The 56599-nt window shown below is 72.9% G+C and carries 58 protein-coding genes (2 of these 58 running past the window's edge); 38 read left to right on the forward strand and 20 right to left on the reverse strand.

All coding sequences use genetic code 11. From position 1 onward, the window contains the following. A protein-coding gene (locus O7619_RS17470) for a M20/M25/M40 family metallo-hydrolase (protein ID WP_282282015.1) crosses the window boundary here: on the forward strand, positions 1 to 19 show its end. The gene continues 1301 nt to the left of window position 1, outside the view; the window shows 19 of its 1320 coding nt (coding positions 1302–1320); the start codon falls outside the window, past its left edge; it ends in the stop codon at positions 17 to 19. Between the two features lie 59 nt (positions 20 to 78). Beyond that, positions 79 to 732, forward strand: a complete 654-nt coding sequence (locus O7619_RS17475) for a hypothetical protein (protein WP_282282016.1) — start codon at positions 79 to 81, stop codon at positions 730 to 732. A 54-nt stretch (positions 733 to 786) separates the two neighbouring features. On the opposite strand, the gene O7619_RS17480 is transcribed toward O7619_RS17475, so the two are convergent. Next, positions 787 to 978, reverse strand: a complete 192-nt coding sequence (locus O7619_RS17480) for a DUF5703 family protein (protein ID WP_107155556.1) — start codon at positions 976 to 978, stop codon at positions 787 to 789. A gap of 67 nt (positions 979 to 1045) precedes the next feature. Further along, entirely contained in the window at positions 1046 to 2017 is a 972-nt protein-coding gene (locus tag O7619_RS17485) for an aldo/keto reductase (protein ID WP_282282017.1), read from the reverse strand. 164 nt (positions 2018 to 2181) lie between these two features. Between O7619_RS17485 and O7619_RS17490 the strand changes: the two genes are divergently transcribed. Further along, positions 2182 to 3234 carry an LLM class F420-dependent oxidoreductase gene (locus tag O7619_RS17490; protein ID WP_282288857.1) on the forward strand — a complete coding sequence of 351 codons (1053 nt, stop codon included), beginning with the start codon at positions 2182 to 2184 and terminating at the stop codon, positions 3232 to 3234. After that, on the forward strand, positions 3231 to 4067 hold the full coding sequence (locus O7619_RS17495; RefSeq protein ID WP_282282018.1) for an undecaprenyl-diphosphate phosphatase: 837 nt from the start codon (positions 3231 to 3233) through the stop codon (positions 4065 to 4067). The genes O7619_RS17490 and O7619_RS17495 overlap by 4 nt, the downstream gene beginning before the upstream one ends. A gap of 57 nt (positions 4068 to 4124) precedes the next feature. Here the strand turns inward: O7619_RS17495 and O7619_RS17500 are convergent, their stop codons facing one another. Continuing rightward, a complete protein-coding gene (locus tag O7619_RS17500) occupies positions 4125 to 4700 on the reverse strand; it encodes a hypothetical protein (protein ID WP_282282019.1) in 576 nt (191 codons plus the stop codon). 573 nt (positions 4701 to 5273) lie between these two features. On the opposite strand from O7619_RS17500, the gene O7619_RS17505 reads away from it, so the two are divergent. From O7619_RS17505 to mshC, 4 genes are all read left to right on the forward strand, one after another. Continuing rightward, the gene (locus O7619_RS17505; RefSeq protein WP_282282020.1) at positions 5274 to 5978 is read left to right on the forward strand and encodes a histidine phosphatase family protein; all 705 of its coding nucleotides are present in this window, start codon (positions 5274 to 5276) and stop codon (positions 5976 to 5978) included. A 118-nt stretch (positions 5979 to 6096) separates the two neighbouring features. Continuing rightward, positions 6097 to 6690: a DUF3090 domain-containing protein gene (locus tag O7619_RS17510; protein ID WP_282282021.1), complete on the forward strand. Its 594-nt coding sequence runs from the start codon at positions 6097 to 6099 to the stop codon at positions 6688 to 6690. Beyond that, positions 6687 to 7505 carry an SCO1664 family protein gene (locus tag O7619_RS17515; protein WP_282282022.1) on the forward strand — a complete coding sequence of 273 codons (819 nt, stop codon included), beginning with the start codon at positions 6687 to 6689 and terminating at the stop codon, positions 7503 to 7505. Before O7619_RS17510 ends, O7619_RS17515 begins: the two co-directional genes overlap by 4 nt. A gap of 67 nt (positions 7506 to 7572) precedes the next feature. Further along, entirely contained in the window at positions 7573 to 8811 is a 1239-nt protein-coding gene (gene mshC / locus O7619_RS17520) for a cysteine--1-D-myo-inosityl 2-amino-2-deoxy-alpha-D-glucopyranoside ligase (RefSeq protein WP_282282023.1), read from the forward strand. Between the two features lie 64 nt (positions 8812 to 8875). On the opposite strand, the gene O7619_RS17525 is transcribed toward mshC, so the two are convergent. Both O7619_RS17525 and O7619_RS17530 read right to left on the reverse strand, forming a co-directional pair. After that, positions 8876 to 9667, reverse strand: a complete 792-nt coding sequence (locus O7619_RS17525; protein ID WP_281589822.1) for a GntR family transcriptional regulator — start codon at positions 9665 to 9667, stop codon at positions 8876 to 8878. 113 nt (positions 9668 to 9780) lie between these two features. After that, a complete protein-coding gene (locus O7619_RS17530) occupies positions 9781 to 10650 on the reverse strand; it encodes a PAC2 family protein (RefSeq protein WP_281589820.1) in 870 nt (289 codons plus the stop codon). Positions 10651 to 10889: 239 nt separating this feature from the next. Here O7619_RS17530 and metH point away from each other — a divergent pair, with 239 nt between their 5' ends. The 3 genes from metH to O7619_RS17545 all read left to right on the forward strand — a co-directional run bounded on the left by metH (position 10890) and on the right by O7619_RS17545 (position 16591). After that, on the forward strand, positions 10890 to 14414 hold the full coding sequence (gene metH, locus O7619_RS17535) for a methionine synthase (RefSeq protein ID WP_282282024.1): 3525 nt from the start codon (positions 10890 to 10892) through the stop codon (positions 14412 to 14414). Positions 14415 to 14533: 119 nt separating this feature from the next. Next, positions 14534 to 14914: a hypothetical protein gene (locus tag O7619_RS17540; protein ID WP_282282025.1), complete on the forward strand. Its 381-nt coding sequence runs from the start codon at positions 14534 to 14536 to the stop codon at positions 14912 to 14914. Between the two features lie 168 nt (positions 14915 to 15082). After that, positions 15083 to 16591, forward strand: coding sequence for an FAD-binding oxidoreductase (locus O7619_RS17545; protein WP_282282026.1), 1509 nt, complete (start codon positions 15083 to 15085; stop codon positions 16589 to 16591). Between the two features lie 24 nt (positions 16592 to 16615). On the opposite strand, the gene O7619_RS17550 is transcribed toward O7619_RS17545, so the two are convergent. After that, entirely contained in the window at positions 16616 to 16951 is a 336-nt protein-coding gene (locus O7619_RS17550; RefSeq protein ID WP_282282027.1) for a YnfA family protein, read from the reverse strand. Positions 16952 to 17102: 151 nt separating this feature from the next. On the opposite strand from O7619_RS17550, the gene O7619_RS17555 reads away from it, so the two are divergent. Next, a complete protein-coding gene (locus tag O7619_RS17555) occupies positions 17103 to 17429 on the forward strand; it encodes a metalloregulator ArsR/SmtB family transcription factor (RefSeq protein WP_282282028.1) in 327 nt (108 codons plus the stop codon). Continuing rightward, positions 17429 to 18160: a cation transporter gene (locus O7619_RS17560; RefSeq protein ID WP_282282030.1), complete on the forward strand. Its 732-nt coding sequence runs from the start codon at positions 17429 to 17431 to the stop codon at positions 18158 to 18160. Before O7619_RS17555 ends, O7619_RS17560 begins: the two co-directional genes overlap by 1 nt. Positions 18161 to 18190: 30 nt before the next feature. Here the strand turns inward: O7619_RS17560 and O7619_RS17565 are convergent, their stop codons facing one another. Both O7619_RS17565 and O7619_RS17570 read right to left on the reverse strand, forming a co-directional pair. Then, positions 18191 to 18433, reverse strand: a complete 243-nt coding sequence (locus O7619_RS17565) for a GNAT family N-acetyltransferase (RefSeq protein ID WP_282282032.1) — start codon at positions 18431 to 18433, stop codon at positions 18191 to 18193. A 46-nt stretch (positions 18434 to 18479) separates the two neighbouring features. After that, on the reverse strand, positions 18480 to 19139 hold the full coding sequence (locus O7619_RS17570; RefSeq protein ID WP_282282034.1) for an HNH endonuclease family protein: 660 nt from the start codon (positions 19137 to 19139) through the stop codon (positions 18480 to 18482). A 242-nt stretch (positions 19140 to 19381) separates the two neighbouring features. Here O7619_RS17570 and O7619_RS17575 point away from each other — a divergent pair, with 242 nt between their 5' ends. From O7619_RS17575 to O7619_RS17585, 3 genes are all read left to right on the forward strand, one after another. Continuing rightward, positions 19382 to 19585 carry a hypothetical protein gene (locus O7619_RS17575; RefSeq protein ID WP_282282036.1) on the forward strand — a complete coding sequence of 68 codons (204 nt, stop codon included), beginning with the start codon at positions 19382 to 19384 and terminating at the stop codon, positions 19583 to 19585. 163 nt (positions 19586 to 19748) lie between these two features. After that, positions 19749 to 20498 (forward strand): neutral zinc metallopeptidase, encoded by a 750-nt coding sequence (locus tag O7619_RS17580; RefSeq protein ID WP_282282037.1) that lies wholly within the window; start codon positions 19749 to 19751, stop codon positions 20496 to 20498. 115 nt (positions 20499 to 20613) lie between these two features. After that, positions 20614 to 21252 carry an HAD family phosphatase gene (locus tag O7619_RS17585; RefSeq protein ID WP_282282038.1) on the forward strand — a complete coding sequence of 213 codons (639 nt, stop codon included), beginning with the start codon at positions 20614 to 20616 and terminating at the stop codon, positions 21250 to 21252. Positions 21253 to 21304: 52 nt separating this feature from the next. On the opposite strand, the gene O7619_RS17590 is transcribed toward O7619_RS17585, so the two are convergent. From O7619_RS17590 to O7619_RS17610, 5 genes are all read right to left on the reverse strand, one after another. Further along, positions 21305 to 23854 carry an ABC transporter permease gene (locus tag O7619_RS17590; protein WP_282282039.1) on the reverse strand — a complete coding sequence of 850 codons (2550 nt, stop codon included), beginning with the start codon at positions 23852 to 23854 and terminating at the stop codon, positions 21305 to 21307. Beyond that, the gene (locus O7619_RS17595; protein ID WP_282282040.1) at positions 23854 to 24621 is read right to left on the reverse strand and encodes an ABC transporter ATP-binding protein; all 768 of its coding nucleotides are present in this window, start codon (positions 24619 to 24621) and stop codon (positions 23854 to 23856) included. Before O7619_RS17595 ends, O7619_RS17590 begins: the two co-directional genes overlap by 1 nt. Positions 24622 to 24879: 258 nt before the next feature. Beyond that, the gene (locus O7619_RS17600) at positions 24880 to 25563 is read right to left on the reverse strand and encodes a response regulator transcription factor (protein WP_282282042.1); all 684 of its coding nucleotides are present in this window, start codon (positions 25561 to 25563) and stop codon (positions 24880 to 24882) included. Further along, the gene (locus O7619_RS17605; RefSeq protein WP_282282044.1) at positions 25560 to 26351 is read right to left on the reverse strand and encodes a histidine kinase; all 792 of its coding nucleotides are present in this window, start codon (positions 26349 to 26351) and stop codon (positions 25560 to 25562) included. Before O7619_RS17605 ends, O7619_RS17600 begins: the two co-directional genes overlap by 4 nt. Before the next feature lie 79 nt (positions 26352 to 26430). Next, positions 26431 to 27348 carry a PD-(D/E)XK nuclease family protein gene (locus O7619_RS17610; RefSeq protein ID WP_282282045.1) on the reverse strand — a complete coding sequence of 306 codons (918 nt, stop codon included), beginning with the start codon at positions 27346 to 27348 and terminating at the stop codon, positions 26431 to 26433. 165 nt (positions 27349 to 27513) lie between these two features. Between O7619_RS17610 and O7619_RS17615 the strand changes: the two genes are divergently transcribed. From O7619_RS17615 to O7619_RS17625, 3 genes are all read left to right on the forward strand, one after another. Continuing rightward, the gene (locus O7619_RS17615; RefSeq protein ID WP_282288858.1) at positions 27514 to 28572 is read left to right on the forward strand and encodes a site-2 protease family protein; all 1059 of its coding nucleotides are present in this window, start codon (positions 27514 to 27516) and stop codon (positions 28570 to 28572) included. Further along, positions 28569 to 29513, forward strand: coding sequence for a tRNA (adenine-N1)-methyltransferase (locus O7619_RS17620; RefSeq protein ID WP_282282047.1), 945 nt, complete (start codon positions 28569 to 28571; stop codon positions 29511 to 29513). Before O7619_RS17615 ends, O7619_RS17620 begins: the two co-directional genes overlap by 4 nt. A 146-nt stretch (positions 29514 to 29659) precedes the next feature. Beyond that, on the forward strand, positions 29660 to 30232 hold the full coding sequence (locus O7619_RS17625; RefSeq protein ID WP_282282049.1) for a hypothetical protein: 573 nt from the start codon (positions 29660 to 29662) through the stop codon (positions 30230 to 30232). Positions 30233 to 30281: 49 nt separating this feature from the next. Here O7619_RS17625 and O7619_RS17630 read toward each other — a convergent pair whose 3' ends face one another. Further along, a complete protein-coding gene (locus tag O7619_RS17630) occupies positions 30282 to 30575 on the reverse strand; it encodes a ferredoxin (RefSeq protein WP_282282051.1) in 294 nt (97 codons plus the stop codon). Positions 30576 to 30753: 178 nt separating this feature from the next. On the opposite strand from O7619_RS17630, the gene arc reads away from it, so the two are divergent. The 9 genes from arc to O7619_RS17675 all read left to right on the forward strand — a co-directional run bounded on the left by arc (position 30754) and on the right by O7619_RS17675 (position 39233). Beyond that, positions 30754 to 32535, forward strand: coding sequence for a proteasome ATPase (gene arc, locus O7619_RS17635; RefSeq protein ID WP_281589783.1), 1782 nt, complete (start codon positions 30754 to 30756; stop codon positions 32533 to 32535). A gap of 92 nt (positions 32536 to 32627) precedes the next feature. Further along, the gene (locus O7619_RS17640) at positions 32628 to 33380 is read left to right on the forward strand and encodes a hypothetical protein (protein WP_282282053.1); all 753 of its coding nucleotides are present in this window, start codon (positions 32628 to 32630) and stop codon (positions 33378 to 33380) included. A 156-nt stretch (positions 33381 to 33536) separates the two neighbouring features. Further along, a complete protein-coding gene (gene dop, locus O7619_RS17645; protein WP_348774325.1) occupies positions 33537 to 35054 on the forward strand; it encodes a depupylase/deamidase Dop in 1518 nt (505 codons plus the stop codon). A 107-nt stretch (positions 35055 to 35161) separates the two neighbouring features. Then, positions 35162 to 35368 (forward strand): ubiquitin-like protein Pup, encoded by a 207-nt coding sequence (locus tag O7619_RS17650; RefSeq protein ID WP_282282054.1) that lies wholly within the window; start codon positions 35162 to 35164, stop codon positions 35366 to 35368. 99 nt (positions 35369 to 35467) lie between these two features. After that, on the forward strand, positions 35468 to 35833 hold the full coding sequence (locus tag O7619_RS17655) for an endonuclease VII domain-containing protein (protein WP_282282056.1): 366 nt from the start codon (positions 35468 to 35470) through the stop codon (positions 35831 to 35833). Beyond that, a complete protein-coding gene (prcB, locus tag O7619_RS17660) occupies positions 35752 to 36591 on the forward strand; it encodes a proteasome subunit beta (RefSeq protein WP_281589778.1) in 840 nt (279 codons plus the stop codon). Before O7619_RS17655 ends, prcB begins: the two co-directional genes overlap by 82 nt. Before the next feature lie 52 nt (positions 36592 to 36643). Then, positions 36644 to 37477 (forward strand): proteasome subunit alpha, encoded by an 834-nt coding sequence (gene prcA / locus O7619_RS17665; protein ID WP_282282058.1) that lies wholly within the window; start codon positions 36644 to 36646, stop codon positions 37475 to 37477. A 146-nt stretch (positions 37478 to 37623) separates the two neighbouring features. Next, positions 37624 to 38982, forward strand: coding sequence for a Pup--protein ligase (pafA, locus tag O7619_RS17670; RefSeq protein WP_282282060.1), 1359 nt, complete (start codon positions 37624 to 37626; stop codon positions 38980 to 38982). A 56-nt stretch (positions 38983 to 39038) separates the two neighbouring features. Then, entirely contained in the window at positions 39039 to 39233 is a 195-nt protein-coding gene (locus O7619_RS17675) for a hypothetical protein (protein ID WP_282282061.1), read from the forward strand. Positions 39234 to 39295: 62 nt separating this feature from the next. Here O7619_RS17675 and O7619_RS17680 read toward each other — a convergent pair whose 3' ends face one another. After that, a complete protein-coding gene (locus O7619_RS17680; protein ID WP_282282062.1) occupies positions 39296 to 40381 on the reverse strand; it encodes a DUF3866 family protein in 1086 nt (361 codons plus the stop codon). Between the two features lie 44 nt (positions 40382 to 40425). Further along, positions 40426 to 41415: a cation diffusion facilitator family transporter gene (locus O7619_RS17685; RefSeq protein WP_282282063.1), complete on the reverse strand. Its 990-nt coding sequence runs from the start codon at positions 41413 to 41415 to the stop codon at positions 40426 to 40428. Between the two features lie 105 nt (positions 41416 to 41520). On the opposite strand from O7619_RS17685, the gene O7619_RS17690 reads away from it, so the two are divergent. The 5 genes from O7619_RS17690 to tatC all read left to right on the forward strand — a co-directional run bounded on the left by O7619_RS17690 (position 41521) and on the right by tatC (position 45279). Further along, entirely contained in the window at positions 41521 to 42519 is a 999-nt protein-coding gene (locus O7619_RS17690) for a WYL domain-containing protein (RefSeq protein WP_282282064.1), read from the forward strand. Beyond that, a complete protein-coding gene (locus O7619_RS17695) occupies positions 42516 to 43523 on the forward strand; it encodes a YafY family protein (protein WP_282282065.1) in 1008 nt (335 codons plus the stop codon). The genes O7619_RS17690 and O7619_RS17695 overlap by 4 nt, the downstream gene beginning before the upstream one ends. 10 nt (positions 43524 to 43533) lie before the next feature. Beyond that, on the forward strand, positions 43534 to 43782 hold the full coding sequence (locus O7619_RS17700) for a hypothetical protein (RefSeq protein WP_282282066.1): 249 nt from the start codon (positions 43534 to 43536) through the stop codon (positions 43780 to 43782). Between the two features lie 195 nt (positions 43783 to 43977). Further along, positions 43978 to 44304, forward strand: a complete 327-nt coding sequence (tatA, locus tag O7619_RS17705) for a Sec-independent protein translocase subunit TatA (RefSeq protein ID WP_282282067.1) — start codon at positions 43978 to 43980, stop codon at positions 44302 to 44304. A 21-nt stretch (positions 44305 to 44325) separates the two neighbouring features. Next, complete coding sequence (tatC, locus tag O7619_RS17710) at positions 44326 to 45279, forward strand: twin-arginine translocase subunit TatC (RefSeq protein WP_282282068.1); 954 nt, start codon at positions 44326 to 44328, stop codon at positions 45277 to 45279. Positions 45280 to 45474: 195 nt separating this feature from the next. Here tatC and O7619_RS17715 read toward each other — a convergent pair whose 3' ends face one another. Further along, complete coding sequence (locus tag O7619_RS17715) at positions 45475 to 46359, reverse strand: ABC transporter substrate-binding protein (RefSeq protein WP_282282069.1); 885 nt, start codon at positions 46357 to 46359, stop codon at positions 45475 to 45477. Between the two features lie 142 nt (positions 46360 to 46501). On the opposite strand from O7619_RS17715, the gene O7619_RS17720 reads away from it, so the two are divergent. Beyond that, complete coding sequence (locus O7619_RS17720) at positions 46502 to 47200, forward strand: hypothetical protein (protein ID WP_282282070.1); 699 nt, start codon at positions 46502 to 46504, stop codon at positions 47198 to 47200. Positions 47201 to 47285: 85 nt separating this feature from the next. Then, positions 47286 to 48212, forward strand: a complete 927-nt coding sequence (locus tag O7619_RS17725) for a diacylglycerol kinase family protein (RefSeq protein ID WP_282282071.1) — start codon at positions 47286 to 47288, stop codon at positions 48210 to 48212. Here O7619_RS17725 and O7619_RS17730 read toward each other — a convergent pair. Both O7619_RS17730 and O7619_RS17735 read right to left on the reverse strand, forming a co-directional pair. Further along, on the reverse strand, positions 48175 to 49119 hold the full coding sequence (locus O7619_RS17730; protein ID WP_282282072.1) for an EamA family transporter: 945 nt from the start codon (positions 49117 to 49119) through the stop codon (positions 48175 to 48177). The genes O7619_RS17725 and O7619_RS17730 overlap by 38 nt on opposite strands. Then, positions 49116 to 49847, reverse strand: a complete 732-nt coding sequence (locus O7619_RS17735; protein ID WP_282288860.1) for an HAD-IA family hydrolase — start codon at positions 49845 to 49847, stop codon at positions 49116 to 49118. Before O7619_RS17735 ends, O7619_RS17730 begins: the two co-directional genes overlap by 4 nt. A gap of 119 nt (positions 49848 to 49966) precedes the next feature. Between O7619_RS17735 and O7619_RS17740 the strand changes: the two genes are divergently transcribed. After that, complete coding sequence (locus tag O7619_RS17740; protein WP_282282073.1) at positions 49967 to 52750, forward strand: DEAD/DEAH box helicase; 2784 nt, start codon at positions 49967 to 49969, stop codon at positions 52748 to 52750. A gap of 162 nt (positions 52751 to 52912) precedes the next feature. Then, positions 52913 to 53944: an MHYT domain-containing protein gene (locus O7619_RS17745; RefSeq protein ID WP_282282074.1), complete on the forward strand. Its 1032-nt coding sequence runs from the start codon at positions 52913 to 52915 to the stop codon at positions 53942 to 53944. Positions 53945 to 54875: 931 nt separating this feature from the next. Here the strand turns inward: O7619_RS17745 and O7619_RS17750 are convergent. Continuing rightward, positions 54876 to 55799: a 5'-3' exonuclease gene (locus tag O7619_RS17750; protein WP_282282075.1), complete on the reverse strand. Its 924-nt coding sequence runs from the start codon at positions 55797 to 55799 to the stop codon at positions 54876 to 54878. Positions 55800 to 56082: 283 nt separating this feature from the next. Here O7619_RS17750 and O7619_RS17755 point away from each other — a divergent pair, with 283 nt between their 5' ends. Further along, on the forward strand, positions 56083 to 56599 hold the 5' end (the start) of the coding sequence (locus O7619_RS17755; RefSeq protein WP_282282076.1) for a discoidin domain-containing protein. It continues 2054 nt past the right edge of the window; only the first 517 of its 2571 coding nucleotides appear in the window; its start codon is at positions 56083 to 56085; the stop codon falls past the right edge of the window.

The following is a 56599-nucleotide window of genomic DNA, read 5'->3' on the forward strand; positions in this document are numbered from 1 at the left end:
CTTCCTCCGCAACTGCTGACCGCGCCCGCCGCGGCGCCGCCCGCGCGGACCTCCCCCATCGCGAAGGGACTGCCTCACATGACCGACCAGCACGGTGAGCTGGACGCCGCCCTCGACCAGGTGATCGACGCGGCCCGCGCCCACCTGGCCGCCGTCCGGGCCGCTCAGGGCCGGATCGATGACGACGCCGTCTGGCAGGCGTACGTCGCGTTGAACAACGCCTCCTTCGCGTACGACGAGCGGCTGCTCGACGCGTTCGGCGAGGTGACGCCCTGGGACGTGGAGTCGATCGACCCGGACGAGGCCGACGAGCGGTTCGGCGCGGTCGAGGGCGGTGAGCCCACCGACCCGCACCCGCGGGTGATCTCGGTGCGGCAGCGGCGCGACTACCGGGTGCCGAGCGTCGCGGCCCTGCTCCGGGTCGCCGAGGTGGCCCGCCGCGAGGGCACCCCGGAGGAGGACGAGCCGGCGCCGGTGGAGGGGGTCGGCGAGGCCGTGCTGGAGCTGCTGCAGAGCGGCGACGGCTCGCTGTCCGCGCTCGACGTGCCCGAGCTGGAGCCGCTCGACGGCGTGGTCATGGTCAGCGAGGTCGGCACCCCGGTCGACCTGGAGTCGTTCGACGACGACGACGCGGTCGGACCGTTCCAGCCGGCCGTCGACGACCGGCTGGTCGGCCGCCTCGACGAGCACCCGTTCCTGGACCTCGACGAGGAGCACGACCACGCCCACTAGGCCGTGACCGTCCCGGGGCCGCACCGTGTGGCGCGGCCCCGGGCCGGGCCGGGGTCAGTACGACAGGCCCGGTTGCGGCTTGTTCACCACGCGGCGGCGCAGCATCACCTGCCGCGTGCCGTCCCGGTAGAGCCGCACCCGGGCCAGCTCCCACCCGGAGAACTCCGCCTGGATCGCCAGTTGCGCCGCGGCGGTCAACCGATCGACATTCGAGGGCAACCGCAGCGGCGCGTATTCGTAGTCCATGCCCCCTATGCTGCCCAGCTCGCGGGCCCTCCGCCACCCCCTGGCGGTGACCCGGGTCGCTCCCGGGTCAGCCGTCGCGCTCGGGGTAGCCGACCGGCACCGCGGAGACGTCGTCGAGCGCGGTGACGATCTCGTCCGGCAGGGTCGTCCGCTCCACCTGGAGCGCGCCCAGGAGCTGCCCGACGGTGCGGGCGCCGAGGATCGGCGCGGTGACGCCGGGCCGGTCGCGGACCCAGGCCAGCGCCACCTCCGTCGGCGACACGCCGAGCCCGCCGGCGGCGATGGCCACCGCCTCCACGATGCTGGAGCAGCGGGGCTCCAGGTAGGTGGCCACGAAACGCTCGAAGTGCGGCGAGACCGCCCGCGAGTCCGCCGGGCGGCCGTTGCGGTACTTGCCGGTCAGCACCCCCCGCCCCAGCGGCGACCAGGGCAGCACGCCCAGCCCCATCCCGGCGCAGGCCGGCAGCACCTCACGCTCGATGCCGCGCTCCAGCAGCGAATACTCCACCTGGGCGGCGACCACCGGGGCCCGCCCCGGCCAGGCGGCCTGCCAGGCGGCGGCCCGGGCGGTCTGCCAGCCGGAGAAGTTCGACACGCCCGCGTACCGGGCCTTCCCGCTGGACACGGCGTGGTCCAACGCCGAGAGCGTCTCCTCCAGCGGCGTGTCCGGGTCGTAGCCGTGCACCTGCCAGAGGTCGACGTGGTCGGTGCCGAGCCGGCGCAGCGAGGCGTCGAGCGTGCGCAGCAGGTGCCCGCGCGAGCCGTCCCGGCGGCGACCACTGCCCGGCCGCAACCCCGCCTTGGTGGCGATGAGCAGCTCGTCGCGGTCCACCAGGCTGCCCAGCAGGGAGCCGATCACCGACTCGGCGTCGCCGTCGGCGTACACGTCGGCGGTGTCGACGAGGTTGCCGCCCGCGTCGAGGTAACTCTTCAGCTGGGCGGCCGCGTCGTCGGCGTCGGTGTCCCGTCCCCAGGTCATGGTGCCGAGCGCGAGCCGCGAAACCGCCAGCCCGCTTCGGCCGAGCGGTCGCTGTTGCATGCGTGAACCTTATTTCGAACCTGGTGTCACGGGATATCCTCGCCGCAGTCAACTTCCCGCGCGACCGCAGAGCGGTGTGACGTGTTCGGGCGAGCCGGTGGTCGGTGGCGTCACCGGCATTGCGTAACCTGATGCGACCTGTGGTGCGGACGGTGGGAGGACCATTGCGACTCGGGCTCAGCCTTGGCTACCAGACGGCGTGGAGCACGCCTGCGGACCACCTGGCACTCGCCCAGGAGGCGGACCGGCTCGGCTACTCGGTGGTGTGGGCCGCGGAGGCGTACGGCTCCGACTCGCCGAGCATGCTGGCCTGGATGGCCGGGCAGACGGAACGGATCGACCTCGGCGCCGCGGTCATGCAGATCCCCGCCCGCACGCCGGCGATGACCGCGATGACGGCCGCGACCATCGACGCCCTCTCCGGCGGCCGGTTCCGGCTCGGCCTCGGCGTCTCCGGCCCCCAGGTCTCCGAGGGCTGGCACGGCGTCCGGTTCGCCAAGCCGCTGGCCCGCACCCGGGAGTACGTCGACATCGTCAAGCTGGCGGTCGCCCGCAAGGAGGTCGCGTACGACGGCGAGCACTACACGCTGCCGCTGCCGGACGGCCCGGGCAAGGCGTTGCGGCTGGGCTTCCATCCGCCGCGCGAGCACATCCCGATCTACCTGGCCGCGGTCGGCCCGAAGAACCTGGAGCTGGCCGGCGAGATCGCCGACGGCTGGTTGGCCGTCTTCTACGCCCCGGAGTTCGCCGAGGAGCAGCTCGCCTCGGTCCGGGCCGGGCGGGCGCGCGCCGGCCGGGAGCTGGCCGGCTTCGACGTGGTCCCGTCGGTGCCGGTGGTGGTCGGTGACGACGTCGCCACCTGCGCCGAGCTGGTCCGCTGGTATGCCGCGCTCTACGTCGGCGGGATGGGCAGCCGCACGCAGAACTTCTACAACCAGCTCGCCACCCGGATGGGCTACGGCGACGCGGCCCGCGAGGTGCAGGACCTCTACCTGGCCAAGCGGCAGCGGGACGCGGCGGCGGCGGTGCCGATGGAGTTCATCGACCGCACCTCGCTGCTCGGCCCGAAGGAACGCATCGCCGAGCGGATGCGGGAGTACGCCGCCGCCGGCGTGACCACGCTGTCGGTGACGCTGTTCGTGGCCGACCGGGACAGCGGCGTGCAGACGCTGCGTACCGTCGCCGAGGCACTCGACCTGTCCGGGGTCGGCGAGTGACCTGGGTCGAGGCCATCGTCCTGGGCGTCGTCCAGGGGCTGACGGAGTTCCTGCCGGTGTCGTCGTCGGGGCACCTGCGCATCACCTCGGCCATCTTCTTCGGCCGGGACGCGGGCGCGTCGTTCACCGCGGTGACCCAGCTCGGCACCGAGGCCGCCGTGCTCATCTACTTCTTCAAGGACATCTGGCGGATCGTCCGGACCTGGTGCCTCGGTCTGGTCGACCGCTCGGTGCGCTCCAGCCTCGACTACCGGATGGGCTGGTACGTCATCGTCGGCACCATCCCGATCGGCATCCTGGGGCTGATCTTCAAGGACCAGATCCGCACCGCCGGCCGGAACCTCTACCTGATCTCCTTCACGTTGATCTTCTTCGCCCTGGTGCTCGCCTTCGCGGAATACTGGGGGCGGCAGACCCGCACGTTGGAGAACTTCCGGATGCGCGACGGCGTGGCGATGGGGCTGGGCCAGGCCATGGCGCTGGTCCCGGGCGTCTCCCGCTCGGGCGGCACGCTCACCGTCGGCCTGTTCCTCAACCTCACCCGGGAGACCGCGGCCCGCTACTCGTTCCTGCTGGCGATCCCCGCCGTGGTGATCTCCGGCGTGTTCAGCCTGCCGGACGTCTTCGAGCCGTCCGCGCCGGGCACCGCCGCGCCGAGCGTGGCGCAGATGGTGGTCGCCACCGCGATCGCCTTCGCCATCGGGTACGCGGCGATCGCCTGGCTGCTGCGCTACGTCGCGCACCACACGCTGTACCTGTTCGTGATCTACCGGGTGGCGCTCGGCACGCTCGTGCTCTGCCTGCTGCTCACCGGCACCATCAGCGCCACCTGACGTTCGCCCGGCACGCCGACGGCCGGCACCCCGCTCGGGGTGCCGGCCGTCGTGGTGTCAGCTCTCCCAGTGCTGGCCGACGAGGTCGGCGGCCTGCTGCTCCCACTGGGCGTAGGCGTCCGGGTAGGCGCTCACCTGGACGGTCTGCGCGGCGGCGGTCAGCGGCATGTCCTGCCAGCCGTCGACCTGCTTCAACCCCTTGAGGAACGCCAGGGTGGCGTACTCGGGGTCGGTGATCTGCTCCGGCGTGCCCCAACCGCTGGACGGGCGCTGCTGGAACAGACCCAGCGAGTCGTGGTCGTTGCGGTCGCCGAGGTGACCCAGGTTCTCCAGCTTGGACTCCTGGAGGCTGGTGGCGATGGAGATGACCGCGGCCCGCTCGGGCAGGCCGGCCTTCTTCGTCGCGGCGATGATCGCCTTGACGTTGGCGGTCTGCTCGTCGGTCAGGTCGATGCGGGACTGGGCGCCCTGCACGCCGTGCGGGACGAGCGCGGCCGGGTCGGCCTGCGCGGTGACGGCGACCTCGCGGGCGGTGGGGCTGGTGTCGTGGTGGTGGAGCGGACCGGCGGCCAGGCCACCGGCGACGGTCAGTCCGGCGATGCCGAGGATGCTCTTGCGCAGCATGGTGTTCATGGGGGCTCCGTTCGGGGGTCGACACACGGGGGTGTGCGAGCACCGTCAGGCGCTCATGAGGATCGGGGGATTCCGACCGGCCACGGGGCGGGGGCCTCGTCGTGGCGGCGGAACCATGTGCAACGACCGGCGACCCGCCGTCATTCCGGCGACCCGACGGGCCATTTCCGCTGCTCAGCCGTGCACCCGACACAACGCCCCCGCCCGCCGGCCCATTCCCCGGGGACCACCCCCCGAACCCCCCAAACCCGAACAAAATCCCCAAACCCCAGCCCCGACGCCCGGCCCCGAGAGTTGTCCGATTCATCACCGCCAACAACCTCACGATCACCCGTCCGCCCCTGAGCGCGGGTGGGCCGACGCCGCTCGCCGATCTTGGAGTTGTGGCACCTCCGATATCATGCCGAAAGTGACATTTCGTGGCACCACAAGTCCACGATCGGCGGGACCATCGGAGGTCTTGGCGGGACACGGCCCCAGGAGGGGGCCGGGTTGCGGGAACTCTTCGGGGTGCCGTCCGGTGCCTGCGGTGGTGGGACGGGGTGTGGGGTGGGCACGGCCTAGGGTGGGGGCGTGGCGACCCTTCTGCTTCTGCGACACGGCCGGACCACCGCGAACGCCGACGGCGGCCTCGCCGGCCGGCAACCGGTCGAGCTGGACGACACCGGGCGGGCCCAGGCCACCGCGGTCGGCGGGCGGCTCGCCGGGCTGCCGCTCGCGGCGGTGGTGACCAGCCCGCTGATCCGCTGCCGGCAGACCCTGGAGCTGGCGCTGCCCGAAGCCGAGCCGGTGGTCGAGGACGGGTTGATCGAGTGCGGCTACGGCACCTGGGAGGGGCAGGCGCTGAAGAAGCTGGCCAAGGAGCCGCTCTGGCCGGTGGTCCAGCAGCATCCCAGCGCCGCGGCCTTCCCGGAGGGGGAGTCGATGGCCGGAATGTCGGCGCGCGCGGTCGCGGCGGTACGCGCCTGGGACGCGCGGGTCACCGCCGAGCACGGGCCCGAGGCGCTCTGGCTGGCGTGCAGCCACGGTGACGTGATCAAGGCCATCGTGGCGGACGCGCTCGGCGTACACCTGGATCTTTTTCAGCGGATCGTGGCCGACCCGGCGTCGGTGACGGCGATCCGCTACACGTCGCTGCGGCCGTTCCTGGTCCGGCTCAACGACACCGGCGGGGACCTGTCGGCGCTGGTCCCGCCGCCGGGCAAGCGGCGCCGGCGGACGGCCCGTCGCACCGAGTCGGACGCCGCGGTGGGTGGTGGCGCGGGGGCGGCCCGGTGAGCCGGCCGCCGCGACCGCCGGCGGCGGAGCGGCGGGCCGGCGACCCGCGTTTCGCTCTGGGCGGATTCGGCGTCGGTGGGCTGCGCGGTGCTTCCGCGCGCCGGATAGGGTCGTGGGTATGACGCACCAGGTGCACGCCTTCGAGCCGCCGGAGCGGTTCGTCGCCGGGACGGTCGGCCCGCCGGGGGAGCGCACGTTCTTCCTCCAGGCGCGTGGCGGCGGCCGGCTGGTCAGCGTCGCGCTGGAGAAGGTCCAGGTGTCGCTGCTCGCTGAGAAGCTGGAGGAGCTGCTCTCCGAGGCGCAACGCCGGTTCGGGGTGAAGCTGCCGGAGGCCGCGCCGGTGGTGCTGGGCGACAACGAGCCGCTCGACACCCCGGTCGACGAGGAGTTCCGGGTCGGCACGCTGGGCCTGGCCTTCGACGTGGACACCGCCACCGTGGTGATCGAGGCGATCGCCGTGGGCGAGGCGGAGGTCGAGGTCGAGGTCGGCGACGCGGACGACGACGTCGAGGTCGAGATCGACGAGGAGCCGGACGAGCCGGACGAGGACCTCGACCGGCTCCGGGTGCGGCTGACCCCCGAGGCGACCCGCGAGTTCATCGAGCGCGCCAAGCGGGTGGTCAACGCCGGCCGGCCGCCCTGCCCGCTCTGCGGCCAGCCGCTCGACCCGGCCGGCCACCTCTGCCCCCGGCACAACGGCTATCACCGGTGACCTCGTCGGAGTTGCAGCCCCGACAGGACGGCGCCGAGGCGCTGCGGCTGCTCGCCGACGGTGAGCTGACCCTGGAGGGGCGGCTCGTCGACGCCTCCAACACCACGCTGCGCGGTGTCATCGCCCTCGGCGAGGTCAGCGCGCACTGCGTCTACAAGCCGGTGCGCGGCGAGCGCCCGCTCTGGGACTTCCCGGACGGCACGCTCGCCGGCCGGGAGGTGGCCGCCTACCTCGTGTCCCGGGCCACCGGGTGGGACCTGGTGCCGCCGACCGTGCTGCGCGACGGCCCCTTCGGTCCCGGCTCCTGCCAGCTCTGGATCGACGAGCCGGCCGACGCCGAGTCGCTCGTGGGGTTCGTGCCGGCCGAGTCGGTGCCGCCGCGCTGGTTCCCGATCGCCGCGGCGCGCGACGACGACGGGGCGGCCTACGCGCTGGCGCACGCCGACGACCCCCGGCTGGCCCGGCTCGCCGTCCTCGACGCCGTGATCAACAACGCCGACCGCAAGGGCGGGCACGTGCTCGTCGGCGCGGACGACCGCATCTACGGGGTGGACCACGGCGTCAGCTTCCACGTGGAGGAGAAGCTGCGTACGGTGCTGTGGGGCTGGGCCGGGCGCCTGCTCCCGCCGGACGCGGTGGAGATGCTCGACGGCCTGGCCGGCCTTCTCGGCGGCGCGCTCGGCGAGGAGCTGGCCGACCACCTCACCACCGGCGAGGTCGCCGCGGTGGCGGCGCGGGTGGAGCGGCTGCGGGACACCGGCCGGTTCCCCCTGCCCCCGGAGGAATGGCCGGCGATGCCCTGGCCGCCGATGTGAGCCGTTGTCGCGTTGATCACCCGTGGGGCGGCACCCGCGTGCCTGACGGCTCGTTAGGCTGGCGGTCATGGAGTCTTGGGCGGGACACGAGGTGCCACGGCTGCCGGGTGAGGGCACGCCGCTGAGGTTGTACGACTCGGCGCGACAGGGTCTCCATCCCAGCCGGCCCGACGGCGTCGCCTCGATGTACGTCTGCGGCATCACCCCGTACGACGCCACCCACCTCGGACACGCCGCCACCATGATCACGTTTGACCTGGTGCAGCGGATGTGGCGCGACGCCGGCCTGACCGTGAGCTACGTGCAGAACGTCACCGACATCGACGACCCGCTGCTGGAGCGCGCCGAGCGCGACGGCGAGGACTGGAAGGTCCTGGCCATGCGGGAGACCGCGCTGTTCCGCGAGGACATGGAGGCGCTGCGGATGATCCCGCCGGCGCACTACGTCGGCGCGGTCGAGTCGATCCCGGACATCGCCGACAAGGTGCTCGTGCTGCTCAAGGACGGCGCGGCGTACCGGCTCGACGACGGCACCGGCGACGTCTACTTCGACATCTCCGCCGCCCCGGAGTTCGGCTACGAGTCGAACCTGTCCCGCGCCGAGATGCTGGAGATCTTCCCGGAGCGCGGCGGCGACCCGGAGCGGGCCGGCAAGCGCGACCCGCTCGACCCGCTGCTGTGGCGCGGCGCCCGCGAGGGCGAGCCGTCCTGGCCCGGCGGCGAGCTGGGCCCGGGCCGCCCCGGCTGGCACATCGAGTGCACGGTCATCGCGTTGAACCTGCTCGGCGACCGCATCTCCGTGCAGGGCGGCGGCAACGACCTGGTCTTCCCGCACCACGAGTGCTCCGCCGCGCACGCCGAGCGGCTCACCGGCGCGGCGCCGTTCGCCGACCACTACGTGCACGCCGGCATGATCGGCCTGGACGGCGAGAAGATGTCGAAGTCGAAGGGCAACCTGGTCTTCGTCTCCCGCCTGCGGGCCGACCGGGTCGACCCGATGGCGGTGCGGCTGGCGCTGCTCACCGGCCACTACCGCAGCGACCGGACCTGGACCGACGAGCTGCTCGCCGAGGCGCTGCGGCGGCTGGACCGCTGGCGGCGGGCCGCCGCCGCGCCGTCCGGGCCGTCGGGCGAGGCGCTGCTGGCCGGGGTACGCGAACGCCTCGCCAACGACCTCGACGCCCCGGGCGCCCTGGCGGTGGCCGACGCCTGGGCCGAGCGCACGCTCGCCGGTGACGGCACCGACGCGAGCGCCCCCCACCTGTTCGCCGACACGGTCGACGCCCTCCTCGGCATCCGCCTGTAAGGCGGGGGCCCTTGTTAACGCTTTCGGTAGAGGCGGGGCCCCTTCTTAACACGTGGGGCGGCGCTCAGCCGAGGACGAGGCCCGGGTCCGGGTCCGGGTCGGGTGCCGGCGCGGGGATCTTGTACTCCTCGGTGAGCGTGGTCATCGGGCCGGGCCAGGTGGCCTGCGCGACCTCGATCGGCTTGCGCCGCTCGTCGTACGCGACGTGCAGCAGGTGCAGCACCGGGGTGTCCGGGCGGATCTGGAGGATCTCCGCCTCCTCCCGGCTGGGCTGGCGGGCGCTTATCGTGTCGGCCGCGGTGACGTACCGGCGGCCGGTGGCCTCCTCGGCCTCCTGGTAGAGCGGCCGGCCGAACGCCTCGGCCCGTTCCAGGGAGGTGCCGGCGGTGTCGGCGGGCAGGAACCAGGAGGCGCCGACCTCGACCGGGGAGTCGTCGGTGCGGACCAGGTGCCGCCGGCAGAGCAACTCGGTGCCGTCGGTGACGCCGAACACGTCGGCGACCTCGGGCGGGGCGGCGGCGCGACCGACTGAGACGAGCTGCTGGCGGTATCGGGCGGCCAGGTCGGTGTGGTAGCCGCGGAAACCGCCGTACCGGCCCCGGGCGAGGCGGTTGAGCCGGCGCCGGGTGCCCCGGACGTACGTACCGGAGCCGGGTTTGGTGATCAGGATGCCCTCGACGCGGAGCTGGTCGACGGCGCGTTGGACGGTCTGCTTCGCGACGCCGAACATCTCGGCGATGGCCGGGATGGACGGCAGCCGCTCGCCCGGCCCCCAGTCGCCGCGGCGCACCTGCGCCTTGAGCTGCGCGGCGATCTGCCGGTGCGGGAACTCGGCCGCGCCGGGGTTGATCTGCATGCCCGCCTCCTCAGAACAGCTAGGTTCCTAGGATGCCCTAGAGGGTGTGCGGGCGCCACCCCGGACACGCGAAAGGCCGGGCCCGACGAGGACCCGGCCTTCGACGAAGCGGACTACCAGGAACCGGCGGTGGGGCCGGCGGAACCGCCCCGACGACGCAGGTACTTCTCGAACTCCTGGGCGATCTCGTCCCCGGTCAACGGGGTGATGCCGGCGTCACCGACGCGCTCCTCCAGCTCACGCACGTATTCGCCGAGCTCGGCGTCCTGCTCGGCGGCGCTGCGCACCCGCTGCTCCCACTCGGCGGCCTCCTCGGCCAGGTCGGCCATCGGCACCGGCAGGTCGAGCACCTCCTCGACCCGGTGCAGCAGAGCCAGGGTCGCCTTCGGGCAGGGCGGGTTGTTGGCGTAGTGCGGCACGTGCACCCAGAACGACACCGCGTCGACCTCGGCCCGGGAGCTGGCGTCGTGCAGCACCCCGACGATGCCGGTCGGGCCGTCGTATCGGGTCGGGGTGAGCTGGTAGCGCCGGGCCGCGTCGGCGTCCGACGCGCTCCCGCTGATCGGCAGCGGCCGGGTGTACGGCACGTCGGCCAGCAGCGCGCCGAGCAGCACCACCCGTTCGACCTCCAGGCTGTGGCAGATCTCCAGCACCTGCTCGCAGAAGGTGCGCCAGCGCATGCTCGGCTCGATGCCGCGGATCAGCACCACGTCCCGCTCGGTGCCCTCCGGGCTGGCCACCATGAAGCGCGTGGTCGGCCACTCCACCCGCCGGGTCTCCCCGTCGGCCATGGTGATGGTCGGCCGGCTCACCTGGAAGTCGTAGAACTCCTCCGGATCCAGCTCGGTCACCTGCCGGGCCTGCCAGACCTGCTCCAGGTGTTCCACGGCGGCGGTGGAGGCGTCCGCGGCGTCGTTCCAGCCCTCGAAGGCCGCGATGGCGACCGGTGAGCGTAGAACCGGCAGCCCGTCGAACTCGGTCACGCCGTCACCTCACCCTGCTCGTCGGGAGCGGCGTGGCCCCATCGCCCGGTCGCGTCCCTGATGTCCTTCACGTCCGCCAGCCTACGTGCCGCCGCCGGACCCGGCCCGTCGGCCGCGCCGGTCGCCCGGCCCGACCACCCGGTCGAAGCGGATGAGGGTACGCGGTGATCCAGCCGACAGTATGTGGGAAGGGACCGTTGGGGCGGTCGCTGCGGACGTGAGCGCACTAACCTGGGGCTGTGTCTACTTCGTTGCGCGACCTGCTGGCGGACCGGATCCTCATCGCCGACGGAGCGATGGGGACGATGCTCCAGGCAGCCGACCTCACCCTCGACGACTTCGACGGCCTCGAGGGTTGCAACGAGATCCTCAACGTCACCCGGCCGGACGTGGTCCGCGGCGTGCACGACGCCTACCTGGCCGCCGGCGCGGACTGCGTGGAGACCAACACGTTCGGCGCCAACCTGCCCAACCTCGCCGAGTACGACATCGCCGACCGGATCTGGGAGCTGTCCGAGGCGGCGGCGCGGATCGCCCGGGAGGCCGCCGACGCGTACGCCACGCCGGAACGGCCGCGGTTCGTGCTCGGGTCGATGGGGCCGGGCACGAAGCTGCCGACCCTTGGCCACGCGAGCTACGCCTCGCTGCGCGACGCGTACGAGCAGAACGCCGCCGGCCTGATCGCCGGCGGCGCGGATGCGCTGATCATCGAAACCTGCCAGGACCTGCTCCAGGTCAAGGCCGCGGTGGTCGGTTCGAAGCGGGCCCGCGACGCCGCCGGCCGGGACGTGCCGATCATCTGCCAGGTGGCCGTGGAGACCACCGGCACCATGCTGCTGGGCAGCGAGATCGGCGCGGCGCTGACCGCGATCGAGCCGCTCGGGGTCGACCTGATCGGGCTCAACTGCTCCACCGGCCCGGCCGAGATGGGCGAGCACCTGCGCTACCTGTCCCGGCACTCCCGGATCCCGGTGTCGGTGATGCCGAACGCGGGCCTACCGGTGCTGACCGCCGACGGCGCCTACTTCCCGCTCGGCCCGCAGGAGATGGCCGACGCGCTGGAGCAGTTCGTCGACGACTACGGCGTCGGGTTGATCGGCGGCTGCTGCGGCACCACGCCGGAACACATCCGGGCGCTCGTGGAGCGGCTGGGCGGGCGTCGCCCGGCGGCCCGGGCGCCGGAGCCGGAGGCCGGCGTCTCCTCGATCTACCATCACGTGCCGTTCGCCCAGGACGCCAGCGTCCTGATGGTGGGGGAGCGCACCAACGCCAACGGCTCGAAGGCGTTCCGCGAGGCGATGCTGGCCGCCGACTGGCAGGCCTGCGTGGAGATCGCCCGCAACCAGGCCCGGGACGGCTCGCACCTGCTCGACCTCTGCGTCGACTACGTCGGCCGCGACGGCACGCAGGACATGCGGGAGTTGGCCGGCCGGTTCGCGACCGCGTCCACCCTGCCGATCGTGCTGGACTCCACCGAGCCGGCGGTGATCGAGGCGGGGCTGGAGATGCTCGGCGGTCGCTGCGTGGTCAACTCGGTGAACTTCGAGGACGGCGACGGCCCCGACTCCCGCTACGCGCGGGTCATGCCGGTGGTGAAGGAGCATGGGGCCGCCGTCGTGGCGCTGCTCATCGACGAGGAGGGCCAGGCCCGCACCCGGGAGTGGAAGGTACGGGTGGCCAGCCGGCTGATCGACGACCTGACCGGCCGGTGGGGGCTGCGTCGGTCGGACATCCTCATCGACGCGCTGACGTTCCCGATCGCCACCGGGCAGGAGGAGACGCGCCGCGACGGCATCGAGACGATCGAGGCGATCCGGGAGATCACCGCCCGCTATCCGGGGGTCAACTTCACCGCCGGCATCTCGAACGTGTCGTTCGGGCTGAACCCGGCGGCCCGGCAGGTGCTCAACTCGGTGTTCCTGCACGAGTGCGTGCAGGCCGGCCTGACCTCGGCCATCGTGCACGCCAGCAAGATCCTGCCGATGACGAAGATCCCGGACGAGCAGCGCGAGGTGGCGCTCGACCTGGTCTACGACCGCCGCCGCGAGGGCTACGACCCGGTGCAGCGGTTCATCGAGGTCTTCGAAGGCGTCGACGCCGCCTCGGCGCGGGCCACCCGCGCCGAGGAGCTGGCCGCGCTGCCGTTGGAGGAGCGGCTCAAGCGCCGGATCATCGACGGCGAGCGCAACGGCCTGGAGGCCGACCTGGACACCGCGATGGCGCAGGGGCGCACGCCGCTGTCCATCATCAACGACCTGCTGCTCGACGGCATGAAGGTGGTCGGCGAGCTGTTCGGCTCGGGCCAGATGCAGTTGCCGTTCGTGCTCCAGTCCGCCGAGGTGATGAAGACGGCGGTGGCCTACCTGGAGCCGCACATGGAGAAGGCCGACTCCGAAGACGCTGCCGGAAAGGGCAAGATTGTCTTGGCCACGGTCAAGGGCGACGTGCACGACATCGGCAAGAACCTGGTCGACATCATCCTGTCCAACAACGGCTACGACGTGGTCAACATCGGCATCAAGCAGCCGATAAACGCGATCCTCGACGCGGCCGAGGAGCACCGGGCCGACGCCATCGGCATGTCCGGCCTGCTGGTCAAGAGCACGGTCATCATGAAGGAGAACCTGGCCGAGATGGCCACGCGCGGCGTCGCCGAGCGCTGGCCGGTGCTGCTCGGCGGGGCGGCGCTGACCCGGGCGTACGTGGAGGACGACCTGCGGTCGATCTACCCCGGCCAGGTGCACTACGCCCGGGACGCCTTCGAGGGGCTGTCCCTGATGGACCGCGTGATGGCGGCCAAGCGGGGTGGCGCGCCGGTGGTCGACCCGGAGCGGGAGGCGGCGCTGGCGGCCCGTCGGGAGCGGCGGGAGCGGCAGCGGGCACAGGTCCGGGAGTCGCTGCCCGAGCTGGACGACGCCTCGGTCCGCTCCGACGTGGCGCCGGACGCCGCGGTGCCCACGCCGCCGTTCTTCGGCACCCGGGTGGTCAAGGGCGTGCCGCTCGCCGACTACGCGGCGCTGCTCGACGAGCGGGCCACGTTCCTGGGGCAGTGGGGGCTGCGGGGCGCCCGCGGCGGTCAGGGCCCGTCGTACGAGGAGTTGGTGGAGACCGAGGGCCGGCCCCGGCTGCGCTACTGGCTGGACCGGCTCATCGCCGACCAGGTGCTGGAGGCGGCCGTGGTCTACGGCTACTTCCCGGCCTATTCCGAGGGCAACGACCTGGTGGTGCTGGACGAGAACGGGCACAGCGAGCGGGCCCGGTTCTCCTTCCCCCGGCAACGGCAGGAGCGCCGGCTGTGCCTGGCCGACTTCTTCCGGCCCAAGGGCGACCAGCTCGACGTGGTGGCGTTGCAGCTCGTGACCGTCGGGCAGCCGATCAGCGAATACACGGCGAAGATGTTCGCGGCGAACGAATACCGCGACTACCTGGAGGTGCACGGCCTGTCCGTGCAGCTCACCGAGGCGCTGGCGGAGTACTGGCACCGGCGGATCCGGTCCGAGCTGGTGCTGCCGGGTGGGCGTACGGTCGCCGAGGACGACCCGGCCGACCTGGCCGGCCTGCTGCGCACCGACTATCGGGGCTGCCGGTACGCGTTCGGCTATCCGGCCTGCCCCGACCTGGAGGACCGGGCGAAGGTCGTGGGGCTGCTCGGCGCGGAGCGGATCGGGGTGGAGTTGTCGGAGGAGTTCCAGCTCGTGCCGGAGCAGGCCACCGACGCCATCGTGGTCCACCACCCCGACGCGAACTACTTCAACGCCAAGTAGGGCGCGCTTGATCCACTCCACTACGGCGAGGTGGCGGTAACCGGTTTGCCCGGATGGCGCCACTTCACCGAGCCGGTGTGGATCAAGGGGCGTGGTCCCGGTCGGAATATGATGAGATCATGAGCGAGGGGCTCGCGTCGGGGATGCTCGGGCGCGCCTTCGCCTGGCTCGCGTTCTGGTACACACTGGCGTGTGTCCTGCCGGTCGGCCTGCTGGTGGTACTCCGGTGGCCGCACGAAGGCACCACCCCCGGCTACTCGTACGTCAACGGCCGCAGCGTCGAGTGCACCGGCAAGTTCGGGTGCCCGACCGCGCCGGCGGATGTCGGGGCGGAACTGTACGACATGATCGTGATTCTGGCGCCGACCTTGCTCGTGGCGGTGCCGCTGTGTGCGTACCTGGTGCGAAGGTGGCAGCTTCCGGCGTTGGCGGGGTTCGTCGCCGCGTTGACCGGCTGGCTGCTTCTCTGCCTGGGTGGCTGGCTCCGTCTCCATCTTTGAGCGCGGTTGGTGGACACGCCCGGCACCTGACGGAGTGCGTTTGTCCCACCGGCAGCCCTGCTGCGTCACCCGGAAGGGTTTTCGCATCCTCTTCCGGTTATGTGAGCAAGTGTCTGGTTCTAGCGTGAAAGTCGCACGCCAGCGAAGGTGTGACCCGATCGAGAGGCCATGACCATGCACGACATCTCGCGTCGAAAGCTGCTCCAGGCGACCGCCGCCGTGGGCGCCGGAGCGGTCGTCGCGCCGGCCGCGCTCGCCGGGCCCGCCCTGGCGACGACCGGCACCGACGGCTCCGGAGCGCCGATCTGGGCCGAGTGCCCGCCGGCGCAACTGACCGGCCGTATCGTGCGCTTCGGCGATCCCGACTATCCGACCGCGAGCGTCGGGTGGGACGAGCTGTTCGTGCACAACCCACTTGTCATCGTGTTCGCGCAGAACACGCAGGACGTGGTGAACGCCCTCGCCTGGTCCCGGCAGAACAACGTCGCGCTGCGGGTGCGCAGTGGCCGGCACAGCCTCGAAGGCTGGTCCAACGTGGACAACGGCATCGTGATCGACGTCAGCGAGCTGAAGTCCGCCGACATCAACCCGGCCGCGCTCACCGCGCGCGTCGGCGCCGGGCTCAACCAGTTGGAGGCGGTCACCGCGCTCGCCCAGCAGGGTCTCGCGGTGACGACAGGTACGGAGGGGAGCGTGGGTCTGTCCGGGGCGACCCTGGGCGGGGGTTTCGGCTTCCTCACCCGCTGGCTCGGCATGGCCTGCGACAGCCTGATCGGAGCGGAGATCGTCGTCGCGTCCGGGGCGAACGGCGCCCGGGCGATCGAGGTGGACCTGCGGAACCGCGCGGACCTGCTCTGGGCCCTACGCGGGGCGGGTAACGGCAACTTCGGCATCGTCACGTCGCTCACCTACCGGGTGGCCCCGCTGCGCAGCGTCGCCTACCTTCAGGCGACCTGGCCCGGCCTGGACGACCTGCGGGGCGTCTTCGACAGGTGGCAGCGCAGCGCGCCGTTCACCGACGTCCGCCTCGGCACCCAACTGGAGATCCACAAGTCGCAGATCCTGCTGTTCGGCGTGCTCGCCGAGGGCACCGAGGCAGAGGTGCGGGCGCTGCTGGCACCGGTCCTGTCGGTGGGCAGCCCGCAGGTCACGGTGCAGATCGGCGGGTGGGGCGAGGTCTACGCCGGGTTCCAGGTGCCGACCGAGGACGAGCCCGCGAACTGGAAGTTCTTCTCCCAGTTCACCCGCAAGCCGTTCCCGCCCGAGGCGATCGAGGTCATCCGCTCCTTCATGGCGGTGGCACCCACCGAGGACAGCAACTTCTTCACCCAGGCGTTCGGCGTCGGCGCGCAGGCGAAGCAGCCGGCCGGGGGCTCGGCGTTCCCGCACCGCGACGCGATCTTCTACTCCGAGCCGGGCGCGGGCTGGGGGACCCGGGGCGTGCCGGACAGCGGCGACCCTCTCACCCCGGCCGCCCAGGCGTGGATCGCCGAGTTCAGCCAGGCGCTGCGACCGTACGTGGACGGCGCCTACGTCAACGTGCCGAACATCGGCATGCAGGAGTGGGAGACCGCGTACTGGGGGCCGAACGTCGAGCGCCTGCGCCGGGTCAAGGCGGTGTACGACCCGCACAACGTCTTCCAGTACGAGCAGAGCATCCCGCCCGCCTCATGCTGAGCCGAGCGGACCGGGTCGGGCAGGTCAGCTCGCGCGCGGCGCGTACATGATGATCGCGACGCCGACCAGGCAGATGGCCGCGCCGGCGAGGTCGTAGCGGTCGGGCCGGAACCTGTCGACGAGCATGCCCCAGGCGAGTGACCCGGCGACGAAGACGCCGCCGTAGGCGGCGAGGATGCGCCCGAAGTTCGGGTCGGGCTGGAACGTCGCGACGAAGCCGTAGAGGCCCAGCGCGATGATGCCGCCCGCGATCCAGAGCAGCCCACGGTTCTCCCGCCAGCCCTGCCAGACCAGCCACGCGCCGCCGATCTCGGCCAGCGCGGCGACAAGGAACAGCAGGATGGAACGGGCGACCATCATGTGTCCGACCGTACCGTGACGATCTTGCCGCTGGCCGGCGGGCGCAGGGCGCCGGCAAGGAGGTGTCGTTCACTCCTCGACGGTGAGCCGGTAACGGCTACCGGAGGCAAGCTCATCACCAACGATTCAGCCAACGATGTACTGTCGTCGCATGCACACGCTCCCGCACGCGCAGGTGCTGGCCCGCTTCGGTCACGCCCTCTCCGAGCCGATGCGCGCCCGGCTGCTGCTGGCCCTGCGCGACGGGCCGGGCTATCCGGCGGAGCTGGCGAACCTGATCGGCACCAGCCGGCAGAACGTGTCCAACCACCTGGCCTGTCTGCGCGGTTGCGGCCTGGTCGTGGCAGTGCCCGAGGGCCGGCGCACCCGTTACGAGTTGGCCGACGTCCGGCTCGCCCACGCGCTGGGCGACCTGCTCGGCGTCGTGCTCGCCGTCGACCCGGCCGTGTGTGCCGACGCCGCCTCGGGTTGTTGCTGATGACGCCCCTGCCACTCGTCCCGCTGACGGCCGCCGGTCCCGCGCCGGCCCGCCGTGCCGTGCTCGCCCGCCGGGTGCGGCTGCTGGTCGCCGCGACGATCACCTACAACGTCGTCGAGGCGGTGGTGGCGATCGGCGCCGGCACCGTAGCGTCGTCCACCGCCCTGATCGGTTTCGGTCTGGACTCGGTCATCGAGGTGGCCTCGGCGAGCGCGGTGGCGTGGCAGTTCGCCGGCCGGGACCCCGAGGCGCGGGAGCGGATCGCGCTGCGGGTCATCGCGATCTCGTTCTTCGCGCTCGCCGGGTACGTCACCGTCGAGGCGGTCCGGGCGTTGCTCGGCGGTGCCGAGGCCGCGCACTCCACGGTCGGGCTGGTGCTGGCCGGCGTCTCGGTGGTGGTGATGCCGGTGCTGTCGGCCGCGCAGCGGCGGGCCGGTCGGGAACTGGGGTCCCGGTCGGCGGTCGCCGACTCGAAGCAGACGTTGCTGTGCACGTACCTGTCGGTGGTTCTGCTCGTGGGGCTGGCTGTCAACAGCCTGTTCGGCTGGTCGTGGGCCGACCCGGTCGCGGCGCTGGTGATCGCCGTGGTCGCGGTGCGAGAGGGCCGGGACGCCTGGCGTGGCGAAACCTGCTGCGCGGTCGCGCCGGCCTCCGGTGCAGCGGCCGAGGACGCCCACTCGTGCGGCTCCGGTTGCTCCTGCTGCGGCTCGCCGGTCGGTCGTGAGCCGTAGGTCAGCGCCGCGGACCCTCCGCGACGAAGATCAGGTCGGGGCCGTCCTCACCGGCCACGTCCAGGTGCGGAGCGCGGCGCAGGCCGGCCCGTTCCGCGACCCGCGCGGAGGCGAGTTGGCCGGGCGGATCCGGGCCGCCACCGGGACGCCGGGCCGGTGCGTGTCGGCCCAGCGCGCGACGGCGGTGGCCGCCTCGCCGGCCACGCCGTCACCCCACACGGCCGGGTCGAGGCGGTAGAACAGGTTCAGCACGTCGCGTCCATCGCCGGTCATTGTCGCAGCCGGGCCCGGGCCGGTCCGGCCCGGGCGCCGACGGGTCTCAGTAGGCGTAGGTGACCGAGATGGTGGCGGCCGGGCAGTTGTTCGCCCAGCTCGTGAGCGCGCTCTTCTCCGCGCTGTCCACGGTCAGCCGCCAGCGGATCTTCACCGCCACCCACTCGCCGACGTAGCGGCAGCGGGCCGAGGCGTACGGCGGCAGCCAGGTCGCCGGGTCCTGGTCGCCCTTGGACTGGTTGACGTTGTCGGTCACCGCGGCCAGCGCCCGCGCGTCGCCCAGGTCGTTGGCGTACGCCTGCCGGCGGCTGGTGGTCCAGGTGCGCGCGCCGGAGTCCCACGCCTCGGCGAGCGGGACCATGTGGTCGATGTCCACGTCGCCGGTCGCCGTCCAGGTGGCGTTGTCGTAGTAGGAGTACCAGCGTCCGCCGGAGAGCGTGCAGGTGCCGCTGATGGTGGGCTTCGTGGTGGCCTCGGCGTACAGCACCTCGTTGCGGGTGTTGCAGCCGTCGCCGTCCGCGTCGATCCAGTGCGGGAACAGGTCGCGGCTGTAGCCGGTGCGGACCTCGGTGGCCACGCTCAGGCCGGCGACCGCGGTGGTGAGCGGGGCGGAGTAGCCGGCGGCGCGGGCGGGCAGGGTGAGGCCGAGGGTGGCGGCCGTGATCGCGGCGAGGCTGATGGCCGTGGCGCGCAGGGTGCGGGACATGGGACTCCATCCAAGCGGGACTGGCTCTTACGTGTGCCTCTTATATAGACAGACGTGGAAGTGATGGTCCAGGTCAACTTCCGTGAACATCCGCTGACGATCCCACCCCTACCTGCGACGGGGTCCGGAATAAGGGGTGTGCGGTCCGGCCCGGCGGGCTACCGTCCGGAGTACGGCACGCCGAGCGCCGCGTCCCCACCCGCGCTGTCCGGTTGACGCGGCGGAGACGCCGAAGGGCGAGCATGAGCACGACGAAAGGGGCGGAGATGACCGACGAGGTGACGTCGAAGGTTCCGCCGGACCCGGCCCCCGTGCTGACCGCGCTTGCCCGGCCGCCGCAGGTCGGGCCGCCCAGCAGCCTCGACCTGTGGGCCCGCGCCCAGGTGTTGCACCGCTGCTTCGGCGACGACGACGGCGAACCGCACATCATGCGCGGCCTGGACTAGCTGCTCGCCGGCACCCCCTGTCGTGGCGGTTGTGACGGCCGCGCCCGCGCGCCCTGTGTCCCATGGAACCGCGACACCTGAACGTTTCCCGGCACCGGTACGTGCAAGCCGGTGAGCGTAGGGGTACTGCGCTTCACACGGGTCGGACCGCCGGGAGGTAGTCGTGGGGGACAGGGCGCAACGTCGGCGGCTCGGGCCGCTGGCCGGGCTGCTGGTGGCCGTGGTGGTGGCCGCCGGCTGCATGGGCGGTGGGCTCGACCAGGGCGAGCCGCAGCAGCCCGCGCCGCGGCGGGGCGGGCAGTCGGCGTCACCGGACGCGGTGACCACCCGGGCGGACGGGACCACGAGCGTCGCCGAGTTCAAGCAGGACTTCGCCGACGCCGTCGCCGTCGCCGAGCAGTACTGGACGGCCCGGCTCCGCGCCTCCGGGGAGCGGTTCCGGCCGATCCGGCGGGTGGTGCCCTACACCCGTGCGGGCGAGGTGACCTGCGGCGGGCAGGGGTTGCCGCGCAACAACGCCGTCTACTGCTCGGCCGGCGACTTCATCGCCTACGACGTGAACTGGTCGGTCTCGGCGTTCCGGCAGGTCGGGGATGCGTTCCTGTTCTACCTGCTGGGCCACGAGTACGCCCACGGCGTACAGACCCGGCTCGGCATCCGCTACAACTTCACCATCCAGCAGGAGTTGCAGGCCGACTGCATGGCCGGGGCGTACCTGGGCGACAGCGTGCGTGACGGGACGCTGGAGCTGGAGGACGGCGACCTCGACGAGTTCCGGGAGGGGCTGCTCGCGGTCGGCGACGACCCGGACCAGCCCTGGTTCGCCGAGGGCGCGCACGGCACCGCCGAGCAGCGCAGCGAGAAGTTCTTCGCCGGCTACGAGAACTCGCTTGATGCCTGCGGCCTCGGTTGATGCCACAGGTCACCCCGGGAGGGGACGACGCCGTGCGGGCGGCGGCCGGCTGGCAGGATCGCTTCGGTACGCGTACCGAAGGAGGCCCCCGCTGAGCAGCCCACACCCCGCCGCCGTGCTCTTCGACATGGACGGCACCCTGGTCGACAGCGAGAAGCTGTGGGACGTCGCGTTGCAGGAGATGGCCGCCGTCTACGGCGGCACGCTGTCCGGCGCGGCCCGCCGGGCGATCGTCGGCACCGGCATGGCCGACGCCATGCGGATCGTGCACGACGACCTCGGCCAGCCGGAGCGGGATCCGCAGGCCAGCGCCGACTGGATCAGCGCGCGGATCCTCGACCTGTTCCGCACCGGGCTGCAATGGCGCCCCGGCGCGTTGGCGTTGCTGCGGGCGGTGCGGGCCGCCGGCATCCCCACCGCGCTCGTCACCTCCAGCGGCCGGTCGCTTGTCGAGGTCGCCCTGGACACCCTGGGCCGGGACAGCTTCGACGCGGTGGTCTGCGGCGACGAGGTGGGCGAGGCCAAGCCGCATCCGGAGCCGTACCTGACCGCCGCGAAGCTGCTCGGGGTGCCGATCGAGCGGTGTGTGGCGATCGAGGACTCACCGACCGGCGTGGCGAGCGCCCTCGCCGCCGGGGCGGCCGTGCTGGCCGTGCCGGCCGAGGTGCCGCTGCCGCCGACCGACGGCGTGCACCAGTCGGAGAGCCTGACCGCCGTCGACCTGGAGCTGCTCGCCGCCCTGCTGAACCGTTAGGCGGGGCCCCTTCTTATCGCCCAGGCGATAGGAAGGGCCCCCGCCTTGCACCTCAGTCGTGGGCGATGGCGCCCAGCACGTTGATGCGGGCGGCGCGGATGGCCGGCAGTACCGCCGCCACCACGCCGATGATCGCGGCCAGGATCAGGAACGTCACCATCTGCCCCCAGGGCAGGACCAGGTCGGTGATGCCCTCGTCCTTGAGCGCCCGCACCACGGCCGCGCCGAGACCGGTGCCGACCACGACGCCGAGCAGCGCGCCGAAGATCGAGATCACCACCGCCTCGACGGTGATCATGCGCATGGTCTGCGCCCGGCGCAGGCCGATCGCGCGCAGCAGACCCAGCTCGCGGGTCCGCTCCAGCACCGACAGGGCCAGCGTGTTGATGATGCCCAGCACCGCGATCACGATGGCCAGCGCCAGCAGGATCTGGATCATCCGCAGCGGGGTGTCCAACTGGCTGGTCTGCTGCTTGATGAACGCGGCCCGGTCCGCCACCGACACCTCCGGGCTGTCCGCCAGCAGCCGTTCGACCTGCGGCTGCACCGCGCTGACCGGGGTGCCCGGCGCGAGCTGCACGAAGCCCTGGATGGGCTGCGGGATCGCGAAGTCGACGGTCGCCTGCGGTGGCAGCACCACCGGGTTGGTCAACTGCGAACTCTCGTAGATGCCGCTGACCGTGTAGGTGCGGGCGTCACCGCGGGACAACTGCACCGGCACGGTGGAGCCGACCGACAGGTTGCGGGACTTCGCGGTGTCGGAGCTGAGCAGCATCTGGTCGGGGGCCAGCCGGCTGATGTCACCGGCGGTGGCCTTCGCCCCGAAGATCCGTTCCAGCGCGGACACGTCGCTGGACGCCGCCACCCAGGTCCGCTTGCCGCCGACGGTGGCCATGTCGCCGTACTCGCCGTCGACCAACCGCACCCCCGGGATCGCCGCGGCCTGGGTCAGCACCGCCGGGTCGAAGCTCGCCGGGCGCGGCCCGGTCGAGCTGCCCGAGATCACCAGCTCGGCCTTGATCCGGTCCTCGGCGAGGGCGCTGATGCTGCCCTTGGCCGAGTCCAGGATCACCGTCACGCCGGTCACCAACGCGATGCCCACCATCAGCGCGGCGGCGGTGATCGCGGTCCGGCGCGGGTTGCGGCCCGAGTTGAGCCGGCCCAGCTTCCCCGGCACCGACCAGGCGAACAGGGCGCCCAGCAGGGCCACCACCGGCCGGCTGATCACCGGGGTCAGCAGCGCCACCCCGATGAACGCGAACAGCACGCCGCCGAGGATGGTCGCCAGGGTGTTGCCGCCGGCGTTGCCACTGAGCCCGAGGAAGAGCAGGACCGCGCCGATCGTGGTGACCACGGCGCCGCCGACGGTCACCTTGGTCAACGGCCGGTCCGGGGTGGCCACGTCCTGCATCGCGGCGATCGGCGGGATCCGCGCGGCCCGCAGCGCCGGCAGCAACGCCGCGACCACCGTGATCAGCAGGCCCACCGCGAACGCGCCGATCACCGCCGCGGGCGGCACCCCCAGCCCGGCCAGGGTGAGACCACCGGCGAGCTTGCCGAACAGGTACGCCAGCAGCGCGCCCACCCCGATGCCGGCGGCGAGCCCGAGCACCGAGGCGACCAGGCCGACCGCCACCGCCTCCAGCACCACCGAGCCGATGACCTGCCGGCCGCTGGCCCCGATGGCCCGCATCAGGGCCAGCTCACGGGTGCGCTGGGCCACGATGATCGAGAAGGTGTTGAGGATCAGGAACGTGCCGACCAGCAGCGCCACCGCGGCGAAGCCGAGGAGGATCTTGTTGAAGAACGACAGCGCCTCCTTCAGGCTGGCCGAGGCGTCGTCGGCGAGCTGGTCGCCGGTCTTCACGTCGTAGTCGGCGCCGAGCGCGCGGGACACCGCGTCGCGCAGCGCCTCCGGCGTGGTGCCGTCGGCGGCCCGCGCGCTGACGTTGGTGAACACGTCCGGCTCGCCGAGCATCAGCCGCTGGGCGACGGGCGTGGTGAAGGCGACCTCGTTCGCCCCGCCGATCGAGTCCCGGCCGCCGCTGTAGCCGAACACGCCGACCAGGGTGAACTCCTTCTTCGGCGACAACGTCAGCACACCGACCCGGTCGCCGACCTTCACCTTCGCCGCCTCCGCCAGGGCGGCGTTGACCGCGATCTCGTCGTCGGCCTGCGGGCCGCGGCCCTCGCGCAGCGTCATCAGGTCGTCCTCGCCGAGCCAGTTCTCCCCGATCTGCGGCGGCCCGAACGAGGTGACCACCTTGCCGTTGCTGCCGATCAGCCGAGCGCCGTCGGCGGAGACCGCCCCGCGTACGTCCGTGGCGCCCGGCACCGCCTTGACCCGGTCGACGACCGACGCCGGCACCGGGGCGGCCACCGGCTCGCCCTCGGTCTCGGAGACCTCGACCTTCGGCTTCGCCGCCACGTTCACGTCGATGGCGGCGTAGGCGTCGGAGAAGACCGCGTCGAAGGACCGGCCCAGCGTGTCGGTGAGCACGAACGCGCCGGAGACGAACATGACGCCGAGCACCACCGCCAGGCCGGACAACACCAGGCGCAGCTTGCGCGCCAGCAGGCTCTTGAGCGTCGCCCGGAACATCAGTTGCCCACCTCGACCGGCGCGTCCAGCTTCTTCATGGTGTCCAGCACCGTCTCGGCGGTCGGCTCGACCAGCTCCGAGACGATCTGGCCGTCGGCGAGGAAGACCACCCGGTCGGCGTACGCCGCCGCGGTCGGGTCGTGGGTGACCATGACGATGGTCTGACCGTGCTCGCGCACCGAGTCGCGCAGGAAGTTGAGCACCTCGGCGCCGGAGCGGGAGTCCAGGTTGCCGGTCGGCTCGTCCGCGAAGATCACCTCGGGTCGGGCGACGAGCGCCCGGGCGCACGCCACCCGCTGCTGCTGACCGCCCGAGAGCTGCGCCGGGCGGTGCCCGAGCCGCTCCCGCAGGCCGACCGTGTCGATCACCGTGTCATACCAGGCCGGGTCGGGTTTGCGCCCGGCGATCGACAGCGGCAGCAGGATGTTCTCCTGCGCGGTGAGCGTCGGCAGCAGGTTGAACTGCTGGAAGATGAAGCCCACCTTGTCCCGGCGCAGCTTCGTCAGGCCCGAGTCGTTGAGCCCGGTCACCGTCGTCTCACCGATCATCACGGTGCCCCGGGTCACCGAGTCCAGGCCGGCCAGGCAGTGCATGAGCGTCGACTTGCCGGAGCCGGACGGGCCCATGATCGCGGTGAACCGGCCGCGTTCGAACTCGGCGTTCACCCCTCGCAACGCGATGACCTGCGCCTCACCGCTGCCGTACACTTTCCACACGTCGTTCGCCCGGGCCGCGGCCTGCGCCTGCTGGCCTACCGTCGCGGTCACGTCATCTACCTCTTCCATCTGGCTCGGAGGTCCGCACCGCCCCCGCTGGCCGGTGCGGCAGTTCTCATCATCGGCGGCGCCGGTCGCGGATCCGTCCGACCCCGGGCGGAATCCGTGCCGAATTTCTGGTGGGGGTCGCCCCCGAGACCGGCTCGGGGTGATCCCTGACCGGCGGCGGCGTCGACGGTAGGACCCCACGTCGCGTGAGGGTCAACCACGCGCCGCCGCCGTTGGTCACGGTACGTGAGTGCCGCCACCTCAACCGCCCGGCCGCACCAACCCCGTCTCGTACGCCAGCACCACGGCCTGCACCCGGTCGCGCAGCCCCAGCTTGGTCAGCACGTGCCCGACGTGGGTCTTGACCGTGGTCTCGCTCACCGACAACTCCCGGGCGATCTCGGCGTTGGACAGCCCGCGCGCCACCTGGGTCAGCACCTCCCGCTCGCGTTCGGTGAGCGGATCCAGCACCCGCCGCGGCGCGGCGGCCGGATCCGGCAGCACGTCGGCGAAGCGGTCCAGCAGCCGGCGCAGGATCCGCGGCGCCACCACCGCCTCTCCGGCCGCCACCGTGCGGATCGCGGTGACCAGGTCCTCGGCCGGCACGTCCTTGGCCAGGAAACCGCTCGCCCCGGCGCGTAACGCCCCGACCACGTACTCGTCCAGCTCGAACGTGGTCAGCACGAGCACCCGCACCGGCAGCCGGGAGTCCACGATCGCCCGGGTGGCGGCGACCCCGTCCATCCGCGGCATCCGGATGTCCATCAGCACCACGTCCGGCAGCAGCCGGCGGGACAGCTCCACCGCCTCCACCCCGTCGCCGGCCTCGCCCACAATGTCCAGGTCGTCCTCGACCCCGAGGACCATCCGGAACCCGGTACGCAGCAGCGGCTGGTCGTCGGCGAGCAGGACCCGCACCGGACGGGGCGCGGCGGCGTCGGTCATGGGTTCCCCTCGTCGTGCCGGGCGGCGGTCGGTGCGCCGACCGTGCCGGTCGGGTCCAGCGGCATCCGGGCGTACACCCGGAAGCCACCGGCCCGCGCCGGTCCGGTCCGCAGGATCCCACCGTAGAGGGCGACCCGCTCCCGCATGCCGATCAGGCCCGGTCCGATCCGGTCGGGCGACGCCGGGCCGCGTCCGGTGTCGGTCACCTCCACGGTCAGGAACCCGTCAGCGGCGGTGAGCCGGACCGACGCGGTGGCCGGGCCGGCGTGGCGGAGCACGTTGCGCAGCGCCTCCCGCACGACCCGGTGCGCGGCGAGCGCGATCCCGTCGCCCACCGGCGCGAACGTGCCCTCGGTCCGCAGCGTGACCGGCAGCCCGGCGTCGCGCGCCTGCCGCACCAGCGTGACGATGCCGGCCAGGCCGGGCTGCGGCGCCAGCTCGGCCACCGGCCCGGCGTCGGCGCGCAGCACCCGCAGCAGCCGGCGCAGCTCCCGCAGGGCCGCCCGGCCGGTCTCCTCGACCGCGGCCAGCGCCCGGTCCGCCGCGGCCGGATCCCGCGGCAACGCCCGGCGGGCGCCGGTGGCCAGCACCCCGATCGCGGCGACCTGGTGGGCCACCAGGTCGTGCAGCTCGCCGGCGATCCGGCGACGCTCGTCGGCGGCCACCGCCGCATCGGCGCCCGTCCGGGCGCGGACCGGTCGGGGCCGCGCCGCGCGACCCAGCGCGTACGCCACCGCGGCGGTGAGCAACGTGTCGAGCATCCGGCGGGCCGGGAGCCGGTCGGTCATGCCTGGAGACGCTAGGCCGCCCCGGAGCGCCTCTCGTCGTCGCCGGAGTCGAACCCGGCCTCCTCCCCGAGGAGGAGGGTCATTCGTCGGCCCCCGGGGTCGCCGGGCGGGACCGGGCGTCCACGAGCGGGTCGGGCGCGGCGGCGGCCACCGGGAACGGCGGCGGGGTGCCGCCGAAGCTCGGACACCGCGACTGGTGGCTGCACCAGTCGCAGAGCCGGCTCGGCCGGGGCCGGAAATCCTGCCGGGCGGTGGCCTGCTCGATCGCCCGCCACAACGCCACCACCGTGCGCTCGAAGCGCACCAGCTCCTCGGCGTCGGGGGCGTAGTCGCAGACCTCGGCGTCCTTGAGGTAGAGCAGGCGCAACACCCGCGGCACCACGCCCCGGGTGCGCCACAGCACCAGGGCGTAGAACTTGAGCTGGAACAGCGCCCGCGCCTCGAACGCCTCCCGCGGCGCGCCACCGGTCTTGTAGTCGACCACCCGCAGCGCGCCGTCGGGGGCCACGTCGAGCCGGTCGAGGTAGCCCCGGATGAGCAACTCGTCGTCGACCACCGCCGAGATCAACGCCTCACGCTCGGCCGGCTCCAGCCGGCGCGGGTCCTCCACTGCGAAGTAGCCCTCCAGCAGCGCCGCCGCCGAGCGGAGGAACCCCTCCACGCCGGTCGTGTCGTCGTCGGCGAACAGCGTCGACAGCTCCGGCTCCTCGGTGACCAGCCGGTCCCACTGCGGGGCGACCAGGTCGCCCGCCGACTCCGGGGTGCGCGCCGGCGCCGGCAGGTCGAACAGCCGCTCCAGCACGGCGTGCACGAGCGTGCCCCGGGCCTGCTCGACCGTCGGGCGCTCGGGCAGCCGGTCGATGCTGCGGAAGCGGTAGAGCAGCGGGCAGGTCTTGAAGTCGGCCGCCCGGGACGGCGACAGCGACGCCCGCACCGCGACCGGCGCCGCTTCCGCCGTCGGGTCGCTTTGCGTGTCGATCACCGGTCTCGCCGTCATGTCCGGAAGGTTAGGCCACCGGTGTGACACCGCCGCCGGCGCCGCACCGGTCGATGATCTCCCCCGCGTAGCATCGCCGGGGTGGAGCAGCGGACCCGACGACCGCGCCGGCCCGGGTTGAGCCTCGGCCGGGTCTTCGGGGTGCCGCTGCGGGCCGACGCCTCGATGCTGCTGCTCACCGTCGTGGTCACCGTGCTCTACGCGGCGCTGGCCCGCCGCCAGCTCGACCTCGGCGGCCCCGGCAGCTATCTGGTCGGGCTCGGTTTCGTCGTCTCGCTGCTCGGCTCGGTGCTGCTGCACGAGCTGGGGCACGCGCTCACCGCCCGCCGGTTCGGCATCGGAGTGCGGGGAATCACGCTGGAACTGCTCGGCGGCTACACCGAGATGGACGCCGACGCCCCCACCCCACGGGTGGAGCTGTTGATCTCGCTGGTCGGCCCGGCGGTGTCCGCCGTGCTCGGCGCCGGCGCGGTCGCCGCCACCCTGGCGCTGCCCGCCGGCACGCTCGGCCACCAGCTCGCCTTCCAACTCGCGGTCAGCAACGTGGTGGTGGCGATCTTCAACAGCCTGCCCGGGCTGCCCCTGGACGGCGGGCGGGCGCTGCGCGCGGCGGTCTGGGCGCTCACCCGCGACCGGCACCGGGGCACCGAGGTGGCCGGCTGGGTCGGCCGGGCGGTCGCGCTGGGCACGGTGGCCCTGGTGGTGGCGCTCACCCTGCGCCGGGCGCTCGTGCCACTGGCGTTGCCGCTGCTCCTGCTGGTCGCGCTGACCCTGTGGCGGGGTGCCGGGCAGTCCATCCGGCTGGCCCGGATCGGCCGCCGGCTGCACCTGGTCGACCTGGCCCGGCTGGCCCGCCCGCTCCTGCCGGTGCCCACCGGCACCCCGCTGGCCGAGGCGCAGCGCCGCCGCGACGAGGCGGGCACGCCGGACGCGGCGCTGGCCGTGATCGACTCGACCGGCCGTACGGTGGCGCTCGTCGACCCCGCCCGCGCCGCCGCCGTACCCCGGGACCGCCGGCCGTGGCTGGCGGTGGACGAGGTGGCCCGCGGCCTGGCCATGCTGCCCGCCCTGCCGGTCGGCGCGGACGGCGAGCGGGTGCTGGAGACCGTGCGCGCCCACCCGGGCGCGCAGTACCTGGTGACGGCAGGCGAAGATGTGGTGGGCGTGCTGCACGTCGCGGATCTCGCCCAGCTCCTCGAACCGAAACGGAAGACGAACACGTGACCGCAGAGATCTCCACCGTCCCGGCGCTGCCTCCCGTGCACCGGGGGCCGTTCCGGCCCGGCGACCGGGTGCAGCTGACCGACCCGAAGGGCCGGATGCACACCGTGACGCTGGAGCCCGGCAAGGAGTTCCACACCCACCGGGGCATCCTCAGCCACGACACGCTGATCGGCCTGCCCGACGGCAGTGTGGTCACCACCACCGGCGGCGGCACCGCCTTCCTGGCGCTGCGGCCACTGCTGTCGGACTACGTGCTCTCCATGCCGCGCGGCGCCCAGGTGATCTACCCGAAGGACTCCGCGCAGATCGTCGCGATGGGCGACATCTTCCCCGGCGCCAAGGTGCTGGAGGCCGGCGCCGGCTCCGGCGCGCTGTCCTGCTCGCTGCTGCGGGCCGTCGGCGCCGACGGTGAGCTGCACTCGTTCGAGCTGCGCGACGACTTCGCCCAGATCGCCAGGCGCAACGTCGAGGCGTTCTTCAACGGCCCGCACCCGGCCTGGCGGCTGCACGTCGGCGACGTGGCCGGGTGCGCCGAGACCGGTTTCGACCGGATCATCCTCGACATGCTGACCCCGTGGGAGATGCTCGACATGGTCGAACGGGCGCTCGTCCCCGGTGGGGTGCTGATCGGCTACGTGGCCACCACGCCCCAATTGTCCGAGCTGGTGGAGGCGCTGCGCGAGCGCGGCGGCTGGACCGAGCCGCGGGCCTGGGAGTCGATGGTCCGCGACTGGCACGCCGAGGGGCTGGCGGTCCGGCCCGACCACCGCATGATCGCGCACACCGCGTTCCTGGTCTCCGCGCGCAAGCTCGCCCCGGGGGTCACCGCCCCGCCGCGCCGGCGCAAGCCCAGCAAGGGCGCCGAGGCGTACGCCCAGCGCCGCGACGCCCTGCGCGCCGCGGCGGCGGCCCGGTCGGCGGCGGAGCCGGAACAGCCCTGACCCCCGCCGCGCGAAGCCCCACGGACGGGCGGATCATGTGTGCCCGTGGGGACGACGACACCGGAGACGGTAAGCATGAGGGAGCGGATCGGGGCGCGTGCCGGGCGGGGAGCCCGTCCCGGCCGAGCGGGCCGGCGGGAGGTGGCGTGAGCAGTCCCGGCTACGGCAACGGCGAGATGCCCGCCGTCTTCCCCGACTGGTCGCCCTACGCCGACCTGGAGTCGGCCGCCCGGGCCTACCTGCGTGACCCCGACATCGCCCTGGAGGCGCTCGGCGGGGTGCTGCGCGGCGCCTCGGTGCTCGGTTTCACGCTGGAACGCTTCGTCAACGAGGTGAACGGCGTGTGGCAGGAGGTCGTCGTCTGCGACGGCAGCCGACTGGTGCTCTGGCACGGCGAGGACGTCCCGCCGGGGGAGGGGCCGCCCGGCGCGATGACCTCCTCGCTGCGCGTGGTGCCGGTCTCCACCGTCACCGAGGTCGGCTGCCGGCGCCGGCTCACCCGCGCCGAGGACGGCACGGTCCGGGTCGACAGCATCGACGTCTACCTGCTGCTCAGCTCGCTGGACGAGGCGCCGCCGAGCGAGGAGGTGCCGGGCACGCCGCGGCACGACGCGCTGCGCTTCGGCAAGACGCTCGACGACGGCGGGGCCGGACAGATCGGGCGGTTGGAGGAGTTCGCCCGGCTGGTCGCCTCCGTCGTCGGTCGTCCGATGCTCTGAGACGCGGGTGGGCCGGGGATCCGTCCCCGGCCCATCCCGCGTCGTCCGCTCAGCCCTCGGCCTCCGGGCCGGCCACCTCGACGCCGTCGGCGGACCGCACCACGTGGATGCACTCGCCCGGGCACTCCTTCGCCGAGTCGATCACCTCGAGGCGCAGGTGCTCCGGCACGTCCACCCGGGCCCCCGGGCTCAGCCGCAGCTCGCCGTCCGGACCCTTGACGTACGCCAGGCCGTCGACGTCGAACTCGAAGACCTCCGGCGCGTACTGCACGCACAGCCCGTCGCCCGTGCAGAGGTCCTGGTCCACCCAGACCTGCACCTGGTCCGTCGCGACGTCGGTCATCGAAGCACCCCCCATGTTCTCCCGTACCGGACTCCGACGGTACCCGAACGCCCGTACCCGCCCGTCGACCAGCCCTTGGCGATCAAGCTTCGGTGACGAGCGCGTTGCGGAGGACCGAATCGGGCTCATAGCGGCTAGTGTTAGCTCAGAACGTTCAAGCCCCCCGGGGAGGTGGGACGTGGCACGCAGCGACGACGCGGACTCGCGCGCCGCACGGTGGGAGAAGGAAGCCCACGATCTCTCCACGCAGGTCGCGTTCCTTCAGGAGGAACTCGCTCTGGTGCGACGCAAGTTGACCGAAAGCCCCCGACACGTCCGGCAGCTCGAAGAGCGGCTGGCGGCCACCCAGGCACAGTTGGCCCGGCTGACCGAGAACAACGAGCGGCTCGTGAGCACCCTCAAGGAGGCTCGCGCGCAGATCGTCACGCTCAAGGAGGAGATCGACCGGCTCGCCCAGCCGCCCAGCGGCTACGGCGTCTTCCTGGCGAGGCACGACGACGGCACGGTGGACGTGTTCACCGGCGGGCGCAAGCTCCGCGTCGCCGTCTCGCCCTCGCTGGAGGTCGACGAGCTGCGCCGAGGTCAGGAGGTCCTGCTCAACGACGCGCTCAACATCGTCGACGCGTTCGGCTACGAGCGGGTCGGCGAGGTGGTGATGCTCAAGGAGATCCTGGTGGGTCCCGACGGCGCCCCGGGCGACCGGGCGCTTGTGGTGTCCCACTCCGACGAGGAGCGGATCGTGCACCTCGCGGAGACCCTGATCGGCAGCACGATCAGGGCCGGCGACTCGCTCATGATCGAGCCCCGCTCGGCGTACGCCTACGAGCGGATCCCGAAGAGCGAGGTCGAGGAGCTGGTGCTGGAGGAGGTGCCCGACGTCAACTACGAGGACATCGGCGGCCTCCAGTCGCAGATCGAGCAGATCCGCGACGCGGTGGAGCTGCCGTTCCTGCACGCCGATCTGTTCCGTGAGCACCAGCTCCGGCCGCCGAAGGGCATCCTGCTCTACGGCCCGCCCGGCTGCGGCAAGACGCTGATCGCCAAGGCGGTGGCCAACTCCCTCGCCAAGAAGATCGCCGAGCGTCGCGGTGAGGAGAAGCACACCAGCTTCTTCCTCAACATCAAGGGTCCCGAGCTGCTCAACAAGTACGTCGGCGAGACCGAGCGGCACATCCGGCTGATCTTCCAACGGGCCCGGGAGAAGGCCGGCGAGGGCACCCCGGTGATCGTGTTCTTCGACGAGATGGACTCCGTCTTCCGCACCCGCGGCTCCGGTGTCTCCTCCGACGTGGAGAACACCATCGTCCCGCAGTTGCTCAGTGAGATCGACGGTGTGGAGGGCCTGGAGAACGTCATCGTCATCGGTGCCTCAAACCGGGAAGACATGATCGACCCGGCGATCCTGCGACCCGGCCGGCTCGACGTCAAGATCAAGATCGAGCGGCCGGACGCCGAGGCGGCCAAGGACATCTTCTCCAAGTACATCCTCGCCGGCCTGCCCCTGCACGCCGACGACCTGGCCGAACACGGCACCGATCCCCAGGCCACCGTGGCCGCGATGATCGACGCCGTGGTCCTGCGGATGTACTCGGAGACCGAGGAGAACCGCTTCCTCGAGGTCACCTACGCCAACGGCGACAAGGAAGTCCTCTACTTCAAGGACTTCAACTCCGGCGCGATGATCCAGAACATCGTCGACCGGGGCAAGAAGATGGCGATCAAGGAGTTCCTCACCTCCGGGCGCAAGGGGTTGCGGCTGCAGCACCTGCTCGACGCCTGCGTCGACGAGTTCCGCGAGAACGAGGATCTGCCCAACACCACCAACCCCGACGACTGGGCGCGCATCTCCGGCAAGAAGGGCGAACGGATCGTCTACATCCGCACGCTCGTCTCCGGCGGCAAGGGCGCCGAGGCCGGCCGGTCCATCGAGACCGCCAGCAACACCGGCCAGTACCTCTGAGGTCGGCCCATCGGGGCGGCGCCGCGCCGGCGTCGCCCCGATCGGTCGTTCCCGGGGCCACGAAAACGCGGCGCCCCCGCTAGAGTCTGCCGGTGCGTAGATCACTTACCCCGCTCCTCGCTGTCTGCCTGACCGCCCTGCTCGCCGCCTGCGGCACCACCACCGACGGCGGCACCGGGCCGGCCGGCCCGGCGTCGGCGTCCACCGCCGCCGACCCGGTCGACGCGATCCGCCAGGGTCTCGGCCGCAGCCTGGAGAAGACGGCCAAGATGGACGTCACCATCAAGGCGGGGGAGCAGACCATCACCATGCGGTCCGCCATCGAACCCGCCACCGGCGCGATGATGCTGGACATGACCACACCCGACCCGGTCAGCATGGTCCTCACCGCCGACGCTCTCTACCTCAAGCAGGACGAGTCGGACGGCAAGCCCTGGGTCAAGCTCGACCGCAAACGGCTCCGGCCGGACGGACCGCTGGCCCAGGGCCTCGACGTCCGGGCGCAGGCCGGCATCCTCGGCGGCGTGGAGTCCGCCGAGTCGGCCGGCGACGGCCGCTACACCGGCGTCGCGGACGCCGACAAGGCCGTCGCGGCGGCCTCCACCGAGGGCGAGCGGACGACGCTGCGGACCGCGTTCAAGGTCCTCAAGAACAAGTCGGTGCCGTTCGAGGCCACCCTGGATCCCGAGGGCCGGCTCACCCGGCTCACCTACACGTTCGACACGGCCGCCGGGGCGATCGAGAATGAGATGACGATGCACAGCTTCGGCGAGCCGGTCCGGATCACCGCACCGAAGGCGTCGGACACCGAGGATGCCTCGGCCGAGATGTACCGCTTCTTCTGACCGCTCGTGGCGGGTGGCCGGAGCGGAGGACGCCGCTCCGGCCACCCGAGTGCCGGGCCATCCCGTCCACCGGGGCCCGGCGCGCCACCGATCGTCGACGCGCCGACTACGCTCGACATGACGGGGACCCCGACGGCGAGCGGAGCGGGCAGGTCGATGAGCGTCAGACGGATCATGGGCACCGAGGTCGAGTACGGCATCTCCGTGCCCGGCCAGGCCGGAGCCAACCCGATGGTCACCTCCTCGCAGGTGGTCAACGCCTACGGAGCACGACCCGAACTCAACCGGGGCGGGCGGGCCCGCTGGGACTACGAGGAGGAGTCGCCGCTGCGCGACGCCCGCGGGTTCACCTATTCCGGGGCGGCGTACGACCCGGCCGAGGCGCTCGCCGACGAGGACCTCGGGCTCGCGAACGTGATACTCACCAACGGCGCCCGGCTCTACGTCGACCACGCGCACCCCGAATACTCCACCCCCGAGGTGACCACCCCCCTCGACGTGGTGCGCTGGGACAAGGCGGGGGAGCGGGTGATGGCCGAGGCGTCCCGCCGGGCCGCCACGATCCCGGGCACCCACCCGATCCACCTCTACAAGAACAACACCGACAACAAGGGCGCGAGCTACGGCGCCCACGAGAACTACCTGATGCGCCGGCAGACGCCGTTCGCCGACATCGTGGCGTACCTGACGCCGTTCTTCGTCACCCGGCAGATCGTCTGCGGCGCCGGTCGCGTCGGCATCGGCCAGGACGGCGGCCAGAGCGGCTTCCAGATCTCCCAGCGGGCCGACTTCTTCGAGGTCGAGGTGGGTCTGGAGACCACGCTGAAGCGGCCCATCATCAACACCCGGGACGAGCCGCACGCCGACGCCGACAAATACCGTCGGCTGCACGTCATCATCGGCGACGCCAACCTGTCCGAGATCTCCACCTTCCTCAAGGTCGGCACCACGTCGCTGATCCTCGCCATGATCGAGGAGAAGGCGCTCGGCGCGGACCTGGGCATCGCCGACCCGGTCGGCGAGCTGCGCGCGGTCAGCCACGATCCGTCCCTGAAGCACCTCATGCGGTTGCGCGACGGCCGCCGGCTCACCGCGCTCGACGTGCAGTGGGCCTACCTGGAACGGGTCGGCTCCTTCGTGGACGACCGCTACGGCCAGGACGTGGACGCACAGACCGCCGACGTGCTGCGTCGGTGGGAGAGCGTGCTTGACCGGCTCGGCCGCGACGCCTTCGAGTGCGCCGACGAGCTGGACTGGGTGGCCAAGCTGCGGCTGCTGGAGGGCTACCGGGAGCGGGAGAAGCTCGGCTGGGGCTCGCACAAGCTGCAACTGGTCGACCTCCAGTATTCCGACGTCCGGCCGGAGAAGGGCCTCTACCACCGGCTGGTGCAGCGTGGCTCGATGAAGACGCTGCTCAGCGACGAGCAGACCCGCACCGCGATGACCGAGCCGCCGGAGGACACCCGGGCCTACTTCCGGGGTCGCTGCCTGGCGCAGTACGCCTCCGAGGTGGTCGCCGCGAGCTGGGATTCGGTCATCTTCGACGTGGGCCGGGAGTCGCTGGTCCGGGTGCCGATGATGGAGCCCGAGCGGGGCACCCGCGCGCACGTCGGCCAGCTCTTCGACAGGTGCGAGAGCGCGAAGGACCTGTTGGAGATGTTGACCGGCGGCTGACCCGGATGCCGGAAGGCCCGCCGAGTGCCGGAACCCGGCGCGCGGCGGGCCTTTCGTCGCCCGCGCGAGGTAAGTTGATCGCAGGCGATCGTGGAGGAGGCACCACCATGGCGACGCAAGAGGGTGGGCAGACCCAGTCCGGCAAGTCCCACGAGGAGGTCGAGGAGGTCACCGCTGAGGCCAACCCCGAGGTTGCCGAGCGGCACGCCGAGATCACCGAGGACGTCGACGACCTGCTCGACGAAATCGACTCCGTCCTGGAGGAGAACGCAGAGGAATTTGTGAGGGGCTATGTGCAGAAAGGGGGCCAGTGAGGCTGATATCCGATTTGCCGGAGGCATCGGACAAGCTTTGCCCCCAGTGCGGCCGGTCGTTGCCGGCGTCGGCGTTTCACCGTCACGGCGACGCCCCGAGTGGCCGCGCGCAGCTATTGCAAGCCCTGCCACATCGCGCGTGGCAATGAGACGAGGCTGCGCCGCCGCTACGGGGTCGGGGAGAAGGAGTTCCAGGAGCTCCTGGCCGAGCAGGGCGGCGCGTGCGCGATCTGTCGGCGCCTCGATCCGGAACACCTGGACCACGATGATCGCACCGGATGGGTGCGCGGGATACTCTGCTTCAACTGCAACGGTGGTCTCGGCCAGTTCAAGGACGACCTCGACAACCTGGCCGGGGCGATCACGTACCTGAGAGGAACCACGTGGCAGCGGGTTTTGATCCATCCGGGCGTCTTCCAGATGTGTTCACCAACGCGGGGACGTCCTCCTTCACCACATTTCTGAGCAAGGTGGCCCCCGAGATGCTGCCCGGCCGTCGGCCGCTGCCGCCGGGCATGGCCGCCGACATGGCGCCGCACGCGACCACGATCGTGGCCATCTCGGCCGCGAACGGCGTGGTCATGGCCGGTGACCGCCGTGCCACCATGGGCAACCTGATCGCCCAGCGTGACATCGAGAAGGTGCACCCGGCCGACGCGTACTCGCTCGTCGGCATCGCGGGCACCGCGGGCATCGGCATCGAGCTGATGCGACTGTTCCAGGTGGAGTTGGAGCACTACGAGAAGATCGAGGGCGCGATGCTCTCGCTCGACGGCAAGGCCAACCGGCTGGCCTCGATGATCCGGGGCAACCTGGGCGCCGCGATGCAGGGTCTGGCCGTGGTGCCGCTGTTCGCCGGCTTCGACCTGGCGGCGAGCGACCCGGCGCGGGCCGGCCGGATCTTCAGCTTCGACGTGACCGGCGGCCCGTACGAGGAGACCGGCTACGACGCGATCGGCTCCGGCTCGTTGTTCGCCAAGTCGGCGCTGAAGAAGCGTTTCCGGGCGGGCCTGTCGGTCGAGGACGCGACGCGGCTGGCCGTCGAGGCGCTCTACGACGCGGCGGACGACGACACCGCCACCGGCGGCCCCGACCTGACCCGGCGGATCTACCCGGTCGTGATGACCGCGACGGCCGAGGGCACCCACCGGCTCACCGACGCCGAGACGGCGGCGCTCGCCGAGGGCGTGGTGTCCGGCCGGATGGAGAACCCCGGCGGCTGACGCCGTCGACCCGTCACCGAGCCAGTAGTCCCGAAGAAGGAGAACCGCCGCCGTGGCCATGCAGTTCTACGCCTCGCCCGAGCAGATCATGCGCGACCGTTCCGAGCTGGCCCGCAAGGGCATCGCCCGGGGGCGCAGCGCGGTGGTCCTGAGCTATGCCGGCGGGGTGCTCTTCGTCGCCGAGAACCTCTCCAGCACGCTGCACAAGGTCAGTGAGATCTACGACCGGATCGGTTTCGCCGCGGTCGGCCGGTACAACGAGTTCGAGAACCTGCGCCGCGCGGGCGTGCGGATGGCCGACCTCAACGGCCTGAGCTACGACCGGCGGGACGTCAACGGCCTGGCCCTGGCGAACGCGTACGCGCAGACGCTGGGCGCCATCTTCACCGAGCAGTCGAAGCCGTTCGAGGTGGAGATCTGCGTGGCCGAGGTGGGCGCGACGCCGGAGGACGATTCGCTCTACCGGGTGACCTACGACGGCTCGGTCAACGACGAGCCGGGCCGGATGGCGATGGGCGGCCAGTCCGAGGCGATCGCCGGCGTGTTGAAGAACGAGCACCGTCCGGAGATGTCGCTGTCGGAGGCGGTCCGCGCCGCGATGAAGGCGCTGAGCAGCGTCGGCGGTGAGGGTGGGGCGGCCCGGACGATCGCCGCCAACCAGTTGGAGGTGGCGGTCCTGGACCGGGCCCGGGTGGGGCGGACGTTCCGGCGGATCACCGGGGCGGCGCTGTCCGGGCTGCTGGACGGCGACGCGGCTGCCGACACGTCGCCGGCGCCGGGTCGGGCGAAGACGCCGACGGTGCCGACCGAGGAGGCGAAGAAGCCGACCACCTCGGCGGGCTCCGCCGATCTGGAGGGCCACGCGGAGGACAGCCCCACCGAGTGAGACGTGCTTTCGGACCCCGCCACTTCGCCGAAGTGGCGGGGTCCGCTGCTGTGTGATGGCACCACCTCGCCGCACCGGCGACCTCCGCGCGTGACGCTGACCGTCGGCGCTGCCCATTGGGGGCTCCGGGCGGCTAATGTCTCATCATGGAGCGGCGAATCTTCGGCCTCGAAACCGAGTACGGTGTCACCTGCACCTATCGCGGGCAACGTCGACTGTCCCCCGACGAGGTCGCGCGGTACCTGTTCCGGCGGGTGGTGTCGTGGGGCCGGTCGAGCAACGTTTTCCTGCGCAACGGCGCCCGCCTCTATCTGGACGTGGGCTCGCATCCGGAATACGCGACACCGGAGTGCGACTCGGTGATCGACCTGGTGGCGCACGACCGGGCCGGCGAGCGGATCCTGGAGGGGTTGCTCGTCGACGCGGAGAAGCGGCTGCACGACGAGGGCATCGCGGGCGAGATCTACCTGTTCAAGAACAACACCGACTCGGCCGGCAACTCGTACGGCTGCCACGAGAACTACCTGGTGTCCCGGCACGGCGAGTTCGGCCGTCTCGCCGACGTGCTCATCCCGTTCCTGGTCACCAGGCAGTTGATCTGCGGCGCGGGCAAGGTGTTGCAGACGCCGCGTGGCGCGGTCTACTGCCTGTCGCAGCGGGCGGAGCACATCTGGGAGGGCGTCTCCTCGGCGACGACGCGCAGCCGGCCGATCATCAACACCCGGGACGAGCCGCACGCGGACGCGGAGCGCTACCGGCGGCTGCACGTGATCGTCGGTGACTCGAACATGAATGAGGTCACCACGCTGCTGAAGGTCGGCACCGCCGACATCGTGCTGCGGATGATCGAGGCCGGTGTGGTGATGCGGGACCTGACGTTGGAGAACCCGATCCGGGCGATCCGCGAGGTGTCACACGACATCACCGGTCGGCGCAAGGTCCGGCTGGCCTCCGGCAAGGAGGTCTCGGCGCTCGACATCCAGCAGGAATACCTGACCAAGGCGACGGAGTTCGTGGAGCGCCGGGGCGGTGACCAGACCGCCAAGCGGGTGGTGGAGCTGTGGGGCCGGGTGTTGCGCGCGGTGGAGACCGGCGACCTGGACCCAGTGGCGCGGGAGATCGACTGGGTGTCGAAGCTGAAGTTGATCGAGCGCTACCAACGCAAGCACGACCTGCCGTTGTCGCACCCCCGGGTGGCGCAGATGGATCTGGCCTATCACGACGTGCGGCGCGGCCGGGGCCTGTACGGGCTGCTGGAGCGCCGGGGCGAGGTGGACCGGGTGGCCAACGACCCGGAGATCTTCGAGGCCAAGGAGACGCCGCCGCAGACCACCCGGGCGCGGCTGCGGGGTGAGTTCATCCGGCACGCGCAGGAGAAGCGGCGCGACTTCACGGTCGACTGGGTGCATCTGAAGCTGAACGACCAGGCGCAGCGCACGGTGCTGTGCAAGGACCCGTTCCGGGCGTACGACGAGCGGGTGGAGCGGCTGATCGCCAGCATGTGAGGCCGGTGGCGGGCCCGTGCTCCGGTTCACCGGAGCACGGGTACGCTGGCGGTGCCATGAACACTTCCGATTCCGCTGGCCGCGATTCCGGCGCGGAGAAGCTCAACTGGATCGACCGTCGCCGGGAGAAGATCCGCGCCGAGATCGAGCGGAACCGTCGTGGTGATCACAGGGTGCCGACCTGGGTGTTGGCAGCCGTGCTGGTGTTGATCGTGGTCGGCTGGTTGTCGTTCGTTTACCTGGCCGGCTGAGCCGGATCGCGCCGCCGAGCCCGTCGTGGCGCACGGCCACCGCGCGGGCTGAGCGGCGGCGGTCAGCCGAGCAGGCCGGCGGCGTACCGTCCGGCGGCGGCGGCGGCCAGGAAGTAGGCGTGGTCGGCGTCGAGGCCGCGGCCCATCGTGGACAGCCCGACCGGGCTGGCACGCAGGGCCGCGTCGAGACCGTCGGTGGGCACGGTGACGATCCGGTGCCGGTCGGCCAGGGGCGTCAGCGCCGCCGTGACGGTCGCGGTCAGCTCCGGGTCGAGGCCGTCCGGCAGCACCAGGTCCGCGGCGGCCAGCGCCACCCGGCCGTACGCGGTGAGGCTGTGGTGGGAGACGCCGCGGTGCCGGGGGCGTGGGTCGGCGGCGGAGACCCGCAGCGAGCCGACCGGACGCCCGCCCAGCGTGGCGACGGCGTTGACGGCTTCGCCGACGGCCACTCCGGAGAAGCCCCAGCGGGTGCCGGTGCCGAGGTTGCCCGGGCCCTGGGCGACGATCGCCAGGTCGGCGTGGAGCACGTGCCGGGCGGCGAGCAGCCCGCTGTGCAGCGTGCTGGCCTCCAGGTCGCCGCCGAACGCCTGGCCGACGCTCACCGTGCCGGCGAGGTGGCCGGCGAGCCCGGCGAGGGTGCGGGAGAACCAGGCGGGCAGCGCCCCGCCGTCGGTGAGCAGGTAGGCGACCCGGGCGCCGGGGGCGTCGGCGTGCACGCCGGCCAGGATCGCCGGCAGCGCGGAGTGCAGGTCGGCGGTGACCACCGGCATCCCGTCGAGCGACTCGGCGGCGGCCAGCCGCGCGTGGTGCGGGGAGGCTTCCTCGTCCACGCCGAGCATGATCGGTTGCAGCGGGGTGTAGCGGGCCTTGACCAGGTGCCCGGCGTCGCGGCTGTCGCCGGCCTGCGGCGGGTCGGCGGGGAGCCGGTCGGGCAGCGCGACGACGAGGGCGTACCCGCCGGTGCCGAGGCCCATCAGCAGGGCGCCGGCGTTGAGCAACACCCGGTCGCCGGGCTCGGGGTCGCCGACGAGCGCCGGGTAGGCCAGGGCCCGCATCCGGTCGCCGTCGGGCAGGTCGACGTCGAGTTCGACCGCGCCGGCCCATCGTCGCCGTACCGCCGTGACCGTGCCGGACCGCCATCGCACCATGACCGGCACGCTATCGGCCGGCGTCCGGGCGGGCGTCGGCCGGGTCAGGCCCCCTGGTCGACCGGTCGGCCGGTCTCGTCCTGGGTGGTCCGGGCCGGCCGGCCGGTGGAGCGGGACCGGGTCGGGTCGAGGAAGACGTACGCGATCTCCGGGAACTGCCCGGTGAGCCGGCGCTCGGCCTCGTCGGAGGCGGCCTCGATCTCGGCGCCGGTGGCGTCGTCACGGAAGTCGACCTTCGCGGCGACCAGGATGTCCTGCGGGCCGAGGAACATGGTCATCAGCGTGTCGATCCGGTCCACCGTCGGCAGCCGCGTCAGCTCCTGCTCGATCCGGCGGTGCACCCGCGCGGAGACGGCGCGGCCGACCAGCAGGGAGATGTTGCTGCGGGCCAGGATGGCGGCGACCACCAGCAGCAGCACGCCGATGAGGATCGAGGCGATCCCGTCGTAGAGTTCGTCGCCGGTGAGGTGGGACAGGGTGAGCCCGGCGGCGGCGAGCAGCAGGCCGACCAGCGCGGCGCTGTCCTCCAGGAAGACCGCCTTGACCGTGGTGTCGGCGGTGAACCGTAGGTAGCGGCGCGGGGTGGTGCGCCAGCGTCGCGACTCGGCGCGCACCTGCCGCACCGCCCGGGCCAGCGACACCGACTCGATGACGAACGAGACCGCCAGCACGACGTACGCGACCAGGTAGTCGCCGGTGTGCTCGTGCACCAGGATGGTGGTGACGCCGTGGGTGATGGCGAAGCCGGCGCCGGCCACGAACGTGAACAGCGCGGCGAGGAAGGCCCAGACGTAGCTCTCCTTGCCGTACCCGAAGGGGTGCCGGGGGTCGGCGGGCCGCGCGCCGCGGCGCAGCGCCAGGTAGAGCAGCAGCTCGGTGGTGGTGTCGGCCATCGAGTGGGCGGCTTCGGAGAGCATCGCCGCGGAGCCGGAGAGCAGGCCCGCGACCAGCTTGGCGACCGCGATGGCGAGATTCGCCGCGCCGGCCACCACGACGGTGCCGACGCTCTCGGTCTTGACTTCCGGTTCCGCCACGCCCTCACCCTATGGCCGGTCCCGGCGGGCCGCCCGTCGAGCCGGAGCCGCGCCGCGCCCGCGCGGGTGCCCGCGTCGGACGCGCGGGCTGCTAGCGTTCGGTACGTGTCCCGGACCCGTACCGAACGCCTGGTCAACCTGGTGATCTGCCTGCTGTCCACGCGGCGTTTCCTGACCGCCGCCCAGATCGCCGCGACCGTGCCCGGCTACGAGCACGACCCGGACGACGCCAAGGACCACGAGGCGTTCCAGCGCAAGTTCGAGCGGGACAAGGCCGAGCTGCGGGAGTTGGGCGTGCCGTTGGAGACCGGGACGGCAAGCGTCTTCGACGCCGAGCCGGGCTACCGGATCGCCCACCGGGAGTACGCGCTGCCCGACATCCCGCTCGAGCCGGACGAGGCCGCCGCGGTGGGCATCGCGGCGCGGCTGTGGCAGCACGCCGGCCTGGCCGCCGCCGCGTCGTCGGGGCTGGCGAAGTTGCGTGCCGCGGGCATCGACGTGGATCCGCAGGCCACCCTCGGCCTGGAGCCGATGGTGACGGTCGACCCGGCGTTCGCGCCGTTGACCGCCGCCGCGCGGGACCGGCGGGAGGTCAGTTTCGACTACCGGGTGCCGGATCGGGACGCGCCGACCCGACGCCGGGTGCAGCCGTGGGGCGTGGTCTGCTGGCGCGGCCGGTGGTATGTGGTCGCCCACGACCTGGACCGGGCGGCGACCCGCTGCTTCCGGTTGTCCCGGGTGGTGGGCGCGGTCCGGGCGACGGGGGAGCCGGGGGCCTACGAGCCGCCCGCCGGGGTGGACCTGATCAGCCACGTGGCCCGCTGGTCGGGGCCGGTGGAGCGCACCGGGCGGGCGACCGTGCTGGTGGCGCCGGGCCGGGCCGCCGGGCTGCGCCGCTGGGCGGTGGAGAGCGACGCCGGTCCGGACGGCGACCGCCTGGTGCTGCCGTACGCCGACTCCGACTTCCTCGCCGGTCAGATCGTCGGCTACGGCCCGGACGTGCGGGTGTTGGAGCCACCGGAGGTGCGGGAGGCGGTCATCCAGCGGTTGAAGGAGGTCGCCGCCCGGCACGACGAGCTGGCGGTGGCCGGGGGTGCCCGGTGACCCGGCCGGCGGCCCGCGCCGGCCGCGCCTCGGCCGACCGGCTGGCCCGGCTGCTCAACCTGGTGCCCTACCTGCTGGCCCGCCCCGGCATCGAGATCGCCGAGGCGGCGCACGACCTCGGCGTGACCGACAAGCAGCTCCGGGAGGACCTGGAGCTGCTCTGGGTGTGCGGGCTGCCCGGTTACGGGCCGGGTGACCTGATCGACATGGCGTTCGACGGCGACCGGGTGACCATCACCTACGACGCCGGCATCGACCGGCCGCTGCGACTCACCCCGGACGAGGCGTTGGCCCTGGTGGTGGCGCTGCGGATGCTCGCCGAGACGCCCGGGGTGGCCAACCGGGAGGCGGTCGAGCGGGCCCTCGCCAAGATCGAGGGCGCGGCCGGCGACCTGGCCGGCGCGCCGGTGGAGGTGCGGCTGCCCGGCGACAACGCCCGGGTCCGCGAGCTGCGCGCCGCCGTCGAGCGGGGCCGGGCGCTGCGGATCACCTACTACACGCCGGCCCGGGACGAGACCACCGAGCGCACCATCGACCCGTTGCGGATGCTGATGGTCGCCGGCCGGGCGTACGTGGAGGCGTGGTGCCGCCGGGCCGAGGCGGTCCGGCTGTTCCGGGCCGACCGGATCGACGCGGTCACCGAGCTGCCGGAGCGGGCCGTGGTGCCGCCGCAGGCCCGCCCGCACGACCTCAGCGACGGCGTGTTCCGGCCGTCGGCCGACCTGCCGCTGATCACGCTGCGGATCGGCCGGGGCGAGCGGTGGATCACCGAATACTATCCGTGTGAGCGGGTCGAGGCCGACGGCGAGCACTGGCTGGTGTCCCTGCGGGTCACCGACCTGGGCTGGGCCCGCCGGTTCGTGCTCGGGCTGGGCCCGGAGGCGACCGTGGTGGCCCCGGCCGAGCTGGCCGAGCAAGTCCGCGCGCAGGCGGTCGCGGCGCTCGACGCGTACGCGGTCCCGACCGGCACCGCCGACCCGGCGGCGGCCGGCGGCACCCGATAGGCTGACCGCCGTGGTGATCTGGATCGTGCTCGGGATCGTGCTGCTCGCGCTGGTCGTGCTGGCCCTGGCGGTCCGCCCGGTGGTGGCGCGGCTGCCCCGGCTGCGTCGCGCGGCGGTGGCGTTGCAGCGTCGGGCGACCGAGGCGGAGGCGCTGCGTTCGGCCGCCGAACAGTTGCAGACGCGGGCCGAGACGCTCCAGGAGCGGGCGGCCGTGGCGCAGGAGCGGATCATGTTGATCAAGGCCAAGCGCGGGGAGTGATCGACGCCCGTCGCTTCTGGGCGGTAACGCCCCCGATTGCGCCGCGATGGGCGGTTGACGGGACACTTCGGGTTGGTCGAGACTTCACCGACCGGGCCGCACCAGCAGGCCCGGCGGGGATGGCAAGCCGCCGCGACGCACGTACGATGGGCGGCGACCCACCCACACACCGACACAGAGCGACTGGAGCTTCCCATGGGTGCCCTCAAGCCGTGGCACATCGCCGTACTCGTGGTCGTGCTAATCCTGCTCTTCGGCGCGAAGCGGCTCCCCGACGCGGCCCGCTCGCTGGGCCGCTCGCTGCGGATCATCAAGGCCGAGACCAAGAGCCTGCACGACGACGACGACCGCGACCTGGCCGAGAAGGCCGACGCGCAGGCCGGCTACCAGCCGCTCCCGCCGCAGCAGCAATACGTCCAGGGCCAGCAGCAGTACGCCCAGCCGCAGCAGCAGTTCGCCCCGCAGCCGCAGCAGCCGGTCGCTCCGCCGGCCGACCCGGTGCAGCGCGTCCGCGAGAACTGATCCGAGAGGGCCTCCACCACCGTGGCCTTGGGGTTGAAGAAGCGCGGACCGAGCACGTTCGCGCGCGCGGCGGACGGCTCCATGACGCTCATGGAGCACATCCGCGAGCTGCGTAACCGCCTGTTCCGGGCGTCGCTGGCGATCCTCGTCGGTTTCGGCTTCGGCATCTGGCTGGCCACGCCGGTCCGGGAGTTGCTGTCGAAGCCCTACTGCGACCTGCCGCAGTCGATCGATCCAGACACCGGGAAGTGCCTGTTCGTGCAGCTCGGCGTCGCCGACGTCTTCCTGCTGAACCTGAAGATCGGCCTCTGGGTCGGCCTGATCATCGCCGCGCCGATCTGGCTCTACCAGCTCTGGGCGTTCATCGCGCCCGGCCTGCACCGGCACGAGCGGCGCTACGCGTACGTCTTCACCGCCCTGGCGGCGCCGCTGTTCGCGGCCGGCGCGGTGCTGGCGTTCTTCGTCACCACCAAGGGGCTTGAGTTCCTGCTCAACGTCTCCGGCGACGACATCGCGACGAACCTTGAGGTGACCCGCTACATCTCGTTCGTCACCAACCTGATCCTGCTGTTCGGGGTGGCGTTCGAGTTCCCGCTGATCGTGCTGATGCTCAACTTCGTCGGCCTGGCCAGCGCCAAACGGCTGCTGAGCTGGTGGCGGGTGGCGATCTTCGTGTTCTTCGCGTTCTCCGCGGTGGTCACGCCGACGCCCGACCCGTTCGGCATGACGGCGTTGGCGGTCTGCCTCTCCGCGCTCTACTTCGGGGCGGTCGGGGTGGCGTTCCTCAACGACCGCCGGCGGCGGCGTGGGCAGGAGGTCTACGCCGGCCTCGCCGACGACGAGGTGTCGCCGCTGGACCTGTCGGACGAGCCGGTGCCGACCGGTGCCCGGATCGAGGCGTCCGCCCCGATCGAGGCGCCCGAGCCGATCGCCGCCCCGGCGCCGATCGAACGCCGCTACGACGACATGACCTGACCTGGCTGTTCCCGTTCCACCCGACCGCCGTCCCCACCCCCGGGGACGGCGGTCGCCATCCCACCCCCACACCCCTCGCCCCGTCGATCTTGGACTTGTGGCGCCTCGAATGCCGTTCATGTGCCTTTTGTCAACGACCACAAGTCCAAGATCGACGGGCGGTGGGCGGGGCGTGGGCGCGGGGCGAGGGTGGGGTCAGGCCATGCGGCGGGCGGCGGTGGGGGAGACGGGCGGGACGGCGTCGGGGTGCAGGATGGCGGCGATCGCCTCGACGCCGTCGACCAGGTGCGGGCCGGCGCGCACGATCAGACCGTCGGCGTCGAGCGCCCACACCTCCGCGCCGGGGAAGTGACCGGCCACCTCGGCCGCCTGCCCGGCGGCGCCGTCCAGCCGGAAGCCGCACGGCGCGACGAGCACCACCTCCGGGCGCGCCGCGCGCAGATCCGACCAGGTGGTCGGCGTGGACCGGGCGCCCGGGTGGGTGGCCACCGGCTCGCCGCCGGCAACGTCGACCAGGTCCGGGATCCAGTGCCCGGCGCCGAACGGCGGGTCCACCCACTCGACCACGGCGACCCGCCGCCGGGGCCGGCCGGCCACCGCCGCGCCGACCGCCGCCAGCCGGGCGCGCAGCCCGTCCACCAGGGCCTCGGCGCGGTCCGGCACCCGGGCCGCCGCGCCCACCGCGCGGATCGTGCCCAGCACGTCGTCGAGGGTGTACGGGTCGAGCGACACCACGTCCGCCCGGGCGCCGAGATGGTCGACGGCGTCGGTCACCCGGCCGGCGGGCAGCGCGCAGACGCGGCACAGGTCCTGGGTCAGGATCAGGTCCGGGTCCAGTCCGGCCAGCGCACCGGCGTGCAGCGTGTAGAGGTCCGCGCCGGCGGCCAGCCGTTCCCGCACGTACGTGTCGATCTCGCCGGGGCTCATGCCGCGGGTGTCCCGGCCGCCGACCACGACGGTGGGGAAGGCCCGGTACGCCGGGGGCACCTCACACTCGAACGTCACCCCGACCAGTTCGTCGCCGAGGCCCAGGGCGTACACGATCTCGGTGGCGGAGGGGAGCAGGGAGACCAGTCGCATCCCGCCATCATCGCCGCACCGGAGCCGGACATTCGAACCGCCCTCGGGCCTTGCCGGGGCAGGCCGCCCGCTTAGACTCTGCTGACTCCGCCGAGTCCCACCCGTCCCGGTCAGCGCGCTGACCTCCGCTCCGGAGAGCCCGATGAAAAGCCGTACCGCCGTCGTCCTGACCGTCCTCTGCGCCGCCACCGCGCTCACCGCCTGCGGCGACGACGAGCCCGCGCCGAAGGGCGAGCAGGTCCCGGTGACCGCCACCGACACCAGTTGCGAGGTCACCACCACGCTGTTCACGCCGGGCACGGTCACCTTCACCGTGACCAACCGGGGGGAGCAGGCCACCGGGGTCTACGTCTACGGCCGGGAGGGCGAGAAGTTCACCAAGATGGTGGGCGAGGTGGCCGACGTGCCCCCGGGCCGCACCGGTGACCTGCGCGCCACGCTCGCCACCGGCACGTACGAGGTGGCCTGCAAGCCGGGCCGGCAGGGCGACGGGGTGCGGACCCGGATCACCGTCACCGACGACGGCGCCGTGGCCAGCGCCGCGGCCGAGACGGAGTACGACCGGGCGGTCACCATCGAGCTGAGCGGTGACACGCTCACCGGCGTCGACGGGCTGATCGCCGAGCCCGGTGAGAAGCTCGCGTTGAAGGTCACGAACAAGACCGCCGGCGCCCGGACCCTCTATCTGCTCAACCCCGACGGCAAGCGGGTCGCCGAGCTGAAGGCGGAGCCGAGCGGCACCGCCGAGACGGTGGTGGCGCTCGGCGCCGCCGGCACCTGGACGGTCAAGGTCAAGGGCGACGGCGTCCCCTCGGTGAGCGAGCGGCTGGTGGTGCGCTGACCCGGCGACCCGGACGACCGGGTCGAGGTCCGGCCCGGTGGGCGCCGCCGTCTCCCCTGGTGGGTCGCGCGCCTCGTGTCGTACGGTGCTCGCCGTGACCGCGCCCGATCATGTTCCGTCCGGCCCCGTCGCCGTGCTCGCCAACCCGGTCGCCGGACGGGGGCGGCACCGCGGCCTGCTGCCGGCGGTGCTGGAGCGCCTTGGCGCGGCCGGCCGCCCGGTGGAGCTGCTGCGCGCGCGTACCCCCGGGGAGGCGGAGGCGGCGTGCCACGCCGCGGTGGCCGGCGGCGCCGGTGCGCTCGTCGCGGTCGGCGGGGACGGCACCGTGCACCGCGCGGTGCAGGCGGTCGCCGGCACCGCCGTGCCGTTCGGGCCGGTGCCGGCCGGCACCGGCAACGACTTCGCGGCCGACACCGGGTTCCCGGTCGATCCCCTGGCCGCCGTCGACGTGATCGCCGCGGCGCTGGCCGCCGGCCGCAGCCGCCCGGTCGACCTGGCCCGGCTGGTCCGGCCCGACGGCGACGGGCGCTGGTACGTCGCGGTGCTCGCGGCCGGCTTCGACGCGATCGTCAACGAGCGGGCCAACCGGATGCGCCGGCCGCGCGGGCCGCGCCGCTACGACCTGGCGATCCTGGTGGAGCTGGCCCGGCTGCGGCCACGCCGCTACCGGCTGTCCCTGGACGGCGTGCCGCAGGAGGTGGACGCGGTGCTTGTCGCGGTCGGCAACACGGCCGGCTACGGCGGCGGCATGCGGATCTGCCCGGACGCCGACCCGACCGACGGCCTGCTGGACGTGGTGGTGGGGGGTCGTTTCGACAGGCGCACGCTGATGCGGGTGAAGCCGCGGATCTACCGGGGCACCCACGTGACGCACCCGCTGGTGCGGACCTACCGGGCGCGGACGGTGGAGCTGGCCGCCGAGGGCATCACCACGTACGCCGACGGTGAGCGGGCGTTCGACCTGCCGGTGACCGTCACCGCCGTGCCGGCGGCGCTGCGGCTGCTGCGCTGACAGCCGGCGGCGGGACGGGCGTCGGGGGCGGTCCCGGCGTCGACGGTGGGGGCGCCGCGGCGCGGACCGCTCCGACGCTCGCGGCGACCACGAGCGCGATGGCGAGCACCTCGACCGGGCGCAGCGCCTGGCCGAGCACCAGCCAGCCGGCCAGCGCGGCGATCGCCGGCCCGAGGCTCATCAGGACCGCGAACGTCGCCGTGGGCAGCCGCCGCAGCGCCGCCAGCTCCAGGCTGTACGGCAGCACGGAGGCGAGCAGCGCCAGCCCCGCGCCGAGCCCCAGCACCGCCGGGTCGGCCAGCCGGCCGCCGGCGCCGACCAGCCCGATCGGCAGGGTGACGAGAGCCGCCACGGCGAGGGCGAGGGCCAGCCCGTCGGCCCGCGGGAACCGCGCGCCGACCCGGGCCGAGCAGACGATGTACGCGGCCCACATGCTGCCCGCGACCAACGCCAGCGCGGCGCCGACCGGGTCGAGCCGGTCGAACCCGCCCTGCCCGAGCAGGGCCACCCCGGCCAGCGCCAGCCCGGCCCAGCACCAGGCCGCGACCCGGCGCGCCCCGACCACCGACAGCGCCAGCGGGCCGAGCACCTCAAGCGTCACGGCCGGACCGAGCGGGATCCGCTCGATCGCCTGGTAGAAGATCGAGTTCATCCCGGCCAGCGCCAGCCCGAACGCGACCACGGCGGCCCAGCCACCCCGCCCGTGCCCGCGCAGCCGGGGCCGGCACACCACGAGCATCAGCAGGGCGCCGAGGGTCAGTCGTAGCGTGACCGCCCCGGCCACCCCGGTACGCGGGAACAGCAGCGCGGCCAGCGCCGACCCGAACTGCACCGACAGCGCGCCGCCCAGCACCAGCGCGACGCCACCGAGCCGGCCCGGCGCGCGCCCCGGTGTGTCGTCGCTCACCCGATCCCGGCCAGGTCGAGCACCGCCCCCAACCCGTTCGGCCGGCCGGCGTCGGCGCACGGCAGCACCAGCACCCCGCATCCGGCCGCCACCGCGCCGGCGTCGGCCGGGGTGTCGCCCACCATCAGCGTGTGCTCCGGGTCGACCCCGAGCATGCCGCAGGCGCGCAGGAAGATCCCCGGGTCCGGCTTGCAGCGCCCCACCTCGTACGACAGGGCGTACGCGTCGACGAGCGCGTCAAGCTCCCAGGCGGCGAAGAGCGGCCGTAGGTCGAAGCCGATGTTGCTGACCACCGCCACCTTCACCCCGCCGGCCCGCAGCGCGCCGAGCACCGGGGCGGTGTCCGGGTACGGCATCCAGCCCTCCGGGACCAGCACCCGCTCATAGAGCGCGTCGGCGAACCCGTCGATGCCGGTGTCGACGGTCTCCGCGAGCCCGGTGTAGGCCCCCCGGTGGGCATGCGGATAGAGGTCACGGTCGGCCCACAGCTCGGCCAGCCGGGGCGGGACGCGGGTCGGCCGCGGCCCGCCCGCCCGGCCGGCGGTGAGCAGGCGGTCGGCGAGCGAGGTGGCGCGGATGCGGTCCAGTTCGACCCCGCAGGCCGCGGCGGCGGCGCGTACCCAGGCCAGCGGCTCCTCCACCTGGGCGAGGGTGCCGTGGAAGTCGAAGAGCACCGCCTCCACCGGCCGGCGGGACGGGCCCGGGCGGACGGCGTCGTCGGCACCGATCGAGGCGTGGGGGAGTTCGGTACGGTCCGGCACGTCGTGCACCCTACCGACCCCCTCCGACCCCCCTGCCGGACGGCCTTGACCGGTGGTCGTCGGCGGTACCGATTAATCTTGGATGCATGTCGAGCCCCGCCGAGCGGTACGCCGCGGCGCGCCGCCGGGCCGCGCAGGCCTCCGCCTTCCCGGCCCTGGACGAATTCTCCCACGATCTCGGGTTCGACCTCGACGACTTCCAGCGCGAGGCGTGCCAGGCGCTGGAGCGGGGCAGCGGCGTCCTGGTCTGCGCGCCCACCGGCGCCGGCAAGACAGTGGTGGGCGAGTTCGCCGTGCACCTGGCGCTGCGCGGCGGGTCGGTCGACGGCGACGCCCCGGCCACCCGGCGCAAGTGTTTCTACACCACGCCGATCAAGGCGCTGTCCAACCAGAAATACCACGACCTGGTCGACCGCTACGGCGCCGAGCGGGTCGGGCTGCTCACCGGCGACAACGCGATAAACGGCGACGCGCCGGTGGTGGTGATGACCACCGAGGTGCTGCGCAACATGCTCTACGCCGGCTCGGCCACCCTCGCGGGCCTGGCCTACGTGGTGATGGACGAGGTCCACTACCTGGCCGACCGGTTCCGCGGCGGGGTCTGGGAAGAGGTGATCATCCACCTGCCGGAGTCGGTCACGCTGGTGTCGCTGTCGGCCACCGTGTCCAACGCCGAGGAGTTCGCCGACTGGCTGGTCACCGTGCGCGGCGAGACCACGGTGGTGGTCTCCGAGCACCGGCCGGTGCCGCTCTGGCAGCACATGCTCGTCGGCAAGCGCATGTTCGACCTGTTCCACGACGCCGACGCGGCCCGCAAGCACGACGTCCACCCCGAGCTGCTGCGCTACACCCGGGACACGGTGCGCCGGCTGGAGCTGGGCGAGGGGCGCGGCGCCGGCCCCGGTGGCGGGCGGCGCGGTCCGCGCTGGCGCGGTCCGATGCGCCCCGACATCGTGGAACGGCTGGACCGGGAGAACCTGCTGCCGGCGATCCTGTTCATCTTCAGCCGGGCCGGCTGCCAGGCGGCGGTCCAGCAGTGCCTCGCCGCCGGGCTGCGGCTGACCTCCGCGGAGGAACGCGCCGAGATCCGTCAGGTGGTCGAGGCGCGGATCACCGCCATCCCGGGCGAGGACCTGACCGTGCTCGGCTACTGGGAGTGGCTCGACGGGTTGGAGCGCGGCCTGGCCGCCCACCACGCCGGCATGCTCCCCGCGTTCAAGGAGGTCGTCGAGGAGCTGTTCGTCCGCGGCCTGGTCAAGGCGGTCTTCGCCACCGAGACGCTGGCCCTGGGCATCAACATGCCAGCCCGCTGCGTGGTGCTGGAGCGGCTGGTGAAGTTCAACGGCGAGGCCCACGTCGACCTCACCCCGGGCGAATACACCCAGCTCACCGGCCGCGCCGGCCGGCGCGGCATCGACGTCGAGGGCCACGCCGTGGTGGTCTGGTCGCCGGAGACCGACCCCCGCCACGTGGCCGGCCTGGCCTCCACCCGCACCTACCCGCTGCGGTCCAGCTTCCGGCCGTCCTACAACATGGCCGTCAACCTGGTTGGCAGCGTCGGCGCGGAGCCGGCCCGGGCGCTGCTGGAATCCTCCTTCGCGCAGTTCCAGGCGGACCGGTCGGTGGTCGGGCTGGCCCGGCAGGTGCAGCGCAACACCGAGACGATCGAGGCGTACGGCGCGGAGGCCGCCTGCCACCACGGCGACTTCGACGAATACTTCGCGCTGCGGGTGGCGATCGCCGACCGGGAACGGGCCATCGCCCGGCAGGGGCAGACCCAGCGCAAGGCGGCGGCCGTCACCTCACTGGAGCGGCTGCGGGTCGGCGACGTGATCCGCGTGCCGTCGGGGCGGCGGGCCGGCCTGGCCGTGGTGCTCGACCCGGCGACCGGCGGTTTCGGCGAGCCCCGCCCGCTGGTGCTCACCCAGGACCGCTGGGCCGGCCGGGTCAGCCCCGGCGACTTCACCACCCCGGCCGAGGTCCTCGCCCGGATCCGGGTGCCGAAGCACTTCAACCACCGGTCGCCGGCGGCGCGGCGGGACCTGGCCGCCGCGGTCAGCGGCACCGGGCTGGACCGGCACGGTGGCCGGCGCGGCGGGCGGTCCCGCCAGGCGGTCGGGGAGGACCACCGGCTCAGCCAGCTCCGCGTCGAGATGCGCGGGCACCCCTGCCACGCCTGCCCGGACCGGGAGGAGCACGCCCGCTGGGCCGAGCGTCGCCGCCGGCTGGAGCGCGACACCGACGAGCTGCGGCAGCGGGTGAGTGGGCGGACGGGCTCCCTGGCCCGTACCTTCGACCGGATCGTCGCGTTGTTGACCGCGCGCGGCTATCTGGCCCCCGACGGTGAGGTCACCGACGCGGGCCGGATGCTGGCCCGGATCTGGACCGAGGCCGACCTGCTCGTCGCCGAGTGCCTGCGACGCCGGGTGTGGGACGGGCTCTCCCCGGCCGAGCTGGCCGCCGCCGTGTCGGTGGTGGTCTTCGAGGCCCGGCGGGACGTCGACGAGCGGGCGTCGTTGCCGCGCGGCGCGGTCGGCGACGCGGTCGACGAGACGCTCAAGCTGTGGAGCGACATCGAGGCGGACGAGGCGGCGCGGGGTCTGACCGCCACCCGGGAGCCGGACCTCGGCTTCGCCTGGCCGATCTACCGGTGGGCGCGCGGGGAGGCGCTCGCCAAGGTGCTCGCCAGTGGGCACCAGATCGACGGCGAGATGCCGGCCGGTGACTTCGTCCGCTGGTCGCGGCAGGTGGTCGACCTGCTCGGCCAGCTCGCCGACTCCGGCGGCGCCTCCGTGGAGCTGCGCGCCACCGCGCGGCAGGCGATCTCGGCCGTCAACCGGGGCGTGCTGGCCTACCACGCCTCCGCCTGACGATCACTTTCGGTCACCATCGGTCGGGAATCGACGCAGCTTTGCGTCATCACGACACCACCCCCCGGATACCCGGGGGGCGGTGTTGTGCCTGATCAGGCGTTGTCGGATCATTGCGGGGCGCAATGTTTACGCGCCGGTAACGGATCGAGGATGGTCACCGTGGGCGAGATCAATCACTTTGAGTACGGGTGGATCACACCCGCGCTCAGCTACGCGCTGTCCGTGCTCGGTTCCGTGCTCGGTCTGGTCTGCGCCGGGCGGATCCGCACCGCCTCCGGCGCCGGCCAGCGGATGTGGTGGGGTCTGCTCGCGGCCTGGGCGCTGGGCGGCACCGCCATCTGGGCGATGCACTTCATGGCCATGCTCGGCTTCGCCGTCAGCGGCACCCGGATCCGCTACGACGTGCCGCTGACCGCGGCCAGCACGGTGATCGCCGTGGGCGCGGTCGGGATCGGCCTGGCCATCGTGGGCACCGGCCGGCTCACCGCGCCCCGGCTGCTCGCCGGCGGCCTGTTCACCGGCGCGGGGGTGGCCGCCATGCACTACACCGGAATGGCGGCCATGCGGCTCGACGGCACGCTCGGCTACGACCGGCTGCGGGTGGCGCTCTCCATCGTCATCGCGCTGGTGGCCGCCACCGTGGCGCTGTGGCTGGCGATGACCGTCCGACGTGCTGTCGCGATCATGGCGTCGGCGCTGGTCATGGGCATCGCGGTGAACGGCATGCACTTCACCGGCATGAGCGCGCTGTCGGTGCACCTGCACGAGGGCCACGGCGCGGCCACCGGCACCGAGGTCAGCGGCCTGCTGGTGCCGATCGTGCTCGCCGTGATCTTCGGCGTGGTGGGCCTGGTCTACGCGCTGCTCGCCGCACCGTCGGACGACGACCGGGCCGGTGCCGCCTACGTGGCCTCCCGGCTGGACGGCGCGTCCCCGGCGGCCGAGGACGCCCCGGCACCGGACCCGGTGGGCCTGCGTGCCCGGTCGGCGCAGGACTCCTCGGCGGCGGACCCGGTGGGGCTGCGTGCCCGGTCGGCGCAGGACTCCTCGGCGGCTGATCCGGTGGGGTTGCGTGCCCGGTCGGCGCAGGACTCCTCGGCGGCTGATCCGGTGGGGCTGCGTGCCCGCTCGACGCTGGCGCAGCCCGGCGCGCAGTTCCCCTCCCGCCGCGGGACCGACCCCCGTCGCTAGGCCACTCGCGCGTCGCGCTGTCCGCCGCTGCGCTGATGGTGCGGCGTGCTCATGGTGCCGGTGACCGCCGGATGGCGGCAGATCGCCGTGTACCTGCGAGTCGACAATGCGTGGCCGCTGACCGATGACGGATGGCGTGTCGGTCGGGAGCGCTGAGACGCCTCCGCGAGGCTGATCTGTGGCGCCTCCGCATGGGACGCCCCGAGCAGCTCCCGCTCCCCGAGATCGATCTTCCAGCTCGTGGGAACGCCAGAGATCTTGGTACGAAAGTGCCCCTATGGGGGCCATTTCCTTCCAAGATTCGTTGCTGCCGTGATCCGCGACCGATGGGTCCGGGATGTCGGGGAAGCCCGTGCGCCTTGGCCGGAGCGCCTGTCCTGCGTCCGCGCCGGACGGCGGCGCGGTGTGTCGCGGTGTGATGTGGCGTGCTGCGGTGTGGCGTGGCGGACGCGTCCGGACAGGCTCATTGGCTGGACCCAGGACGCGGCGGCCCTGCACTACGCCGAAATGGCGGCATCCCTACTCGCGCGACACCACCACTTCGGCGTAGCGGTGCTGATCATCGACAGGCTGCGCGCGTATAGCTAGGTGAGGGCGCAGCAAGCCGGAACCAGCGCGTCGACGATCCGCTCGTCGCGGTGGCCGGCGACGAGTCCGCCCACTCGGACCTCAGCCGTTGCCTTGCTTCCGGTGAGCACGAATGTCCGTGTGGCGGGTCGCCGTGCCGTGCCGGTCGGGGTGGTGGCGCGGGGGAGTGTCGTGCCGTGCTGGAGGCGTGGAGGAGCGCCGGGCCGTGGTGGCGCGCGGTGGCGTGGTGGCCGTGCTGGTCTGCGAATGGGGAGTGGCGAGTGGTCAGATTGAGGCGCGGCGCGTGCCCATCGGCCGGCGGCTGGCGGAAGCGGGTGTCCGACGGACGGCCCGACGCCGCCCGTCAGGTGCGGGGGGCGGCGAGCGCGTCGACCAGGCGGCGGCACGAGCCGGCCAGGTTCCAGCGCTGCGCCAGATCGAGCAACCGGTCCGGATCCGCCGGGGACGTCGGCAGTGCCGGGTCCAACTCGGGCAGCGGCACGTCGGTGGCGACCCGGACCACCTTGGGCGCCACGGCCAGGTAGTCGCGGGCGCCGTCGAGCTTGCCGCGCAGCCCGGGCGCGAAGCCGGAGGCGGGGTCGTCGAGCGCGGCGAGGATGCCGTCGAGCCCGCCGTAGCGGTCGATCAGCCGGGCGGCCGTCTTCTCGCCCACCCCGGGCACCCCGGGCAGGCCGTCGCTCGGGTCGCCGCGCAGCGCGGCGAAGTCGGCGTAGCGGTCGGCGGGGACGCCGTAGCGGGCCCGGACCGCGGCGTCGTCGCAGTCGTCCAGCTTGGCCACGCCCCGGCCGACGTAGAGCAGCCGCGTCGGGTGGGCGTCGTCGACGAGTTGGAACAGGTCGCGGTCGCCGGAGACCACCTCGACCGGGCCGGGCTGGGTCACCGAGAGCGTGCCGAGCACGTCGTCGGCCTCGTAGCCGGTGGCGCCGATCGCCGGGACGCCGAGCGCGTCGAGGACCTCCAGGATCATCGGCACCTGCGGGGACAACGTGTCCGGCACGACCTCGCCGCCCTCCGGCGCCACCCGGTGTGCCTTGTACGAGGGGAGCAGCTCCACCCGCCACGCCGGCCGCCAGTCGTGGTCGAGCGCGCAGATCATCCGGTCGGGCCGCCGGGTGCGCACCAGTTGGGCGAGCATGTCGAGGAAGCCACGCACGGCGTTGACCGGCTGGCCGTCGTCCGTCCTCGCGGCCGACTCGGGGATGCCGAAATAGGCGCGAAAGTAGAGGCTGGGGGAGTCGATCAGCAGGATCGGCGGTCGGTGTGCCACGCCGCCAAGCGTGGCACACCCCTCCGACGACTTGGGGAAGGCGGCACCCTGCCGGATACCGGCGGCGGTGCTGCCGGACTGACGCCGACCCCGCCGCCCGGTGGGGCGCCCCGGCTTACGCTTTGTTCCGGACTTTTCACAAGGCGCGAAAAAAGCCCTCCGAAGCGGGCTCGGGAATTGACACGCGCCACTGCGTCCGGGGAAGGTCCACCGCACGGGTCGGCACGCCGGCCCGTCCGGACCCGTTCCCCCGCCCCGCACTCCACCCGTCCCGGAGATGCCCATGTCACCCGTACCGATGTCGTTGTCCCCACGGCGACTGCTCGCCGCGCTGGCCGCCCTGCTCGCCACCGTGGCGCTCGTCGCGCCCCCCGGCCCGGCCAGGGCCGCCGACCCGCTGATTTCCCAAGGACGCCCCACCACCGCCTCCTCGACCGAGAACGCCGGCACCCCGGCGTCCAACGCCACCGACGGCAACACCGGCACCCGCTGGTCGAGCGCCTTCGCCGACCCCCAGTGGATCCAGGTCGACCTCGGCGCCACCGCCACCGTCTCCCGGGTCAGCCTGACCTGGGAGGGCGCCTACGCCCGGGCGTACCAGGTGCAGACCTCGACCGACGGGACCACCTGGACCACCGTGTTCAGCACGACGAACGGCGACGGGGGCACCGACGACCTGACCGTCAGCGGCTCCGGCCGCTACGTGCGGGTGTACGGCACCGCACGGGGCACCGCCTACGGCTACTCGCTCTGGGAGTTCCAGGTCTACGGCAGCACCGGCACCGGTAGCGGCTGCGACA

It is taken from the genome of Micromonospora sp. WMMD998, assembly GCF_029581235.1.
GTDB lineage: Bacteria > Actinomycetota > Actinomycetes > Mycobacteriales > Micromonosporaceae > Micromonospora.

Excerpts from the sequence above, each read along its gene's own strand:
- O7619_RS17475 (WP_282282016.1), top strand. The coding sequence starts at position 79 with ATGACCGACCAGCACGGTGAGCTGGACGCCGCCCTCGACCAGGTGATC.
- O7619_RS17600 (WP_282282042.1), bottom strand. The coding sequence starts at position 25,563 with ATGACCGACGCCGCCGCGCCCCGTCCGGTGCGGGTCCTGCTCGCCGAC.
- tatA (WP_282282067.1), top strand. The coding sequence starts at position 43,978 with ATGGGTGCCCTCAAGCCGTGGCACATCGCCGTACTCGTGGTCGTGCTA.
- mshC (WP_282282023.1), top strand. The coding sequence starts at position 7,573 with ATGGAGTCTTGGGCGGGACACGAGGTGCCACGGCTGCCGGGTGAGGGC.
- O7619_RS17545 (WP_282282026.1), top strand. The coding sequence starts at position 15,083 with ATGACCATGCACGACATCTCGCGTCGAAAGCTGCTCCAGGCGACCGCC.
- O7619_RS17560 (WP_282282030.1), top strand. The coding sequence starts at position 17,429 with ATGACGCCCCTGCCACTCGTCCCGCTGACGGCCGCCGGTCCCGCGCCG.
- O7619_RS17540 (WP_282282025.1), top strand. The coding sequence starts at position 14,534 with ATGAGCGAGGGGCTCGCGTCGGGGATGCTCGGGCGCGCCTTCGCCTGG.
- O7619_RS17630 (WP_282282051.1), bottom strand. The coding sequence starts at position 30,575 with ATGACCGACGTCGCGACGGACCAGGTGCAGGTCTGGGTGGACCAGGAC.
- dop (WP_348774325.1), top strand. The coding sequence starts at position 33,537 with ATGAGCGTCAGACGGATCATGGGCACCGAGGTCGAGTACGGCATCTCC.
- O7619_RS17680 (WP_282282062.1), bottom strand. The coding sequence starts at position 40,381 with ATGGTGCGATGGCGGTCCGGCACGGTCACGGCGGTACGGCGACGATGG.
- O7619_RS17550 (WP_282282027.1), bottom strand. The coding sequence starts at position 16,951 with ATGATGGTCGCCCGTTCCATCCTGCTGTTCCTTGTCGCCGCGCTGGCC.
- O7619_RS17720 (WP_282282070.1), top strand. The coding sequence starts at position 46,502 with ATGAAAAGCCGTACCGCCGTCGTCCTGACCGTCCTCTGCGCCGCCACC.
- O7619_RS17500 (WP_282282019.1), bottom strand. The coding sequence starts at position 4,700 with ATGAACACCATGCTGCGCAAGAGCATCCTCGGCATCGCCGGACTGACC.
- O7619_RS17480 (WP_107155556.1), bottom strand. The coding sequence starts at position 978 with ATGGACTACGAATACGCGCCGCTGCGGTTGCCCTCGAATGTCGATCGG.
- O7619_RS17570 (WP_282282034.1), bottom strand. The coding sequence starts at position 19,139 with ATGTCCCGCACCCTGCGCGCCACGGCCATCAGCCTCGCCGCGATCACG.
- O7619_RS17525 (WP_281589822.1), bottom strand. The coding sequence starts at position 9,667 with ATGCAGATCAACCCCGGCGCGGCCGAGTTCCCGCACCGGCAGATCGCC.
- O7619_RS17510 (WP_282282021.1), top strand. The coding sequence starts at position 6,097 with ATGACGCACCAGGTGCACGCCTTCGAGCCGCCGGAGCGGTTCGTCGCC.
- O7619_RS17650 (WP_282282054.1), top strand. The coding sequence starts at position 35,162 with ATGGCGACGCAAGAGGGTGGGCAGACCCAGTCCGGCAAGTCCCACGAG.
- pafA (WP_282282060.1), top strand. The coding sequence starts at position 37,624 with ATGGAGCGGCGAATCTTCGGCCTCGAAACCGAGTACGGTGTCACCTGC.
- O7619_RS17485 (WP_282282017.1), bottom strand. The coding sequence starts at position 2,017 with ATGCAACAGCGACCGCTCGGCCGAAGCGGGCTGGCGGTTTCGCGGCTC.
- O7619_RS17575 (WP_282282036.1), top strand. The coding sequence starts at position 19,382 with ATGAGCACGACGAAAGGGGCGGAGATGACCGACGAGGTGACGTCGAAG.
- O7619_RS17565 (WP_282282032.1), bottom strand. The coding sequence starts at position 18,433 with ATGACCGGCGATGGACGCGACGTGCTGAACCTGTTCTACCGCCTCGAC.
- O7619_RS17615 (WP_282288858.1), top strand. The coding sequence starts at position 27,514 with ATGCTGCTGCTCACCGTCGTGGTCACCGTGCTCTACGCGGCGCTGGCC.
- O7619_RS17675 (WP_282282061.1), top strand. The coding sequence starts at position 39,039 with ATGAACACTTCCGATTCCGCTGGCCGCGATTCCGGCGCGGAGAAGCTC.
- O7619_RS17740 (WP_282282073.1), top strand. The coding sequence starts at position 49,967 with ATGTCGAGCCCCGCCGAGCGGTACGCCGCGGCGCGCCGCCGGGCCGCG.
- O7619_RS17605 (WP_282282044.1), bottom strand. The coding sequence starts at position 26,351 with ATGACCGACCGGCTCCCGGCCCGCCGGATGCTCGACACGTTGCTCACC.
- O7619_RS17715 (WP_282282069.1), bottom strand. The coding sequence starts at position 46,359 with ATGCGACTGGTCTCCCTGCTCCCCTCCGCCACCGAGATCGTGTACGCC.
- O7619_RS17590 (WP_282282039.1), bottom strand. The coding sequence starts at position 23,854 with ATGTTCCGGGCGACGCTCAAGAGCCTGCTGGCGCGCAAGCTGCGCCTG.
- O7619_RS17610 (WP_282282045.1), bottom strand. The coding sequence starts at position 27,348 with ATGACGGCGAGACCGGTGATCGACACGCAAAGCGACCCGACGGCGGAA.
- O7619_RS17555 (WP_282282028.1), top strand. The coding sequence starts at position 17,103 with ATGCACACGCTCCCGCACGCGCAGGTGCTGGCCCGCTTCGGTCACGCC.